The organism is Paenibacillus aestuarii, from assembly GCF_027789125.1.
Lineage (GTDB): Bacteria > Bacillota > Bacilli > Paenibacillales > NBRC-103111 > Paenibacillus_E > Paenibacillus_E aestuarii.
In genome coordinates, this window is sequence record NZ_JAQFVF010000030.1 from 57,672 (window position 1) to 101,265 (window position 43,594).

Here is a 43,594-nt window from a genome sequence, read left to right on the forward strand (position 1 = left end):
GCAACGTGAATGAGCGGATCAAGCTTTATTTTGGCGCTAGTTACGGGGTTACGGTGGAGAGCGAACTGGAGGAAGGAACGACCGTGCAAATCTGGATTCCTAAGATGCTCGAGGAGGAAGTTTAATGAGAAATGAGGGAAAGCTATGAACCTGCAACTTGGACGCATTCTGCTCGTTACGTTGGTAGCGGCCGTTTCCTTGTCCTCCTGCACGAGACAACGCGAGGAACCGACGCCGACGGAGCAGAAAAAGCACTTGGAAGTTGTGCTGAGAAGCCAAGAGGGGGACTACTGGAAGACGGTGAAAATGGGGGCCGAAGTCGCCGCCAAAGAATTCGACGTGACACTGGATTTCCGCGCTCCTGGCGACGAAGCGGATGTGAAAGGACAGATTGCCCTGGTGGAGCAGTCAATCAGCATACGTCCGGATGCGATTGTGCTGGCGGCCAACGATTACAACGATCTGTCTGATGTCGTGGACCAGGCGGCCCATGCGGGCATCCCTGTTATCACGATCGATTCAGCCGTTAATTCCAAATCCATTCGCAGCTTCATCGGCGCGAACAATTACGAAGCGGGACAGCTCGCAGGCAAGCAGCTGGTGAAACTGATCGGAGCCAGCGGCGACATTGCCATCGTGAGCTTCAAGCAAGGGGAGCGCAACGCGGAACAGCGGGAGCAAGGCTTGCTGGAAGAGATTACGAAGTACCCGAATATCAAAGTGCTGGACAAAGTATACAGCTTAACCGACCGGGAACTGGCCGGCCAGCTGACGTGGCAAATTATCCAGCAGTTCCCACAGCTAGACGGGATTATCGCGCTGAATGAAATCTCATCGATCGGCGTTGCCGATGAGATTCAGAATCTTGGGCTGCAGGGCAAGGTGAAGATCATCACCTTTGACAACACCTCAGATGAACTGGAACTGCTGCAGGAGGGGGTTATTCAATCCACCATCGTGCAAAATCCGTTCAGCATCGGCTATCTGGGCGTGAAGAATGCGGTCGACGCGCTGAAGGGTAGAAAAATTGCTAATCGCGTAGATACAGGGTTTAGAGCGATTGATTTAGACAATATGTTCTGGTCGGATAATCAAAAACTATTGTTTCCCTTCGTAAAGTGATGAGAATTTCGATAGAACATATGAGGATTTTGCATTTGTTTTAAACATTTGATCCATTATAGTAAGGAATGTAAATAAAAACACGTATCTTTAAGGGAGGATCTTACCTTGAAAAAACTTCTTACCGTGGCAGTAGCAGGCGCACTGATGGCTTCCGTTGTTGGTTGCTCCAGCGCGAATAACCAAGCTTCTCCAGCACCGGCAGCATCCGCAGGCACAGGCGGCGCAGCTTCCGCAGCTCCAGCAGCAGATACAGGCAAAAAACCTACGATCGGTGTGGCGATCTACAAATTTGACGATACATTCATGTCCGGCGTTCGTGCTGCGATTGCTGACGCTGCTAAAGATAAAGCGAACGTGGATATCGTTGACAGCCAGAACTCCCAACCGACTCAAAACGATAAAGTAGACCTTTTCATTACGAAAAAAGTTAACGCTTTGGCCATCAACGCAGTTGATCGTACGGCAGCCGGCGTTATCATCGATAAAGCAAAAGCAGCTAACATTCCGGTTGTATTCCTGAACCGTGAGCCGCTTGAAGCAGATATGAAAAAATGGGATAAAGTATACTACGTAGGCGCGAAAGCAGAGCAATCCGGTACGATGGAAGGCCAACTGCTGGTTGACTACTTCAAAGCTCACCCAGAAGCCGATAAAAACAAAGACGGCAAAATCCAATACGTCATGCTTAAAGGCGAGCCAGGTCACCAAGATGCTGAGCTTCGTACGAAGTTCTCCATCCAAGCGATCACAGATGCTGGTCTGGGTGTAGAAAAAGTAGCTGAAGATACAGCTATGTGGGACCGCGTTAAAGGTCAAGAGAAAATGGCAGCATTCCTGGCTTCCAGCGAAAGCAAAATCGAAGCTGTTCTTGCGAACAACGACGACATGGCGCTTGGCGCAATCGAAGCTTTGAAAGCTAAAGGCTACTTCAAAGATGGTAAATACATGCCGGTTGTCGGCGTAGATGCAACAGCTCCAGCTTTGCAAGCGCTGAGCGACGGCACATTGCTCGGTACTGTACTGAACGATGCGAAGAACCAAGGCGCAGCGACTACAGCTGTAGCGACAGCTTTGGCACAAGGCAAAACGCCTGGCAAAGACACAACTGGCTATGATGTAACTGACGGTAAATACGTTTGGATTTCCTACAAAAAGATTACAAAAGATAACATGAACGAAGCGAAGTAATCGGTTGGATTGAGGCATTAAGGCAAGGGGCGGCAATGTATCCTTACGTTGCGCCCTTGCTCATATTATAGGGGAATGTGAGATGGCAGGGGGAGTTACCATGACTGTACATGAATATTTGCTGGAAATGAATGAAATCTCCAAAGAGTTCCCTGGCGTTAAAGCTCTGGACAATGTCACCCTGAAAGTGCGTCCAGGCAGCGTGCATGCGCTGATGGGAGAGAATGGAGCCGGCAAATCAACGTTGATGAAATGTTTATTCGGTATTTATAAACCGGATGGCGGCGAGATCAAGCTGAATGGCGAGACGGCCTCGATTACGAATTCCAAAGATGCGTTGCAAAACGGAATTTCGATGATTCATCAAGAGCTGCATCCAGTTCCATTCCGCAACGTAATGGAGAATATCTGGCTTGGCAGATTTCCACTTAAAGGAATCGGACCTTTGAAATTAGTGGACCACAAGAAAATGCGTAGAGACACAGAGAGCTTGTTCAAACAGCTCCAAATGGATATTAGTCCAGATACAACCGTAGGTACGTTATCTGTTTCCAAAGTGCAATCCCTCGAAATTGCTAAAGCAGTTTCATTTAATTCGAAAGTCATTGTTATGGATGAGCCGACTTCGTCGCTAACCGGCAATGAAGTTGAGCAGCTTTTCCGCATTATTCGCGATCTGAAAAGCCGCGGTGTTTCGATCATCTATATTTCACATAAAATGGAAGAAATTCTTGAGATTTCGGACGAGGTTACGATCATGCGGGATGGTACGAAGATCGGTACATGGCCGTCTTCCGAGCTGACGACGGACATGATCATCTCGAAGATGGTCGGCCGTGATCTGAAGGAACGCTTCCCTGAGCGCAGCAATGTGCCGAACGGCACGCTGATGAAAGTGGATGGGCTGACTTCCGTCGTTCCAAAATCATTCAAGGATGTATCCTTTGAGCTTCGCAAAGGTGAAATTCTCGGTATTGGCGGGCTTGTCGGCTCGCAGCGGACAGAGCTCATGGAGGCGCTGTTCGGACTGCGCGGACTGGCTTCCGGCTCGATCTCGGTGCATGGCAAAGAAGTCAAGCTGAAGTCGCCAATCGACGCGATTAAGCACAAAATTGCACTGCTGACGGAAGAACGCCGCGTGACCGGTATTTTCCCGGTACTATCCGTGCTGGAGAACACGGTCATTGCCAACTTGAACCGCTATATGAATCCGCTGGGCTTAATGAATGAAGCTAAGCGTCGTGAAGAAGTAAAACAAAGCATCGAGAAGCTTCGGGTGAAAACGCCGAACATGCATGCGTTGATTAAAAATCTGTCCGGCGGTAACCAGCAAAAGGTACTCCTCGCCAGATGGCTGCTCACAGAACCGGATGTGCTCCTGCTTGATGAGCCAACCAGGGGAATTGACGTAGGCGCGAAGTTTGAGATTTATTCAATCATCGCAGACCTCGCCAAGCAAGGTAAAAGTATTATCATGATCTCTTCTGAAATGCCCGAACTGCTTGGGATGTCAGACCGAATCATGGTCATGTGTGAAGGACGCCTTACGGGTATTGTAGACGGTAAAACTGCAACAGAAGAAGAGATTATGCGCCTTGCTGCACAGCATACGGCATAATTGGAGGAGGCCAATAAACAATGAGTACCAATACAGGAACAGTGAAATCCAGAGATTTTAGCGGGTTTATTACTAAATATGCCATTTACATCGTACTAGTGGTGTTGGTCGTCGGGATTGCGATCTACGATCCGCGATTCTTGTCGGTTAACATTTTGCGCGACATCTTGGTTCAATCGTCGACGCGCGTCCTGATCGCACTGGGCGCAGCGTTCATCCTAATTACAGGAGGAACGGACTTGTCAGCAGGCCGGATCGTCGGCTTGACCGCGGTTATCTCAGCGTCCATGCTGCAAACGCAGGATTATGGCCGCAGATTTTTCCCCGATCTGCCGCATCTGCCGCTGCTCGTTCCGATTATTATCTCCATCGTTGTCGGTCTTTTCATCGGTTTGGTCAATGGTTTCATCGTAGCTAAGTTCAAAGTGCCGCCATTCATCGCTACGCTGGGTACAATGGTTGCGGTATACGGAGCGAACTCCCTTTACTTCGATATGAAACCGAACCAATCGCAGCCAATCGGCGGTTTGCGCCCTGATTTCAGCCAATTGGGTACAGGATTTATCGGTAAAGACGCCACTTATTCGATCCCATACATCGTAATCATTGCTATCGTCGTTGCGCTCATCGTATGGGTTGCTTTCAACAAAACGAAGCTTGGTAAATACATGTATGCGATCGGTGGCAACGTTCACGCAGCGATTGTATCCGGTATTAACGTGAACAAATATCTGATTTACATCTATGCCATCGCAGGTGCATTGTACGGTTTGGCAGGGGTATTGGAAGCTGCTCGTACAGGCGGTGCGACGAACAACTACGGTAACATGTATGAGCTTGATGCGATTGCGGCTTGCGTAGTCGGCGGCGTATCCACATCCGGCGGTATCGGTACGGTTCCAGGCGTACTTGCAGGGGTATTGATTTTCAGCGTTATCAACTACGGTTTGACGTTCATCGGTATCAGCCCATACTGGCAATTGATCATCAAAGGTTTGATCATTGTCGCGGCTGTAGCCTTCGATATGCGTAAATATATGAATTCCAAATAAATAAGCATGACCCGGGCTGTCGATTCTGCGACAGCCCCTTCACTCTTTCTAATTGAAAGCGTTTGCGGCAGGAGGCCTCTATGAAAAATAATCAATCGGTTCCAAAAGGAAAATCGCGCCTGAAAGTGTCGTTAAGCAGCAAGATTATCGGCGCCTTTGTCATTGTTTCCTTACTCGTAGGGGCTACGAGCGGATTGTCGTATACGTATCTGAACAGAGTGGACAAGTCCTATGCCCAGCTGCTCAGTGATAATGTATCGATGTTAAAACTTGTTTCGGCGATTAAAGAGAAGACCCAGATCCAGAACAGCTTGCTATTCGGGTATGTGCTCGATCCGAATAAAGACAAGGAAAAACAGCTGTCGGACGTTAACACCGCTTTGACGGGATTGATGTCAGATATGAACAAGCTCACGCAGAATGAGGAAGAGCACAACGCGATTCAATCGATGGTGGATTCCAATCAAACGTTTGCGCGCCTTGTGAAGAAAGTAACGGATTACGCTAATCAAGGCGATGTGTCGTTGGCGAAGGCTGAAGCTACGCAGTGGGCGATCCCGACGACAGAAACGTTGACACAAGCGGCAAATAAAATTGAGGAGCTGGAGAAAGGGCTGCAGGACGAGGCGAGCTTGCGCAATCATAATGTCGTGCTCAGCACGATTCGCACCTTTATTTGGGTGAGCGCCGCCGCGTTTCTTTTCGCCATTGTCATCGGCTTCGTGCTGTCGCGGATGATTGTCAGACCGGTTCGCTTGATGGTGCGCGCCGCAGAGCGGATTGCCGAAAGCGATTTGACGGTGAGCGACATTGAGGTGAAGAATAGAGACGAGCTGCGGGAACTGGCTGTGGCGTTCAACCAAATGAAAGCGAACCTACATAGCTTGATTAGCGAGGTCGGGGGCAGCGCGAAGCAAGTGGCCGCGGCTTCGGAAGCCTTAAGCGCAGGCTCCACGCAAGTCAGTATTGCCTCCGAGCAAATCACGAACATTGTGCAGGAAATTTCTTTTGGCACGGAGGCGCAGGTAAGCAGCGTCCACCAAGGGGTTGGCATCATGGAGGAGATGTCCTCCGCTGTTGACCGGATTGCCGGCGTGACCCAGGTGGCGAATCTGAAATCGACGCACGCGCAGACGGAGGCGGAAGCCGGCAACGCAGCGGTAGAGACCGCCATTGCCCAGATGAACGCCATTCACGAGCGAATGAAGGAATTGGCGGCAACGGTGCACCGCTTAGGCGCGCGCTCCGAGCAGATCGTCGGCGCAAACAGCCTGATCGCAGGCATCGCCAGACAGACGAACATGCTGGCGCTGAACGCCTCGATCGAGGCCGCGCGCGCCGGCGCTGCGGGCAAAGGCTTCGCAGTTGTGGCCGACGAAGTCCGCAAGCTGTCGATCCAGACTGGCGAAGCGGCCGCCCAGATCGCCGACCTCGTCGAGAGCATCCAGAGCGAGACGCTGGAAGTGGCGGCGCGGGCGGAAGCCGGCAGCCAGGAGGTAACGACAGGCCTTGTCATTGTAGGCGAAGCCAAGGCGGCCTTCACGCGCATCCAAGGCGCTATGGATGAGCTTGCTTGTCAGATCGGCGAGGTTACGGAACGATCTGATGATATCGCGGACAAGACGCGCGCAGCTGTGGAAGTGATCCGCTCTATTCATGATGTTGCCGGGCAGACGGCTTCCGGGGCGAAAGTCGTTTCGTTCAATGTCGAGAGCCAGTACGCCAGCATGCAAGAAATGGTTTCCTCCGCGTCGATCCTAAGCAGTATGGCGGAGGATTTGCACCGATTGATCGGCAAATTCCGTATTTAGTCAACCACGCAGTGGTTGGTGAAAGCCGGCCTAGGGACCTGCCAAAGGACCTGGGGCGGCTTTTTATCATGCAACGCACATGTTAAGATGGTGAAAACCATCATCGAGACAAGGGGGAACTTTCAATGTGGCGCTGGTTTGCCAAATCCCTGAAGCGCAAACTTTCATTACTGATTATTTTTGCGGTAGTCTTACCGCTTTTATCTACTGGCGTGGTGTCCTATCGGATCGCGACGAATGTGACGGAGGAGAAGGCGAAAGAAGCGGGCATGAACACGCTGCGGCAAATCACGGACAAGCTGGACTTCGTCATTCAGGATGTGGAGAACACGTCTATTTTTTTAATTGGGCAGCGGGACATACAGGCTTATCTCAGTACGGAGGAGCGTGACGTCAACAGCTATTCGCAAATTGTCGGGACGCTGTGGAACTTGTCTTATTCCAAAAATTACATGTCAAACATTTCTATTACGCCAAACAATGGCAATCCCCAATTGGTCACGACTACGATCACTCAATCGGGCTTGCATGATCTTCTGGAGAAATACAGCTCGATCTATAAGTCGTCCGTGAAATGGTGGTCTCCGCTGTATGTGAACCAGACGGCAGACGGACCTAAGAAGGTCATCTCGCTGGTCAGACCGATCCGCGACGTCACGACGTTCAAAACGACCGGCACGCTGTCGATCAGCATGGATCAAGCGGAGCTATCGCGATACTTGACGGAAGCCGGCTGGGAGGAGAGCGGGTTCGTGCTGCTGCTGGATCAGAACGACAACATCATTTCTGGCGGCGATCCTGCATGGCTTGGTAAGCCGCTTGGGGACATTTACCCGGGCTTAGGCGCATTCCAGGCGCAGAGCGGCATACGCAGCTTTGAAAACGATGGTAAGCTGCATACGGTTCTCTTTAATTCGATTCCCCGGGTGAATTGGAAGCTGGTCGGTTTCATCCCGACGCATATTTATCAGGCGCAGAATGAATACGTCTTGACCGTGACAGCCGCCGCCATCGGGCTGGCGTTGGTCATTGCGATCATCGTCGTGCTTTACTTCCTGCAATGGGTGACCAAACCGCTGATCAAGCTGACCCACTATCTCAAGGATTTGAATCCGGAGGATACGATTCCGACTTATGAGGTGAAGAACGTGGACGAGGTGGGGCTGCTGGTCCGCAGCTATAACAAGCTGAGCGATCGGATCGGCAGGTTGAAAGAGCAGGTGCAGATGAACGAAGCGATGAAAAAGGAAGCGGATATTATGGCGCTGCAGGCGCAGATTAACCCGCATTTTCTGTATAACACGCTGTCCTCCATCCATTGGATCGCCTTGATGAATAAAGACAAGCAAATTGCCGAGATGGTCGGCGCGCTCAGCGATTTCCTGCGGTTCAGCTTGAACAAGGGCGAGGAATTTTGTACAGTACAGCAGGAGATTGCTCACGTGCAAAACTACATTCACATTCAGTCAATCCGCTTCCCGGATCAGTTTGAAGTCGAGTTTTTTATCGATCCACAGATGATGTCGACCCCGATGTTGAAGCTGCTGCTGCAGCCGCTGATTGAGAACGGGCTGATTCACGGCATTCAGAAGAAGAAGGCCAAAGGCTATATTTATGTGCATGGAGAGCAGCTGGAAGATGCGATGAAATTCATTGTCGAAGATACGGGAATCGGCATCGACGACATGAAGCTGCGCGATATCCAGCAGCAGCTGGCTACAGCTAACCAGCAGCTTGGGCTGCTAAATAGCGCGAATGAGCCAGTACTACAGGCCAAAACCAGCTACGGCATCATTAACGTGCACCGCAGACTACTGCTCCATTATGGGCTGCAATCCGGTCTGCAAATCGAATCGACCCCAGGCGCAGGAACGCGCATTACATTTACGATACCTCATCTGAAGGGAGAGTAGGCGAAATGAAAATCATGATTGTCGATGACGAAGTCATCATTCGAAGAGGCTTATGTACGGTCATCGACTGGAAGGAATTGGGCCTGGAGCTGCTGCCCCCGGCGGAATCGGCGGAGGAGGCGTTAGAGCGCATCCCGCTGGAGAAGCCGCACATTTTGCTGACGGATATCCGCATGTCCGGGATGGACGGGATTGAGCTCGCGCGCAAGGTGGGTGAGCTGCTACCGGATACGGAGATCATCATTCTCACGGGGTATGATGATTTCGGCTATGCGCAGCAAGCGCTGCGTGAGGGCGTCACCGACTATCTGCTGAAGACGAGCCGGCCGGAAGAGATTATTAAAGCAGCGATGAAAGCAAAGCAGAATGTGATGGATAAATGGGAGCTGATTAAACAGGATCACAGGCAGCAAGCTGCACTGCGCCATCAATGGCTGGAGCGCTTGCTGCAGGGCAGTCTGCAAGACGATCCTATGGCGCAAAGCCAGCTTAGCGACTGGTTTCAGCGGAGCCACATCAACAGGGAGCCGGGGTCCGGTTGCGTGGCTGCGATGCAGGTTTTATTGATTGCGGCTTCGGGTTGGGGAGAGGCGCCATTCACCGGGCTTCTGCAGGGAGCGGTGGAAAATATCCTCGTCGAGCTGCTTCCTTGCGTCTCCCTGATGCATCAGGATTACTTGCTCCTTATTGTGCGGCATGAGGCGGGTTTTACCGATGAGGAAGGGCTGAAGCGCGCCTTGAAGCGTGTGACCGATACGCTCAAGTGTTCGATTTTCGCTGCGCTGGGCACCATAGTGTCCAGCGAAGAACAATTGCAGGACTCTTACCGCATAGCGAAAGAAGTGTTCAGTTATCAGGGGCTGCTGGGCACACAGGGTGTGTTCACGCAGGCCGATATCGAGGTGCGCAGCGGAAGCCGCAGCGTGTGCTCGGATAAGGAAGAGGCGGAGCTGACGGCGATTCTGATGAGCGACAATGCGACCGAGCTGCGCCATTGGGTCAATCACAAGGTGCGGATGCAGCTTGAGGACACCGCGGCGACGCCGCAGACGGTGCAGGGCTACTTGCAATCGCTGATGATTGCCGGGCACCGCTGGCTGGAGCGTGCCCGTTCCTCGCGGCAGGAAGCCGTCGCGACGGAGGCGCCGCCAGTCATTACGCTGGAAGGACGGCCGGAAGATGAGGTGTTCAAGGCGCTCATGACCATCATGTCCAGCTTCCATCAAGGATTGGAGCACAATCGGTATGCCTATGTGCATAAAGCAGTTGCTTATATTCGCGACAATTTGGATCAAGCGATTTCTTTGCAGCAGGTGGCCGGTTTCGTGCATGTGAATCCGAACCATTTTAGCGAGGTATTTAAACGGGAAACAGGGTATACCTATATTGAGTTTGTTACTAAGGAACGGATGAAACGGGCGATTGAAATTCTCCAAAGCACGCAAGCCAAAGTCAGCGATGTAGCCAGACGGGTCGGCTATGAGGATATCAAATACTTCACCCAGCAGTTTAAAAAGCATACCGGTCAAACCCCTTCGGAATTCCGTCAGGGCAGCAAAGACTGAAAAATGACCCCCTGTGCGCCGAAGGATCTCCCGTTCCTCCTCTTCCGTTTGTCCCCTATACTGAACAAGTAACTAGTTGCAATTTCATCTGCGAACGTGAGATGGACATTGTCAACATAGAGATGAGGAGGGTTCGACTAAATGAAAAAATCTTTTGTCGTTACAATGGCAGCAGCCTTATCATTATCCTTGCTTGCTGGCTGTGGAGCAGGTGGTGCAGACAATGCTAGCGGCGGCGCAGCTCCGAAAGCGGATGCAGGCAAAGCCGGGGAAAAAGTAAAACTTTCGATTTGGCACAACTACACGGGCGAGGATCTTCGCGCGAAAACGATGCGTTCCTTGATCGATCAATATAAAAAAGACCATCCAAACGTTGAGCTTGATGTACAGGGAATTCCACCCGATGGCTACCGCCCACGTTTGAAAACGGTAGCAGCGGCTAACGAGATGCCGGACCTGTTCGTGATGTGGCCAGGCGTGATGACGAAAGAGTTCGTCAGCGGCGACCTGCTGCAACCAATCAATGAGCTGCTGGACAGCAAACAAGAATGGAAAAACAACTTCATGCCAGGCTCTTTCGATGACTTTACTATCGATGGCAAGACGTACAGCGCACCAATGGCACTTTCTCCAACTTCGATCTTGTTCTACAACAAAGAGATTTTCAACAAATACAACGTCCAACCGCCAAAAACATGGGATGACATGATGAAGCTGGTAGATACGTTCAAGAAAAACAATGTAACCCCGATCGCGCTGGGTAACAAAGCGGCATGGGTCGCACAATCCAGCATTTTGAGCTCCTTGGCTGACCGTGTGACAGGTACGGACTGGTTCCTGAAAGCGGTCGAACAGAACGGTGCGAAATTCACGGATCCTGAGTTCGTGCAATCGCTGACTTACCTGCAGCAGCTTGGCAAAGCAGGCGCTTTCCAAGATGGCTTCAACAGCATCGACAATACGCAAATGGAACAAATGTTCGCGCAAGGCAAAGCGGCTATGATGATCGACGGCGGCTGGGCATTGACGAACTTGGCGGCTAACGCTTCCAAAGAAGCTTTGGCTAACATGGCGGTAACGGTACTGCCTTCCATGCCTAACGGTAAAGGCGATCCGAACACATTGGCAGGCGTAGTGGGTACAGGCTTAGGAATGAGCAAAAAAGTAGCAGGCGCGCAGAAGCAAGCGGCTTACGATTTGATCTATGCGCTATCAGGACCTGAAGCGCAAAAAGCGATCCTGGACGGCAACAACCTGGTCAGCTATAAAGCGGAACTGGATACGACCAAAGCATCCCCGATCTTTGCAGAAGTGTACAAAATGATGGGTACTGTGAAGAGAACGCCGGTATACGACGGCAAATTGAGCTCCTCTGCAGCGGATGTCGTGAACAACGGTCTGCAAGAGTTGCTGATGGGCGGCAAGCCGGAAGACATCGCGAAGAAAATTCAAGATGCAGCGGCCAAAGCTGTTGGCAAATAAGAAATGATCCGAAGGACTCCAGCCGGAAAGTTTGGGCTGGGGCCCTTTTTTCAAAAATAAGAGCAGGAGGGGAATTATGACAAAGGCCAGCAGAATTACCGGCTTCATCACGATAGGGCTCGTTCCGGCATTGGTGCTTTATCTGTTATTCGTCATTGTGCCGATCTTCTGGTCGGCGTATTACGGCTTCTTCGATTGGAAAGGGATCGGCGCCGCCAAGTTTATCGGGCTCGCTAACTACGCGGAGGTCATCAAAGATCCGATTTTCTGGAAAGCTTTTAAAAATAACATGCTCGTCGTTGTCGCGTCCGTATTCGGCCAAGTGCCGATTGCGATGATCTTGGCGCTGCTCTTGATGCGCAGCACGCTGTTTCAGCGGATGATCCGTGCGTCTGTTTTTATGCCGATGGTTCTATCCTCGGTCGTTGTCGGGATTATTTGGGGATATATTTATCACCCGCAGATTGGTATTTTGAATTTTATGCTCGATGGCATTGGACTTGAAAGTTGGAAAAAAGCGTGGCTCTCCGATCCGAAAATATCGATGTACGCGCTTATGGTGCCGATCATCTGGAATTATATTGGTCCTTACATGATTATGTTTATTGCCGCCCTGCAAAACATTTCGCCTGAGGTTGAAGATGCCTCCAAGCTTGACGGTGTCGGACCTGTGCGGAAGCTGTTCGCCATCACACTGCCGATGATTTGGGATACGGTGAAAGTCGCGATCGTGCTTTGTATTTCGGGCAGCTTGAAAGCGTTCGATCTCATCTACGTGATGACAGGCGGCGGTCCGGCGCATTCCACCGAGCTCTTGGCTTCATACATGTACAACAGCACGTTCAATGTGTACCGCTTCGGTTTCGGTAGTGCGATTTCAACAGCGATTATTATTCTGAGCCTCATCCTGATTGCCGGAAGCCAATATCTGATGAAGCGCGATTACCGTTAGGAGGACGACATCCATGAATCAAGTTGTACTGCCGCAGGCCGGACTATCATCAGCTGGAAGCAACAAGTCGAAGAAGATTTGGCTCAAGGGTATCAAAAATGTGTTCTTGACCGTCTACGCGCTTGTTACTCTGTATCCGCTAATCTGGTTGTTTATCAGTGCGTTTAAGTCGAACGAAGAGTTTTATTCGCGGCCGTTTTTGCTGCCGACGGTTTGGAAATGGGATAACATTGTCCGTGCCTGGAAAGTTTCCGGGATGGGGCTGTCCCTATGGAATTCAACGGTCGTGACTGTTCTTTCGCTGGTGCTGACACTGGTGATTGGTGCGCTTGCCGCTTATATTTTGTCGCGTTTTAATTTTCGCTTGAAGCCGTTCTTCATGGGCTTGTTCTTGCTCGGCATGCTCATTCCGGTTCACAGCACGTTGGTGCCCTTGTTTATTCTGATGAAAAAAATCGGAATACTGAATACCTATGCGGCGCTGATCATGCCTTACACGGCGTTCGAGCTGCCGCTGGCTATTTTCGTGCTCGCAGCGTATCTCGTCACCATTCCGAAAGAAATCGAGGAAGCGGCGCTGATTGACGGAACCGGCTACTGGGGTATCTTCTTCCGGATGATGATGCCGCTGAGCATGCCGGCGCTGTCGACGGTTGCGATTTTAGGGTTTTTACGGTTTTGGAACGACTTCGCTTTTGCGCTTGTTTTTATCAGCAAGCCGGCGCTCAAAACCGTTCCGTTGAGCTTGTCCGCATTTGCCACGGGCTACATGACGGACTATGAGCTCACCATGGCGGCACTGGCCATTGCGGTGCTGCCCACGATCATCGTGTTCCTGCTGTTCCAGGAACAGATCATGAAAGGCATGACGGCAGGCGCCGTCAAGGGGTAGTTGCTGGAAACCAGGCGTCCTATGTGAACTGGACCCTTCATGTTAGGCATAACTAACATGAAGGGCCAGTTCACCTTTGGGGCGGCTGGTTTTTTTGTTTGTGCGCGGGGGGGCGGGGGGGCCTCTGCATGTCCTCGTATCTCCGTGTCTCCTTGTACCGCCGCACTTTCATATCCCCAGTGCGCCCGTCCCCTTTCTATCAATACATGTAGTAGTCCGGATTTGCCCAATTACGTGAAGCTGAGCGCGCGTAGGTGGAGCTATAGTCCGGCTTTGCCCAATTGCAGCTTGTTTTTTGGCGCGTGCGGGCGACATGGGCGGCTGCAGTCCGGCAAAATCGGACTACAGCGCGCAACCCCATGCCAAAGACGTCAGCAATTGGGTTTTTCCGGACTATAGCGTAGGGGGCGCCCGCAATGGGGGAAGTGCCATTAGCGGAAGTGTAGTTCCGCAAAAGATCGGTTTTGTGGCTGCACGGCGCGAATAGCGGAAGAAGAGTTCCGCTAACGCTGACACGGTCGCCTTTGCCACTCCCCGTGCAAGACGCGCCTCCGCCCTCGCGCTCCGTGTGATTTCCCCCCTTTTTGGGGAAGCTACTCAGGGAGCTGCGGCACCTGGGAATTCGGCGCATTTCGCTGCCTCACTCGCCCTCAAAATCCCAGGACCAAACATTATAACGTTATATTTACTTGGATATGAATTTATGATATCTTAACTTTATAACGTTATAACTTAATGAACGATAAAACATTCGAATAATTGCTTCATGAAAGCGCATTTAATCGAGTTACGGAAAAGGTGAACAACATGAATGAACGGTTCGTTTTGCGCAATGTCAGACGCGTAAATGAAGAGTTGGTGGATATTGTCATCGAAGATGGGCACATTGCCGAGCTCGAAGAAGCGGGCAAGGGAGTTGGCGCGCAAGCGATCGATGGCTCCGGCCTGTACGTGTCGAGCGGCTGGATCGATCTGCACGTCCACGCATTTCCTGAATTCGATCCATACGGCGATGAAATCGACGAGATCGGTGTCAAGCAAGGCGTGACCACCATCGTGGATGCCGGAAGCTGCGGATCGGATCGGATCGCAGACCTTGCCGCCAGCAGGGAGCAGGCGAGCACCAATTTATTCGCGCTTTTGAACATTTCCCGCATTGGATTGAAACGTATCGACGAGCTCTCTGATCTGTCCTGGATCGACAGCGAGCAGGTGAAACAAGCCGTCAGAGCGCATCAAGACTTCATCGTCGGGCTGAAAGCCCGGATTAGCAAAAGCGTAGTCCGCGAAAGCGGCATCGAACCGCTGCGGATGGCGCGCGAGCTTTCCCGTGAAACTTCACTGCCCGTGATGGTTCATATCGGCTCCGGCCCGCCGGATATTAACGACATCGTGCCGCTTCTTGCACCGAACGATGTGATCACCCACTATTTGAACGGCAAAGCCAATAATCTGTTTGACAGTGAGGGGCGTCCGCTGGAAGTTTTGACTGATGCGATTGCCCGCGGCGTGAAGCTCGATGTCGGCCATGGCACGGCCAGCTTCTCCTTCAAAGTGGCGGAAGCGGCCAAGCGGCACAACATCCGCTTTAATACGATCAGCACGGATATTTACCGCGGCAACCGGTTGAACGGCCCAGTGCACAGCATGTCGCACGTGCTTTCGAAGTTTCTTTACCTCGGTTACACGCTGGAGGAGATCATTGCGGCAGTGACGAATCGTCCCGCTGCATGGCTGGGCAAGCCTGAACTTGGCCGGATTCAAGCAGGAGATGAAGCGAATCTGACGCTGTTCACGGTAACGGATGAGCCGACGACGTTTGTAGATTCCGAAGGGGATACAAGACTCGGCAGCCAACGAATTGAAGCAAAGGGAGTGTTTGTACATGGCAAGTTCATTGAATGCTAAATATGGCCTGAAACGCGTCATTAACGCAAGTGGACGCATGAGTATCCTAGGCGTATCAGCGCCGACAGACACCGTCATGGATGCGATGAAACACGGCGGTCAAAATTACGTAGAGATCGCTGATCTGGTGGACAAAGCTGGCGATTATATCGCGCGCATTCTGGGTTCGGAAGCAGCGGTTGTCGTTAATTCCGCTTCCAGCGGAATTGCTCTTTCCGTGGCAGGGATCGTCACGCAAGGGAATCGGCGCCTCAGCGAAAGACTTCACCAAGACCGGATTGCCAAGAATGAAATCATCATCCTCAAAGGGCACAACGTCCAATACGGCGCGCCTGTCGAAACGATGGTATATCTGGGCGGCGGCAAGCTGATTGAAGTCGGTTACGCGAATGAAGGCAAGGCCGAACATATCGAGGACGCGATTAACGAGAACACGGCAGCCATTCTTTATGTCAAATCGCACCACGCGGTTCAGAAGAATATGATTTCCGTCGAGGAAGCTTGGGATATCGCCCAGCGCAGAGGCGTACCGCTGATCGTGGATGCGGCGGCGGAGGAAGATTTGCAGAAGTATGTGAAATACTCGGATCTCGCCATCTACAGTGGTTCCAAAGCAATTGAAGGGCCTACTTCCGGCATCGTCGGCGGCAAGCGCAAGTACATCGAGATGGTTAAAGTCCAGCTGCATGGCATCGGCCGAAGCATGAAGGTCGGTAAAGAAACAACTTTCGGCTTGCTGCAAGCGCTGGATGAATATGGTGTTAAAGAAGACAAGAGCGAACAGGAAAAAGCAGCCTTGCAAACGTTAATGGTGCTCAACGAACAACCAGGCGTCAAGGTGAGCATTGTTCAGGATGAAGCGGGACGGGCGATTTTCCGGGCGCGCATCCAGATCGATCCGCAACAATCGGGTACCACGGCCAAAGATGTCAACAATGGCCTACGCGATGGCGAGATTGCCATCTACACACGTGATTATGGCGTGCGGCAAGGTTATTTTGATATCGATCCACGTCCGCTTCAAGGCGATGATATTGAGGTTATCGCTGCACAAATTCGCAAGCTAACAGGAGGCAATTAATATGTCCAATATTGCAAAACGTTTTTATAAAAACCGTGCGGCCTTGAACGTACTGGCTAACAGCGTAGAGAACGCAAAGGAAGTATTTGATGCAGCGGAAGGCTACGTGGTCGTAGGTGTTCTTTCCAAGAACTATCCAACTGTTGAGACAGCAGTTGAAGCTATGAAAGAATACGGCAGAGCTATTGATGAAGCGGTATCTATCGGTCTTGGCGCCGGCGACAATCGTCAGGCGGCAGTCGTTGCGGAGATTGCCAAGCATTACGCGGGCAGCCATATCAACCAAGTGTTCCCTGCTGTCGGAGCTACACGCGCGAATCTGGGCGAGAAGGACAGCTGGATCAATAGCTTGGTTTCCCCGACGGGTCGTGTAGGTTATGTCAACATCTCGACAGGCCCTGTGAGCGCTGCCCAATCCGAACAAGCTATCGTGCCGGTGAAAACAGCAATTGCACTTGTCCGCGACATGGGCGGCAACGCGCTGAAATATTTCCCGATGAACGGTCTAAGCCGGGAAGATGAGCTGGTTGCCGTTGCGCAAGCTTGCGGAGAAGAGGGATTTGCCCTGGAGCCGACAGGCGGTATTGACAAAGAAAACTTCGAGCGCATCGTGGATATCTGCTTGGAAGCCAAAGTTCCATACGTCATTCCTCACGTGTATTCTTCCATTATTGATAAAGATACCGGCAAGACGATCGTTCAAGATGTTCGGGAGCTGCTGGACACGATGAAGAAACTAGTTGATCGCCATGGCTAAACATATCGCGGCTTTTGGCGAAGTCATGATGCGCCTGCAGGTGCCGGGATATGAGCTCTTATCCCAAGCCAGCACGCTGCAATACTCATTCTCAGGTACTGGCGTGAACGTGACGTCGGCCTTGTCCCATTTTGGCCATCGCGGTTATCTCGTATCCCGATTGCCGGAGAACGCCGTAGGCGATGCAGCCGCATCCTACCTGCGCAAACTGGGTGTGGACTCCTCCTTTATCGTTCGAGGCGGCAAATATTTAGGCATGTATTTCCTGGAGAATGGATTCGGTGCGCGGCCCAGCCGCGTAACGTACTCCAATCGGCAGGAGAGCAGCTTCAATATTGCTCCGGAAGGTACTTATAATTTTGATGAGATTGCTAAGAATATTGATATTATCCACTTCTGCGGGATTACGCTGGCCATGAATGATGGTGTGCGCCGGCATATGAAGGAATTGGCGCGAGCTGTGAAGTCCCATGGCGGCACAGTCGTATTCGACTGTAACTACCGCCCTGCCCACTGGGGAGAAGGCGGTTACGCCAAGGCGAAGCCTCATTATGAGGAGATGCTGCAGCTGGCCGATATCGTCATGATGAATGAGAAGGACGCGATCTTCACCTTGGGGATGCCTACAGACAAAACGGAACGCGAAGAGCAGCTGATTGAGCTGCTTCCGCAGGTAGCAAAACGCTATCAGATTTCGCTCATTGCCGGAACGCACCGTTTTATCAACAGCGATAACACGCATTCCTTGCGCGGATTTATGTACAAGAATGAAGCGTTCACGTTCTCCAATCTGCTCACGTTTTCTATCTATGATAGAATTGGTGCAGGAGATGCCTACACGAGCGGAATTATACATGGGGAAATCGAAGGTTTCACACCAGACAAAACAGTCGGATTTGCGGCAGCAGCAAGCATGCTCGCCCATACGGTTGTCGGCGATACGCCGATGTCATCGGAAAGTGAGATTCTTCGTGCCATGACGGAAGCGGTAGGCGATGTAGAAAGGTAGTGGATGCACGCGTGAATCTATCCCGTAACAAAAGGCCGTTATACTTGCAAATCATGAATATATTGAAGGATCGCATTTTACACGGCTTTTATCCGCTGGGATCGAACATTCCTTCTGAACCGCAGTTGGAACAGGAATTCAACGTTAGCAAAATTACGATCCGCAACGCAATCAAAGAACTCGCGCAGGAAGGGTATCTGGAGAAGGGCAGCGGCAAAGGGACGAAGGTGATTCGCAATACGTCTGCGTCCAAGCTGTCCAAGTGGAAGCGATTTACGGAAGTGCTGGTTGAGGAAGGGCATCAGATCCGCAAGCAGCTGCTGAAGGCGGAGCTCGTCGTGAACGAGGATGGCTCGGAGCCTTACCGGTTGTTCGGAGAGCGCTGCTTGCGGGTTGAGCGCCTCTATTTCCTGGATGACAAGCCGTATATCCACTTTACGCTTTACTTGACCACGCGGATTGTCGAGATGGAGGTTGCAGATTTGAATACGCAGTCTTTGTATGAATTGCTTGAGGACCAGGACATCGTCTTGGAAAAATACCGCGATGAGTTTGCAGTCGGCGCGCCGCCTGAAGATGTACAAGCGAAACTGCGCGTGCCAGACGGCGTATCGCTTCTGCTGAGATCGCGTTATTCCTACGATGATCGCGGCGAATTGATTGAATACAGCAAGGGCTACTACAACACGGATTTGCATAACTATGTCGTGAATTACGACATCTAAAAACGAAGAGAAAGCCAAAGCCTTTTCTCGTCAGCACCGTGGAAACGCTTACTAACTTATGGAGAAGAGGAAAATCGAATGAACTTGTATTTGCTGTTGATTACTCTTGTGTCAATAGTCATTGTCATTCTGGGTGTGGCTTGGTGGAAATGGCACGCATTCATCAGCTTGACTGTGGCGAGCTTATTCCTGGCGCTTGCGGCAGGCTTGTCGATGGACAAGATCGTCAGCTCATATGAGACAGGCGTCGGGGCCGTGTTGGGGCATTTGGTTGGTATTTTGGCGTTAGGTACGATTCTGGGCAAAATGATGTCGGACTCAGGCGCTGGCACGCAGGTCGCCAACTTTTTCATCCGCGTTTTCGGGGAAAAAAGGCTGCCGTGGGCGATGCTGCTTTCAGGCTTTATCATTGGCATTCCGGTCTTTTTTGACGTTGGGATCGTGATGTTGCTGCCGCTGGTCATTTCGATTTACAAATCGACGAAGAAAAATATTCTCCTGATCGGCTTGCCGGTCATCGCCGGTTTGTCCATCGTGCACGGACTCGTGCCGCCGCATCCGGGTGCAATGACAGCGATCGGCATTTATAAGGCGGATCTGGGCAAAGTGCTGCTGTACTCGCTGATCATCGCGATTCCTGCGGCGATTATCGCCGGCCCGTTGTTTGCGAAATGGGTGAGCAAGCGTATCGTTCCCGAAGGGGAGCCGACATTGCTTAGCGAAAGCGAAGGTCCGGTGAGAATGCCGGGCACAGGCGTTTCCTTCCTCGTCATTTTGCTACCGGTTATTCTTATGCTATTGGCTGTCGCTGCTCCTTACATGGGGATATCGGGATGGCTGCTCAAGTTCCTCGTCTTTATCGGAAATTCCGTTATCGCTTTGCTGATTTCCGTTTTTGCTGCTTTTTACTTGCTTGGGATCCGTCAAGGGATGGACAAGAACTTCATTAATAAGCTCGCGCATGAGTGTTTGCTGCCGGTGGGCTCGATTATCCTGATTATCGGTGCAGGCGGCGGCTTCAAACAAATCCTTGTGGCCAGCGGTGTCGGCACGGCCATTGCGCAAATGGCGGAGAACATGGCTTTGTCGCCAATTGTCCTTGCCTTCGCGGTAGCCGGCTTAATCCGCATTGCAACGGGTTCGGCGACGGTTGCCTTAACGACTGCGGCCGGTATCGTCTCCCCGATAGTCGAGCACATGTCGGGTGTGAACCTCGAATTGCTCGTTATCGCAACAGGCGCCGGCTCGCTTATGTTGTCCCATGTCAATGACGCCGGTTTTTGGATGGTCAAAGAGTATCTGGGCTTAAACGTCAAAGAAACGTTCAAAACCTGGACAGTGCTCGAGACGCTACTATCGTTCATCGCGTTCTTCACAGTTCTACTGGTTAATGCATTTGTCTAAAAAGCGTAAACTCCTTCGACAAACGCGGGGCTGCAAGCAGTCCCCGTTGGCTGAAGGGGTTTTCTTATTTTTCCAGCGAAAATAAAGTCAAGAAGTGAAACTTATCGAATCGTGTAATCGTAATACAGTATATACAGGCAAAACGACATAAAGATAAGGTGGAAGGAACAATGAAAACCAAAATTATAGCTATGATCACAGCCGTTTTATTATTGGCGAATACGGTAAACCTCACCGTTGTTGATGCGAAGGGCCCGAGCACGTCGTCTCGATCCGGTTCTTTCTCGACAGGCTCCAAGTCTAGCGGAACGATAAATAAAACGGCACCAAGCCAGTCCAACAGCGGAAGTTCGTCCGGTTTCAGCGGAGGATCTTCGAGTAAGTCGAACACGCCAAGCATGTCGAATTCCGGCAGCACTAGCGGCAGCGCAACGAACAGCACAGGTTACCAACGTCCGTCTTCGAACGTAACCAGCGGCAGCACGGTTAACCCAACAACGGGCAAAACGTACTATAACAAGAGCACGTATCAGTCCAGCGTGCCGACAGGTTCCCGTTCCAGCAGCATGTGGCCGATGGTCGGCGCTTTCGCTGCAGGTACATTCTTAGGTTCGATGCTGCACCCATGGGGGGGTTACTACGGTAACGCATCAATGGGTTATGTGCATCAACCGTTTTCCTTCTTCTCCATGCTGCTTGATATCATCTTACTGATAGCAATCATAGCCATTGTGATGAAAGTGTTCAGATCGTTTAGAAGAAGGAGCTACTAATTATGCAAATCTTTTTGGATCAACAAGACGTAGTCGATTCCGTATGTGTATATATCGCTTCGCAAGATAACCATGGCAGCGTTGAAGGCAGCGCTCCGCAGAACGTGCACGAAGTCGAGTTGATGTTCGAAGACCGCTACGGCTTCTCCGCCAGAGGCGCGCTGTACGGCAGAAAGCATTATTTGAATCAGCAGCAGCTGATTGACGCGGTATCCGTTTATTTGTCAGCGTACTATTCGTTCCGGGCGGATCGTTTGCTGGTTAAATTAAATTGGGATGAAACCGAGGGCAATATCACTGCGGATGTAATTGTAGAACGTTAATAACACAAATCGCCAATCCCCGACTCGCAAGAGACGGCAGGTTGGCGATTTTTTTAATGAACGAGCAAAGTAAAGCAGGGCATTCCGTTACGCGTCTAATTTCCTGTAAAGTAAGTTTGATACTGCTCGCGCAGCGCGCGCTTCAGAAATTTGCCCACGGACGAGCGAGGGATTTCCTCTAGAATAATCACGTCGTCAGGCACCCACCACTTGGCAAATTTATTGCCGAGGAAATGAAGCAGCTCGTTTTTATCGCCGGCCTGAAGGGCAGCATCCTTGAGCACGACAAAAGCGAGCGGGCGCTCCTCCCACTTCGGATGGGGGACACCGATGACACAGGCTTCAAAGACGTTGGGATGCGCCATCAGGGCATTTTCCAGATCAAGCGAGGAAATCCATTCGCCCCCGCTTTTGACCAAATCTTTGGCGCGATCCACGAGCTTGACGAAGCCTTCCGCATCAATGACGGCGATATCCCCGGTTTGCAGCCAGCCATCCTGGAACGATTCCTGAGTGCGGGGATCTTTGTAGTATTCTGTCGCTACCCACGGGCCGCGCAGCCAAATTTCGCCCATTTCCTGGCCGTTCCAGGCAACCTCGCCGCGAGGTCCGACGATCTTCATATCGAGCCCCGGAACCAGCAAACCCTGCGTGGCGCGAATTTCGTACTGCTCATCCGGCGGCAAGTCTTCCTGGTAGCTTTTTAGGCGAGCGACCGTGACCAGCGGCGTTGTTTCCGTCATCCCGTACGCATGGAAAAAAGGGACCTTCAGCTGCTGCTCGTAGCTCTCGATCAGTGCGCGCGGTGCAGCGGAACCGCCGCAAATGACAGCGCGCAGGCTGGACAAGTCGGCTTGCAGCGACTCCTGCGCCTTCAGCGCAGCTGTCCAAACTGTCGGAACGCCGGCGGCGATCGTGACCTTTTCGTCGGCGATCAAGCGCAGCAGCGCTTCCGGCGTCGGCATCGGGCCGGGGAGCACCTGCTTGCTACCGAACCAGACTGAGGCGAAGGGGAGTCCCCAGGCATTGACGTGAAACATCGGCACGATCGGCATGACCGTGTCTCGCTCGGCCAACCCAAGCGAATCCGCCAGCCCGATGCCGAACGAATGCAGATAGATGCCGCGGTGTGTGTACACGACGCCTTTGGGATTGCCTGTTGTTGCCGACGTGTAACACATCCCCGCGGGAGCGTTTTCATGAATGTCCGCCGGGAACTTGTACAAGGGATCTGCCTCTTCTAGTAGATTCTCGTACAAATAAACCGGATGCAAAGTTGTGTCTGGAAGTTCCTTTTTATCCGTAAGGATGATATAACCTTCAATGGTCTTCAGTTGATCCTTAATTTTCTCGAATAGTGGGAGCAGGCCTTCATCGATCAACAGGAAGCGGTCCTCCGCGTGATTGAGAATATACACGATATGTTCTACAGACAGTCGGATGTTGACGGTGTGAAGGACGGCGCCCATGCACGGAATAGCGAAATACGCCTCGAGATGATAATGATGGTTCCAGGCGAACGTGGCGACGCGGTCCCCTTGGTCGACGCCTAAACACTGCAAGGCACTAGCTAGCTGTTTTGTTCTCCGTCCAAAATCCGCATAGGTATAGCGATGGATGCCTGAGCTGGTGCGGGAAACGATTTCTTTTTTGGCAAATAAAGATTGGGAGCGTTCATAGACGGTATGCAGGGTTAACGGATAATTCTCCAATACGGTACACCTCCTAGAATGATAAGGCCCCGCGTAAATAGAGCTTCTCTAAGGCTAGAATATGTGTACGAGCGGCAGATTAGGCTAAACAAATATCGATAAAAAAACCGCTTCCGCGGCAAGAAAAGACTTGCTGGCAGAAACGGCCGTTTATGGTCTCGTTTTAAGGCTGTAACACAAACTTCTCAATGACATGGCGGACGCCGTCCTCATTGTTGCTATGGGTCACGTAGTTCGCCAGCTCTTTCAGCTCCGGCAGCGCATTGTCCATCGCTACGCCTAGCCCGGCAACCTCGAGCATTTCTCTATCGTTCCAGGCGTCGCCAAGGGCAATGACTTGCTCCAGCGTACAGCCGATATGCTCAGCCAAGAAAGTGATCGCATGGCCCTTGGTGCCTTCTTTATGCATGAACTCCAAGTAATGCGGTTTGGATTTGGTAATATGAAGCTTGTCGCCAAGCAACGGCAGCAGCTCCTCGCGAAGCCTATCGCAAACTTCAGGCTCATCGACAATGAGCATCTTAGGTTGAGGGATATCGATCCATTGGCGCAGATCGCCTACGATATAAGGCGTTTTGGAAAGGCGTACATAGTTCTTGATTTTATCATTATCCTCACCGACATAGAGTTGGTCGCCGTGGTACAGTTGCAAGTGCAAGTTTCTTTGTTCGCAAAAATCAAGCAGCATCCGCGCGGATTCAACGGGAACGGTTCGCTCGTAAAGGACTTCCTCATCGAGCAGGTTTTTAATTAATGCGCCTTGATAGGTAATAATGGGCACGTTAAGGCCGACCTGGTTGGCAATTTTCGCCGCCGAAGGGAAGCTTCTTCCCGTAGCAATTGTCACCGTCACACCTTTGGCGACAGCCTCTTGCATAGCTTGAATCGTTTCTGGGGAAATCGTTAGATCGTCCCGAAGCAGCGTATCATCCAAATCTGTTGCTATCAGCTTGTAATTCATGTCGTCCTCTCCGATCCATAGTGATGTCTATGTAATTTACCTCTCAAGCATAACGGAATGCGCCAGGAATTGCTATAATACAAGCAGGAGCGATTCAGAAAAGAGGGTAAAAAGATGGCAACACCTTATACAGACAAGCTGGCAGACCATTTAAAAGCACACCGAAATCCGGAACATGCACCTGATATGGAAGCGTATATGAAGCATCATTTCCCATTCCTCGGGATAAAAAATCCACAGCGTCTCGCACTGACGAAGCAGTTTTGGAAAGAGAACGGTCTCCCTAAGGGGGAGGAAGGGATCCGGGTTGCTTTGGAGCTGTGGGAACTGCCGGAGCGCGAATTTGCCTATACGGCCATCCTGATGCTGATCCAGCTGCGCAAAGGATTTAAGCGTGAAGATGTGGATATGCTGGAGCGCTTGGTTGTGACCAATTCATGGTGGGATAGCGTTGATACCATTGCCGACCATTTAATCGGCTACCATCTGCAGCGGTATCCGGAGCTGATTCCGGCTTATGTTGAGAAATGGCTGGCTTCCAACAACATGTGGCTGCAGCGCACGGCCATTTTGTTCCAGCTGAAGTACAAAGCCAAGACGGATGTTGCGCTGCTTTTTGCCTGTATCCGGAGAATGGCGCACTCCAAGGAGTTTTTTATCCGCAAAGCGATTGGTTGGGCACTGCGTGAATATTCGAAAACAGATGCCCAGGCCGTACGCCAATTCGTTGCAGAGACGGAACTTTCGCCGTTGAGTGTCAGAGAAGCGCTGAAAGTGATCCAACGGAAGGAACAAGCCGAATGATGTAAAAAGCTGTACCGCGCGCGATCTTGGCTACGACCCTGGCGCCAAACCCAAGTGCACGATCTTGGCGCCAATCCCCGAGGCCAAACCTAGGCACAGACCATATAGGTTCCAATTTGAGACGAGATCCGCATGAGCATAGTTTGTGTGGATCTTTTTCATGTCCGATTAACGTTATTAAATATAACGCATAAACTGAAAAAATGGAATTTTGAAGATTTTACGTAAGATATATTGACATATAAATTACATTATTATAAAGTAAGTAAAATATTTCTGCAGTTGACTCGGGGATGCCGTGGGGAGGATGGGTAAAATGGAAGTATTAGTGACGGAAGATTGGTTGTTAAAATTGCCTAAAGTTGATCTGCACTTGCACTTGGATGGGAGCGTGAAGCCGGAGACTATTCTTGAGCTGGCCCTTCATCAAGGAATTGATCTGCCTGTCTATGACAAAGACCAATTGATTCCCCATATGCGTGTGAACGATGAGTGCAGCAGTTTAACCGAATACTTGAGCAAATTTCATTTTACTACACGGTTTTTGCAGCTGGCTGAGGCATTGGATCGCGTCGCCTACGAAGTCGCCCAGCAAGCTGCCGAACACAATTGCAAATACGTTGAAGTGCGCTTTGCTCCGCAGCTGCACCGGGACATGGGATTGACGGTTGAAGAAACGATTCAACACGTCATCGAGGGGCTGAATCGAGGGCGCAGGGATTTCGGTGTGCGAGCAGGCGTCATTGTCATCTGCATGAGGCATCACGCTATCGAGACTAACCTCGAGGTCGTAACTGCAGCTGCCAAATTTGCCGGCAGAGGGGTCGTCGCCGTTGACCTGGCGGGGGATGAGGCCTCTTACCCGCCTGAGATCTTTCGCGATGTGTTCGCTGAATCGAAGCGGTTGGGCCTGCCGATTACCATACATGCCGGCGAGGCGGCTGGGGCGGCTAATGTTTACGAGGCCGTCGCCAACCTAGGCGCTGTCCGAATCGGCCATGGCGTACGGCTGAGAGAAAACGCGTCGATTCTCGAACTCGTTAGGAACCGTCGTATCCCGCTGGAAATGTGCCCGATCAGCAATATTCAAACCAAAGCCGTCCCCAGTTGGGAGTCGTACCCGATTCGCGAGTATCTGGAACGGGGGCTGATGGTAACGATCAATACCGATAACCCGAGCGTGTCGGGTACCAACATCACCAAGGAGTACCGTGTGCTTGCCGACCGTTTCGGCTTCACGGCTCCAGAGCTGGTGAAACTGATCATGAACGGCGTCGAAGCCGCCTTCCTGGAAGAGAGCGACAAGCTGACCCTCCGCCGCGAGATGGAAAATGAACTCAGCAGTCTAGGGCTGCTCAATTAACAGTAAACCTGCCGTATCTTGAATGCGGCAGGTCTTTTTTATGAAAGTTCGGAAAATGAGGCTAATTTCAGGTCCCCGCCTCCGCGCCGCTTGGTGCAGCGTGCTGTATAGCGATTTAGCCCACTAGCGGCAGATGCCGGGCAGGCCGTACGCGTTCCAGTCCGGTATTGCCGACTTATGGCAGGAGGCTATGGAATTTTCATCATAGCTTGTGACCTCATTAAGGACCATGAAAGTTTGTGTGACTCCACGCTATTGCCCTCTCTGTGCTCCCCTGACATTCTCTTCATCATTGCTCGCTCGGCCGTACGCTCTATAGCTATCTCGCCCGTCCTCTCGATACGATCCCTTTCGCTCAGAAACGCCTCGCATGCCCCGCCATAAATTCGGGAATCTCTATGTTCTCCCCACTATCCCCTTTGATCATGAATTAGGTACTTCTAAGTCAACGGGGATAGTGGGGAGAACAATCCTCTTCACTCAAGATTGTTGTAGGCCAGCGTGCTGTAGAGAACTACGGTATGCTCATGCAGATCAGGATCATTCTGAGCCGAAGGGATAGTGGACAGAAGAAAGAGAATACTAACTGCTGCCAAGCTCCACACTTTTGGACGAGACTGCTTATGACTCGTAATTTTTGTAAAATCTGCATTGACAATATAGGGTAGGGGGGTATACTATATAAATATCAACCACACTTCTTTAATGAAATCGAGGTGCATCATCGATGAATATAGGCTCAGCGGCATCAGGATCGGGTTCAGGATCAGAAGCATCACCAACACCAACAGCATCACCGGATACACAGCAAGCCTCATTTCAAATAACAGGAATGACCTGCGCAGCATGCGCAGCCCGGATTGAAAAAGGGCTCGTCCGCATGCCAGGCGTGGCGGAAGCTAATGTGAACCTGGCGATGGAGACGGCACGGGTCGTCTTTGATCCGGCAGCAGTCTCCACCGCTGACATTGAGCAGAAAGTGGCTAAGCTCGGCTACGGAGCCTCCATGAAGCAAGATACGCAGGACTCTGCTGAGCGCAGAGCGGGCGAGATCCGCAAACACCAGCGCAAGCTGTGGATCTCTGCGATCCTTTCGTTTCCGTTGTTGTGGGCCATGGTCGGCCACTTCTCGTTCACGTCCTGGATCTGGCTGCCCGAACCGCTAATGAACCCCTGGGTTCAGCTGGCACTGGCCACGCCGGTTCAGTTCTATATCGGCCGGCAGTTTTACATCGGCGCCTATAAGGCGTTGCGCAATCTAAGCGCGAACATGGATGTATTGGTAGCGCTAGGAACATCAGCCGCTTACCTTTACAGCATATATTTGACTCTGGATTGGGCGAGACAAAGTATTGGGGGGCACGCGCATACCCCGGAGCTGTATTTTGAAACGAGTGCTATTTTGATCACGCTTGTTATTTTGGGCAAATTGTTCGAAGCACTTGCGAAAGGTCGTACATCGGAGGCAATTAAGACGCTCATGGGATTGCAAGCCAAAACGGCGCTCGTGCTGCGAGGCGAGTCCCCGGTAACGATCCCGCTCGATCAAGTCGTTCCAGGAGATATTGTTATCGTTAAGCCCGGCGAAAAGGTGCCTGTAGATGGTCGAGTGCTCGAAGGTACTTCATCCGTCGATGAATCGATGCTAACTGGAGAAAGTATCCCTATAGAGAAGCAGGCAGGCGATACTGTTATCGGCGCAACCGTCAATAAAAACGGGATGCTGAAAGTAAAGGCAACAAAGGTTGGCCGGGAGAGCGCGCTGGCGCAAATCATTAAGACCGTTGAAGAAGCACAAGGCTCAAAAGCGGCTATTCAGCGCATTGCTGACGTGATTTCGGGGATTTTTGTTCCGATTGTTGTCGGTATCGCCTTGATTGCATTCATCGTCTGGTACTTCTGGGGAGCGCCTGGCGATTTTGCAGGGGCGCTGGAGAAAGCGATCGCCATCCTTGTCATCGCTTGTCCTTGTGCGCTTGGCCTAGCGACGCCGACTTCTATTATGGCAGGTTCAGGCAGAGCCGCTGAACTCGGCATTTTGTTTAAGGGCGGGGAGCATTTGGAGTCGGCGCACAAAGTTGATGTTGTCCTGTTAGATAAAACAGGAACCGTCACAAAAGGAAAGCCGGAGCTCACCGATGTGCGAGTGGAACGCACGAAGCTCCCAGAGCTCCTGGAGCTGGATTTCCTTCGCTGGGTAGGCGCAGCTGAAAAAAACTCCGAGCACCCGCTGGCTGAGGCGATCGTCGAAGGGATTCGCCTCAAGTACCCGGATCTAACATTGCCGGATGCCGCAGCGTTTGAAGCTATACCGGGCTACGGCGTGCGCGCTGTCGTTGAGGGTCAGGAAGTGCTAGTAGGCACTCGGAAACTGATGGCTAAGCATGCGGTCAATGTGGAGCATGCAGCGATGTCGCGGATGATGCAGCTTGAAGAAGAAGGGAAGACTGCGATGCTTGTCGCGGTTGCCGGCAGCTATGCAGGCTTAGTCGCAGTTGCCGATACGATCAAGGAAACTTCCGCGGCAGCCGTGGCTCGTCTGCACAATATGGGGCTGCAAGTCGTGATGATGACTGGAGACAATCGGCGTACAGCAGACGCGATCGCTCGCCAAGCGGGTATCGATCAGGTGCTGGCCGAAGTGCTGCCGGAGGATAAGGCGGCAGAAGTGAAAAAGCTGCAGGCGCAAGGACTGCGGGTCGCGATGGTTGGCGACGGCATCAATGATGCGCCAGCGCTGGCTATGGCCGATATTGGCATGGCCATAGGCACAGGGACGGATGTCGCCATGGAGGCGGCGGACGTGACGCTGATGCGCGGCGATTTGAGCAGCATCCCGGACGCGATTCTCATGAGCCGCCGCACGATGCGCAACATCAGGCAGAACCTATTTTGGGCGCTTGGCTATAACGCCCTGGGCATCCCGGTCGCCGCTCTCGGCTTGCTCGAACCTTGGGTAGCCGGAGCTGCAATGGCGCTGAGCTCGGTGTCAGTGGTGCTTAATGCGCTTCGCCTGCAGCGGGTAAAACTGTAAGACAGCGCGCTTTCCCGCCTTTCTTTTCGACGCACTTGACAATATACGGTGTGGGGGTATGATGGAAGAAAAATAGCAAAGGAGTTTTCCTCATGGACCATGTTGCTGAAACCGAAGCGAACCATTGTCACCATGGCGATGAAGAGCGCAAAAGCCACCATTCCGAAAAGCTCAAGTCTGATTTGATCAAACGTTTGAACCGAATTGAGGGCCAAGTCCGGGGGGTAAAGGGGCTTATTGAGAAGGATACGTATTGTGATGACGTCCTTCATCAAATTGCAGCTATTCAATCCGCTTTGAACGGTGTCGGCAAGTTGTTATTGGCTGGCCACTTGAAGAGCTGTGTCGTCGAAAGGATTCAAGAAGGCGATATGGACGTCGTGGATGAGCTGTTGAAGACGATGAACACTTTAATGAAATAAAAAAAGCGAATATAAGGAGCGATGAAGATGTCGACAATTATTTTAAAAGTAGAAGGTATGACCTGCAATCATTGTGTGAGCGCTGTTGAGAAAGCGGTCAAAGAAGCGGGTGCTAACGGTAAAGTAAGCCTGGCGAGCAAGCAAGTGGAAGTGCAATATGACGAGTCGAAGGTTACCGTCGAGGCAATCAAAGAAGCGATCGAAGAGCAAGGCTACGACGTGGTGCAATAATGAAAAAAGTCGGTTTGATGCTGCTCGCTGCTGTGCTGCTGCTGTCCGCATGCGGAAAGGCTGTTCAGAGCCCCGGGCATGAAGGTCATCAAGGCGGCGCTTCCGAGCACGCGGTTGATGATACGCAGGCTGTGTTCCAAACAGCTGACGGTGTGAAGGCGAAGCAGGATACGCAGCTGAATATTCAAATCAATGGTAAAGATGGCAAACCAATCGATCAATTTGATCTGAATCATGAGAAGAAGATGCATTTGATTGCGGTTAGTAAGGATTTAAGCTATTTTAGGCATTTGCACCCGGAGTATAAGGGGAATGGACAGTTTACCATAACCACGCAATTCCCGGCTGGCGGTGAGTATCGTTTGTTTGCGGATTACATGCCGAGCGGCAAAGCGCAGACGGTCAAAAGCTACACTTTGAAGGTCCAAGGTGATGTGCCGCAGGCTGCTGTTCTCCAACCGGAGACTGCATGGACGAAAACGGTGGGTGGAAGCGTTGTGACGCTATCCTTTGATCATCTCATGGCTGGTATGGATGTTAATCTCAATTATATGTTTAAGGACGCGCAAACCGGATCACCGATTAAGGATCTGCAGCCTTATCTGGGCGCAGTAGGGCATGTCGTTATTTTAGATGAAGCGGCCGAGCAGTACTTGCACGTCCATCCGACTGACGAGAAGTCCACGGGTCCTGAAGCAGTATTTAAGACTACATTTCCAAAAAGTGGCAAATATAAAATCTGGGGCGAGTTCCAGCGTGGCGGTAAAGTGATAACGGTGCCGTTCGTTGTGAAAGTGCCGTAAGCCAAATAGGTAAGAGATCGTGAGGCTGTGTACCGGCTGAGCGATCTTTTTTGCTATTAAGCATTTTCTGCCCGATGCGCCCATATAGTTGCAAGTAGGCGAGGTATTGCGATGGGAGGTATGGACGAGTTGAAGGCAGAGACGGATCTTCAGCAAGTCAAGCTTGAAATAGAAGGAATGACCTGTGCCGCTTGCTCAGCAAGAATTGAGAAGGTGGTTGGCAAAATCGACGGCGTGCACGAGATCGCGGTGAATTTGACGATGGGGCGTGCGGCGCTTGTCATCGAGCCTCAGCGTGTAGCCGACAGCCGCATCATTGAGCGGATTGAACAGCTTGGCTACAAGGCCAAGCGATTGGAGGAAGGTGGCAAGCGGGCCGAGGAAATTGCCGGACTTGGTTTCAAGCTAAGCGTGGCGGTACTGCTCACCCTCCCGCTGCTTTGGGCAATGGTTCGCCATTATACGTTTAGTTCGGGCATATGGATTCCTGAGCTGTTTTTGCAGCCGTGGTTTCAGTGGCTGCTCGCGACGCCGGTGCAATTCGTTATCGGTGCACCCTTTTACTTCAATGCCTACAAAGCCTTAAAGAATAAAACTGCCAACATGGATGTGCTAGTCGCGCTCAGTACGACCTGTGCGTACTTATACAGCCACTATATGACGATGTACATGCTGCGCAGCGGGGAGTCGAACCCGCACGCCGTTTATTTTGAGACAAGTGCAATGATTATTACGGTCGTTTTATTTGGAAAATGGTTGGAATTATCGGCGAAAAAGAGAACGCTGCGCTCGATTCGTCGGCTGGAGCAGCTGAAACCGGAGAAGGTGACGTTGATCCAAGGTGTTACCCGGGTGACGGTTCCTCTTGAACAAGTCCAGGTAGGAGACAACGTGATCGTGCTTCCGGGTGAAACCGTCCCGCTCGATGGACAAGTGCTGGAGGGCCGCTCGACCGTCGACGAATCTTTCGTTACCGGCGAATCGGTGCCGGCTGAGAAGCGCCAGCATGAGCGTCTGATCGGCGGATCGTGGAACATCGATGGGATGCTGGTGATGCGTGTGACAGCGACAGGTCCGAATACGGCGCTGGCCAAAATGATCAGCCTGATGGAGGATGCACAGGGCTCGAAGGCGGAGATCGCCCGCGTGGCGGATCGCATCGCTTCGCTATTCGTCCCGGCTGTGCTGACTCTAGCATTATTGACACTTTGCGTGTGGGTGCTGTGGCTGGCTCCAGGGGATTTCGGCGGGGCGTTATTTAAAGCGATCGCCGTACTGGTCATTGCCTGTCCTTGCGCGCTCGGTCTGGCGACCCCGACATCGATCCTGGTCGGCACGAGCCGTGCGGCGGATGCGGGCATTTTGTTCAAGGAAGGTAAAGATGTCGAGCGACTCCAGCAGGTGGATGTCGTTATTCTTGATAAAACAGGGACGATTACCGGTGGAATGCCGCGCGTTACGGATATTATCGGTGAGCGGGGAGAGGAGCATCGTTTGCTGCGTCTGGCAGCGATTGCGGAGCAGCAAGCCGAGCATCCTTATGCGAAGGCGATCGTGAGGGAAGCAGTGCGCAGGCATCTGCATGTGAAGGAGCCTGAAAGCTTCCAAAATTTTGCCGGGCTTGGTGTTTGCGCGCAAGTGGAGCAGCATAACGTCACGGTGGGCTCGAAATATTTGATGAAAAAGCAGGGGATCTCCACCGAAAAGTTCGGTGAAATGCGGGACCGTCTGGAAGCGGAAGGCAAGACCATCCTGTATGTCGCTGTTGACAGCGCTGTCACTGGCGTGCTCGGAATTGCAGATACAATGAAGACATCCAGTCCCCAAGCGGTTCGGCGTTTAAAGAAGCTGAGAACCGAGGTCATGATGGTGACCGGGGATCAGTGGAAGACGGCTAAAACGATCTCCGCGAAAGCGGGCATATCGCTAGTACATGCGGAAATGATGCCGCAGGATAAAGTCGCGCTCATCCGCACCCTGCAGCGCAGAGGGAAGCGGGTCGCGATGGTCGGCGACGGCATCAATGATGCTCCGGCGCTGGCCGCAGCGGATGTCGGCATCGCTGTGGGTACGGGAGCCGATGTGGCCAAAGATGCAGCCGATGTGAATCTGCTGCACAGCGACTTGGGCGGCATTGCCGACGCGATCGCGATCAGCAGAGCGACGATGCGCAATATCAAGCAAAATCTCGGCTTTGCGCTGCTGTACAATGTGCTGGCGATTCCGCTCGCCTTCATGGGCTGGATGGCGCCGTGGATTGCAGGCACGGCTATGGCGCTCAGCTCCGTCTCTGTCGTCGCTAATGCGTTGCGTCTGCAGCGCGCGTCGTGGCGAAGCTGAGGGGGCCGGCCGATGACAACTCCAACCTTATGGCTCGTAGCTTTGACCGGCCTGCTAGGGGCTCCGCATTGTATCGGCATGTGCGGCGGCACGATGACTTCCCTGACCTTGCAGGCGCGGGGAAGGGCGCTGGCCACCATTGTGGCCTATAATTGCGGCCGCATTCTCACTTACACCTGCATCGGCGCTTTCATGGGCGGTGCGGGTTCATTTGTTGACGGCGCTGCGCAGCTGACTGGCTTGCAGGGCTTTGCCAGCTTGCTCGGCGGCATCCTCATCTTGCTGTGGACGTACCGCAAGCTGGCGATTCCGCTGGCAGAGTGGGGCCCGCTGCGCTTAGCGTCTGTGCAGCGGCTGGTCGCCCGCCTGCGGGCCAGCCAAAGCTCGGGCGCCATCTTTGCCACGGGCGTCCTGCTCGGCTTTTTGCCATGCGGCTTGACCTACGCCATGGAGATCAACGCCGTGACGAGCGCCAGCGTATGGCGGGGCGGTCTCATCATGCTCGTCTTCGGCCTCGCGACGCTGCCTGCTCTTGCCATCACGGGCCTGCTCGCAGGCTGGATCAAAAAATCCCTGCGCACGCGCATTCTTTTACTCGGTCAATGGTCAGCTACCTTGATCGGAATACTTGCAATTATGCGCGGCTTAGCCGCCAATGGATGGATTCCCTCCATCCATCCTTGGTTGTGGTGACCGGCTAGCGAATTGCGGCAAACGGGTGCTTCACTTGCAGGCGCTGCCCATCCACCTGCACCGTAATGTCCGCCACCCAGGAGCCGGTCATGAGTGGAACGGCGTCGGCTTGATAGCTGCCTGGCGTAGTCGCCGGAGCCGCTTCGCCGGATACGGTCCCGCAGAACATGCTGGGCATGAAGAGCTCGTAGCTGATCTTGGCGGTTGAGACAGGCTGTCCGTCGGCCCGATGGAGCCGGATGGTCAACGGGTTAGGCTTCAGAAGCTGCGCGGGGGCCTTCTCCATGATGACTTCAACGGTATATCCGTCCGTGTCCGCCACCGTAGTCTCAGCGCCTGTCGGGGCGTCGCGATTCCAATGGTGAAGCCAAATATAAAGCAGCGCCAAAGTAAGCAAAAGCAAAATCGAGAGTTTTCCCGCGATCGTTTTGTTCATGCTGGGCAAAGCCTCCTGTCGGTATACGGCATACCGAATTGTATGCGGGAAGCGCGAAAATCAGATATTTTTCCTAATAAAATGGTTGAAAATACCGGGGTAGGCTGATTTCGCTTTATGGGGTCGTTGTCCGCTTTTTGTACGAGGTATGGGATGTGTTACGATGAAGAAGCTGTTGACTTTATTGGAAAAGAGGGCTTCTTCCGTATGCATACTTATATCATCACTGGCGGCTCCAAAGGACTCGGAGCTGCGATCGTGTCCCAGCTCTTACAGAAGGGCGCTGCGGTGCATTGCATCGCCCGCAGCGAGAATGAGCGTTTGCGCCAAGAGGCGCTTCATGTGGAAGGAACGTTGACCTTCCATGCGTACGATTTGGCGCAAACGGAAGGCTTGGATTCGCTGCTTGAGCGAATCTTGGGGCAAGTGGATGCAGCGGATTCCATCACGCTCATCAACAATGCCGGCACGCTTGCCCCGATGACGCTGCTCGGCCGGGCAAGTACCGAAGACCTGCAGTTGAGCCTGCAGGTCAATCTTGTCGCGCCGATGCTGCTCACGAACAGCTTCATCCGGCAAACCCAGGGTCTGCCGGTGCTGAAGCGGGTCGTGAATCTGTCCTCCGGCGCGGGCAAAAAGCCGTATCCCGGCTGGGGTGCCTACTGCACCGCCAAAGCCGGGATCGATATGCTGACGCGCTGCGCCGGCGTCGAGCAGGAAGGGCTTGACCACCCGGTGGAGGTGATCTCCATCGCCCCGGGTGTTATTGATACGGAGATGCAGCAGCAGATTCGTGCTGCATCGGAGGCGGACTTCCCGCAGGTAGGCCGCTTTATTCAGCTGAAGGAGCAGGGCGAGCTTCAGACGCCGGAAGCGACGGCGGCGCAGCTGCTGCGCCTGCTCGATGCGAACGCGTTCGCGCTTGGCGAAGTCGCCGATCTGCGCACGAAGAGCGCGCCGTAAATCGGCGCTTCGGGTACGCCGCCAGCGCCAAAAATCGCGCCCCCTCGTCGCGCGCCTCCCCCGCTCTAGCGTCAAATCTCTTTAGAGGCCTCATACCGCGAGTGCGCCCCCACCTGCGCCCACACCCAAAAAAGAGCTAAGCGCATCTAAGCGCTTAGCTCTTTTATTTTACTGAATGCTGCCCGAGACGGTCGGTGCGCTGGACGTCAGCTCCGAAGTGCAGAACTTGCAGCGCGTAGCTTGCGCTGGGATGTCGGACAAGCAGTGCGGGCATGTTTTCGTCGTTGGCGCCTTTTCTTTCGGCTCCTCTTTTTTACGAAACTTGGAAATCTGTTTGACAACGATAAAAATAACGAAGGACACAATCAGGAAATCCAAGAAAGTGGAGATGAATTGTCCATAATTAAACGTAGGTGCACTTTTTGCGGCAGCTTCCGCCAACGTAGCGTAATGTTCTCCATTTAGAGGGATGAACAGGTCATTAAACTTGACTTTGCCCAGCAATAGTCCGATAGGCGGCATAATCAAATCGTTCACAATCGAAGTGATGACTTTACCGAAAGCTCCGCCGATAATGACCCCAACCGCTAGATCAACCATGTTCCCTTTAAAGGCAAAATCTTTGAATTCCTTAATCATAAGAACCTCCAGAAAGACTTCAGTTGTTAGCATTGTAGCATAACTTCTTGCATTCTACCAAATGGTATAAACGAGGTGGGAAAACTGGATGCGATTAACTATTTCACATAATAGAAGCGTAGTATAATAGATTTGAGACTATAAACCAGGTAGGGATGGGATCGCTGCGTGTTCGGGAGAAAAAGATTCGGGATTCGATTGAAGATTATGCTTGGCTATTTATTTATTATTATTTGTTTGACGATTGCTTTTATTTTAGTCGACAACCAGGTTACTTCCATTCAACAAGACCGGAACTACATTGCTGAACACGACTTCGCCGTTAACGAGGAAACGAATCGCATCGAAAAGATGGTGATTGAGATGGAGAGCGGTCTGCGGGGGTATCTGCTGACTGGCAATTTGTCTTATCTGGAACCATACACAACGAATGAATTTAAATGGAGAGATTCCTACGATAGGCTCAATGGGCTGATTGCCGACAATCCGAGCCAGCAGCAAAACTTGAGCTCCATTAAGGAAGCCATTGAACAATGGATCAAGAACGATTGCGAACCGATTGTGATGCTAAAAAAGCGGAACCCAAGCAATACGTTTGCGGACATATACGATACGAACTCGGGCAAAGTAGATCTGGACGGAATCCGTTCCAAGTTTGAAACTTTCCGCACGATAGAAAAAGGGATGATGAAGCAGCGTACGCAGTATTTGGATTCACAATATAAGACGCTGAGCATTTCTTTATTTGCCATGCTAACGATTGTGGGTTTGGTTTCGATCACGATCGCCTTTATCCTCTCGCAGTCCATTGTCGGTACGATGAAGCAAGTAACCCGAACCATTATCCGATTGGCTTCGTCTAAAGGAGAGATAACCCGCCGGATACGGGTCCATGTGAATGATGAAGTGCGGGACCTCGCCGAAGCGACGAACCTGCTGCTGGAAAGTCACGAAGAGGACCAGTGGCAGCAGAAAAAAATTACAGAAGTTATCAGTTCGCTGCAAGGCATTTCTGATTTGGAAACATTGGGCAGAACGTTCACTGCCAAAACAGCGGAGCTGCTCGGCGCTTCTTACGGGGTATTCTACGTAAGCTTCAAGCAGGAAACAACGAGTTATATGGTCAAAGTAGCTTCGTATGCAGCGCTGGGAGACTGTCATGAGCTCGGCGTACTTAAGTTCCGAGTCGGAGAGGGGCTTGTCGGTCAGAGCGCGGCCAGCAAAAAAATATACCATCTGACCAACGTCCCGGATCAATATATTTCCATTTCCTCAGGTTTGGGCTCCGCTAGTCCGCGCAGCATTTTAATTGTTCCTGTTGAATATAATAACGAAGTTATAGCGGTCATTGAGCTGGCGTCTTTGGACAAGTTTACTTCCCTTCATATGGAATTGATCAACGATATTTTGGAAGTTCTGGGTACGATTATCCATAGTGTAGAGTCGCGCGTTGAGGTCGAAAGGTTGCTCAGAGAGTCGCAGTTGCTGACAGAAGAGCTGCAGACTCAGGCTGAAGAGCTGCTGACCCAGCAGGAGGAGCTGCATATCACCAATGAGCAGTTGGAAGAGCAGAACCGTTACGCGGATGAGAAATCCAAGGAGCTGGAGCAGATCAAGGTCTCGCTGGAAGAGCATATGAAGCAGCTGGAGCAAAGTTCGCAATATAAGACGGAGTTTTTGGCGAATATGTCGCATGAGCTGCGAACGCCGCTGAACAGCGTATTAATTTTGTCGCAAATATTAGCGGAGAACAAGCGTCATACGTTGACAAAGGAAGAGCAGGAATATGCGCAAGTGATTCATTCGGCAGGCAACGATTTGCTGTTGCTGATCAATGATGTGTTGGATTTATCCAAGGTCGAGGCCGGTAAGCTGGAAATTCACGTTGACGGGATGAATGTTCTGGAGCTCCCGAGTATATTAAGAGCCCAGTTCGACAAAGTCGCCGAACAGAAGAATATTGCGTTCACAACCGAAATCGCTGCGCAATTGCCGAAAATTTTTTACACGGATGAACAAAGGATTCACCAAATTATTAAAAATCTGCTCTCCAATGCTTTCAAATTTACCCACTTAGGGTATGTGCATTTGCGTGTGGCTATGTGTGAGCCCAAGTTGGCGGCTTCACTGCTGCCGGAAGCGAAGCCCGACCAAGTCTTGGCTATCTCTGTCCGCGATACAGGAATCGGCATACCGCAGGATAAGTGGGAACTGGTGTTTGATCCTTTCCGTCAGGCAGACGGGACAACAAACCGCAAATATGGCGGAACTGGACTAGGCTTGTCCATCAGCAAGGAACTGGCGGCTTTGCTTGGCGGCTGCATCACGATGGAAAGCGAAGAAGGAGTCGGCAGCACGTTTACACTTTATGTGCCGACGCTCGATTTGCAGATGAGCGAGTTGATCACTGCGCGCCAAGAGGCGGCGGTTGCCTTCGCAGAGCCAGTTTTCGGAACTGACGCGAACGATCTGCCGGTTGAGGAGGAAAGTGGCGGACTGAGGGAGAGCAGCGATTTTCATGGCAAAAAAGTGCTCGTCGTCGATGACGATGTCCGCAATGTGTTCACGCTTAGCAACGCGCTGGAGAATGAAGGGATCACCGTTGTTGCTGCGCACCATGGCCAGGAGTGTTTGGAGCTATTGGATCAGATGCCCGAAATCGATTTGGTGCTCATGGATATTATGATGCCGGTGATGGACGGTTACGAAGCGATGCGGGCCATTCGCCGAAATCCCCGTTTCGAGCACATGCCAATTATTGCATTAACGGCCAAAGCGATGAAGCAGGATCGTGAGATTTGTCTGGAAGCAGGAGCGTCGGACTACATCAGTAAACCGCTAAATCTCGATCAGCTCTTTTCATTGATGCGCGTATGGTTAACCAAGTAGGAGAAAGGGGATGGCATGCTGAATTCAACCAACTGGGATTCCGCTGAAGAGATTTTGGACGAGATGCCGGAGACTTCGGAGGGCGAGAGAGAGGCCATTGAGATCGATCTTTTGCTGGAGGGTATCTACCGTCTTAATGGTTACGATTTTCGGAACTATGTCAGATCCTCCATTCGAAGACGCATTCACAATCGGATGAGGCTGGAGAAGCTGCCAACCATTACGGCGCTTCTGGAGAAAATATTGTACGACGAACAGGCAGCAGCACGCCTGATGAAAGATTTTTCTATTAATGTCACCGAAATGTATCGGGACCCCAGTTTTTTTCGTGCCTTTCGCGCGAAGGTTGTTCCGCATTTAACGAAGCTTCCGACGATTCGCATCTGGCATGCCGGTTGCTCAAGTGGTGAAGAAGTGTTATCGATGGCGATTTTGTTGGAAGAAGCGGGACTGCTTCATAAAACAATTATTTTTGCCACAGACATGAATGCTGCCGTTCTGGAAAAAGCGAAGACAGGAGCTTGCCCGTTGTCGCGCATGCAAACCTACACCAAAAACTACTTGCAGGCTGGAGGCAGCCGTGAGTTTTCTGCTTACTACACCACAGATGCCGGCCATGCTTATTTTGATGCGGCGCTCTTGCGCACGGTTACGTTTTTTCAGCATAATCTGGTGACGGACCGGTCTTTTAATGAATTTCACGTCATCATTTGCCGGAACGTGCTCATATATTTCAATAGCGCTTTGCAGAACAGGGCGCATGAGTTATTCCGCGAAAGCCTGTGCGGATTCGGATTTCTGGGGCTCGGCAGCAAAGAGTCATTGACTTTCGTGGACGCCCTTCACTATTACGATGTTGTCGAACCGACAGAGAAAATTTACCGAAAAAAGAAAAAAGAGATCTTGTGAGATCATGTCCAAAATTAAAGGAGCTAAGCACGTATCAGGTGCCTAGCTCCTTTTTCATTTGCTCACGAATCTTATTTTTTCAAATCCAGGCGCACATCGCGTCCATCGTCATCTACAGTCAATGTTTTGCCTGCTGCTTTCAAGGCATTCGCGTAGCTAACCCAAGCGTCCAGCATAACGGCACCGTCTTTCCAGTCTTTCACTTCGCCGAATACCTTGAAGCCGTCGCCTTTGCCTGTTGCCATGAAATCGTTCGTCGTCACTTTGAAATTGCGGCTGGTGTTAAACTTACCGTCTGTGTAGACAGGCGTGCCGTCGACCAAAGTAATTTTGGAGAAGCGTTCACCTTCAGGCTTCGTCGCATCCCATTCGACTTTCAGACCGGAAAACTGGATGGCCGGCAGCTTCGAGTATTGATCGCTGACTTCCAGTGCTCTCTTAATTTGTTCAGCGGTCATCGTGCCGGTAACGTTGTAGTTGCCGAACGGGAACACTTCGAACATTTTGCCATAGGTCAGATCGCCTTTATCGACGTCGGCGCGAATGCCGCCAATATTCGTAAACGCGATATCCGACTTCTCCGAAGCACGCATCGCGTCCGTGATGCTGTTGCCCAGTTGGGAAGCACCGTCGCGTTCCACTCCGCCATTTACATCAAAACGGAATGATTTGCGTGTCAGCGGTTCTCCTGTAACAACTTCAACTTCGTTAGATTTGACGGAAATTTTTGCTTTATAATCTTTTACGGTTTGCTGTACTTCCGGATCAGCTGTCGTCAGATTCGTATAAGTTTCCAGCAAACCTGCGCTGGAGGACATGACTTTTTTCGTTGTTTTATCTACAAAAAGTTGAATATGACCTACTGCATACAGCCAGCTTTGCGCTTCCACGACAGGAATGCCGTTCACGATGCCGGATACGCGCATATGGGAGTGGCCTCCGACGATCGCATCCAGTGTACCGTTGCCTGTACCGTTGGCGAGAGCGGCCAGCTCATTCATAATTTCTTGCGACTTCTGGTTTTGTTCGCCTGGCAGGTGAGAGGTGACCATAATAATATCTACACCTTTTGCACGCAGCTCATCGGACAATTGCTTGGCCAGCGGCACAGGATCGACGAAGGAAAGACCTTCGATATTCGTGGATTTCGTCGTCGTTGTTGTTTGCGGTGTGGAGAATCCGATAATACCGATTTTTAAGCCGTCTTTTTCGATGATTACGTATGGCTGAGTCCAGTCAACTGGCTTACCGGTTTTGTCATCGATGATATTAGCGCCAAGGATAGGGAACTTGGCGTTCTTGATGTTGTTGATCAGCACATCGCGCCCAAAATCGAACTCATGGTTACCGATCGCTGCCGCATCGTATTTGACTTCGGCCATCGTGTCCATGACGGACTGTCCATTTGTCGTGTTGGAGATCAGCGTACCTTGCCAAGCGTCACCGCCGTCGACAACGACAGTCCCTGCCGGGTTGATGGCGCGGAAATCGTTGACAATACCGGCCAGCGTTTCGATGCCGCCTTGATTTTGCTTGCGCTTCTTGTCGAAGCCGACTTCAATTTGGCCGTGAATATCGTTGGTCGTCAAGATATCTACAACTTTGAAAAGAATAGGTTTCAGCGCTTTCGCCACCTCATCGCGCGTTACTTCAGCGGACGGGTTGAAATTACCGTCCAATGTCGGATTGAAAATACCGCTAAGCACGGCATAAGCGACATAAGGGCGAGATTCCTTCGCGATCGCATCACTGTCTTTGAAATAATTAAGCACTTGCTCATTGACTTCTGGCAGTTTACCGCCAGTCACTGTTTTAACAATAAGCTCAGCAAGCTCTTGACGGGTTACAGGTGCGTTCGGGTGGAACGTGCCGTCGGCGAAGCCGCTGATGAGTTTCGCTGCTACGGCGTTGGCTACCGCTTGCTTTTGCCAGCCGGCAAGGTCAGTGAATGCAGCTGTTCCGGGATCGGCATCTTTTAATTTCGCCGCACGGTTAATCATAGTCAGTACTTCAGCGCGCGTAGCTGCAGAAGCCCCGCGATAGTCAGCGTCGCCGTAGCCTTCCACAGCGCCTTGACTTACAGCAAGCTGCATATCGGATTTCAATGGAGTCGATACGGCAGGAGCTGGAACTGTCTCTGCAAAAGCCAGGCTGCCAGAGAAAGAGCTAGTAAGAACAGTGACAAGTGCTAAAGCAGTAAGACGAGTTGTAAACGTCTTCTTCATACGTGAAAAAACCTCCCTATGAATAAAAAACAGTTGATAGTAACCCGAATTTTAGTATAAAGGAGATGGTAGAATTTGAGAAGATAAGAATTCATTAACTATTTGTATGCACAAAAAAAGCCCCTAACCTTCAAGAGTTAAGTAGCTTTGCGCTCTACGAAAACTTCAAAATGATATATGGTATTTCGCGTAAGCACTCGAAAATCTTGCCCGTCTTTATCAATAGCCTGAACTCGCGTTGTCTTAAATGGCATATATTTATTGATGCCGGAGAGAACCATCGGCGCGCCAACCTCTGTCGGCTTCATCTCGCGGAAAGTTTGACCTTGGATATCATCAAAATTAAAACGATCCGAGCGGTGCTTGGGCGTAATTCCGTCCACTTCGTAGATTTGAAGAAGCTTTAACAATCTCATTGTGACCCTCCTGTTAGTTTGACCTGAGGCAAGCGGAGAACGTAATTATAGGCTTGTATGCTCTTTCTTCATCTTATTCTAGTATACAACGACTTATGCAAATGGAGAAATCCTAAGGCTAATAAATATCTAATATAGATCTAATACTTTCCTAGCTTGTTCAATATACAATGAGATTTAATAACGGAGGTGCAAGGTGTCATGATTTATTCGACAATATACGTTGCGGATAAGGAAATTATCGCTTTTTTCGAGCCAGATGTTCAAATAAAACTCCCATTCGCTGTTGAAGCCATTCTAGATAATTTGAAAGACCCTAATGTGATGAGAATCTTCGATGAATTGGGACTTGTGAATATTACCCACTCGGACGTGACGTTATACTCGCTTAACGGTGATATGGCGACGATCCGCCTGGTTTCGGATTCCAATCTTATTCCAACTCTCTGATGTTCCTGGCTCTCCCTAACTTTTTTCGTTACAATGAAGTAGATCAAAGTATGGGAGGTTATGTCGATGGCAGTTTTGAAATTGGAACATGTGGGCGTCATGGTAGCAAATTTGGAAGCCTCAATCCGCTTCTACGTGGAAGTTATTGGCCTGAAACATAAGGGAACGCTTCTTCACACGAATGGCGTGATCCGACTGGGGTTCCTTGGATTCGAACTCACTGGTGAGACGGAAGTCGAATTAATTGAAGGCTATAATGCCGGCCTGCCACAAGAAGGCAAAGTTCATCATCTAGCGTTTACTGTCGATGATATAGAGTCGGAGTATGCTAGAATCGCTGGACTTCAGGTAGAGCAGCTTGATGCCGAAATTACCACGTTGCCTAACGGTTCCCGATATTTCTTCTTCAATGGATTAGACGGGGAACGAATTGAATTCTTTCAATCTACACGTTAAAATATTGAAATTAATAAAGGGGACTCTTGCGAGTTCCCTTTTTGTTTTTACTATGTATCGCCGAGTGTGAGTAGGGGATCGTGGAGATTTTGCTGCCTGCACATATGTTGGTATAATTCAAAACAGTTGGAATTGCGGAACATTTCCAGAGGGGGTTGTATTTGGTTTTTAATCGTGGTACATTATCTCTCGTTGGTTCGAGAGCAACGCAAAAGTCGCTAAGAAATAAGGACTTGCAATTGAACAACACGATATGATAAGATGTGAACT

The 43,594-nt window shown here is 51.3% G+C and carries 39 protein-coding genes (1 of these 39 running past the window's edge); 33 read left to right on the forward strand and 6 right to left on the reverse strand.

Going from position 1 to position 43,594, the window contains the following annotated elements:
• The 20 genes from O9139_RS14570 to O9139_RS14665 all read left to right on the forward strand — a co-directional run.
• On the forward strand, window positions 1-125 hold the 3' end of the coding sequence (locus O9139_RS14570; RefSeq protein WP_270880197.1) for a cache domain-containing sensor histidine kinase. Its footprint begins 1,663 nt before the window's first position; the window shows 125 of its 1,788 coding nt (coding positions 1,664-1,788); the start codon falls outside the window, past its left edge; it ends in the stop codon at window positions 123-125.
• Between the two features lie 19 nt (window positions 126-144).
• Window positions 145-1,122, forward strand: a complete 978-nt coding sequence (locus O9139_RS14575; RefSeq protein WP_270880198.1) for a substrate-binding domain-containing protein — start codon at window positions 145-147, stop codon at window positions 1,120-1,122.
• 108 nt (window positions 1,123-1,230) lie between these two features.
• Window positions 1,231-2,313 (forward strand): galactose ABC transporter substrate-binding protein, encoded by a 1,083-nt coding sequence (locus tag O9139_RS14580; protein ID WP_270880199.1) that lies wholly within the window; start codon window positions 1,231-1,233, stop codon window positions 2,311-2,313.
• Between the two features lie 100 nt (window positions 2,314-2,413).
• Window positions 2,414-3,931 carry a sugar ABC transporter ATP-binding protein gene (locus O9139_RS14585; protein ID WP_270880200.1) on the forward strand — a complete coding sequence of 506 codons (1,518 nt, stop codon included), beginning with the start codon at window positions 2,414-2,416 and terminating at the stop codon, window positions 3,929-3,931.
• 20 nt (window positions 3,932-3,951) lie between these two features.
• The gene (mglC, locus tag O9139_RS14590; RefSeq protein WP_270880201.1) at window positions 3,952-4,983 is read left to right on the forward strand and encodes a galactose/methyl galactoside ABC transporter permease MglC; all 1,032 of its coding nucleotides are present in this window, start codon (window positions 3,952-3,954) and stop codon (window positions 4,981-4,983) included.
• Between the two features lie 80 nt (window positions 4,984-5,063).
• Complete coding sequence (locus O9139_RS14595) at window positions 5,064-6,794, forward strand: methyl-accepting chemotaxis protein (RefSeq protein ID WP_270880202.1); 1,731 nt, start codon at window positions 5,064-5,066, stop codon at window positions 6,792-6,794.
• A 125-nt stretch (window positions 6,795-6,919) separates the two neighbouring features.
• Window positions 6,920-8,707 carry a sensor histidine kinase gene (locus O9139_RS14600; protein ID WP_270880203.1) on the forward strand — a complete coding sequence of 596 codons (1,788 nt, stop codon included), beginning with the start codon at window positions 6,920-6,922 and terminating at the stop codon, window positions 8,705-8,707.
• 5 nt (window positions 8,708-8,712) lie between these two features.
• On the forward strand, window positions 8,713-10,272 hold the full coding sequence (locus tag O9139_RS14605; RefSeq protein WP_270880204.1) for a helix-turn-helix domain-containing protein: 1,560 nt from the start codon (window positions 8,713-8,715) through the stop codon (window positions 10,270-10,272).
• A gap of 141 nt (window positions 10,273-10,413) precedes the next feature.
• Window positions 10,414-11,754, forward strand: a complete 1,341-nt coding sequence (locus O9139_RS14610; protein WP_270880205.1) for an extracellular solute-binding protein — start codon at window positions 10,414-10,416, stop codon at window positions 11,752-11,754.
• A 76-nt stretch (window positions 11,755-11,830) separates the two neighbouring features.
• The gene (locus O9139_RS14615; RefSeq protein ID WP_270880206.1) at window positions 11,831-12,706 is read left to right on the forward strand and encodes a carbohydrate ABC transporter permease; all 876 of its coding nucleotides are present in this window, start codon (window positions 11,831-11,833) and stop codon (window positions 12,704-12,706) included.
• Between the two features lie 13 nt (window positions 12,707-12,719).
• Window positions 12,720-13,598 (forward strand): carbohydrate ABC transporter permease, encoded by an 879-nt coding sequence (locus tag O9139_RS14620; RefSeq protein ID WP_270880207.1) that lies wholly within the window; start codon window positions 12,720-12,722, stop codon window positions 13,596-13,598.
• A 295-nt stretch (window positions 13,599-13,893) separates the two neighbouring features.
• On the forward strand, window positions 13,894-14,085 hold the full coding sequence (locus O9139_RS14625) for a hypothetical protein (RefSeq protein ID WP_270880208.1): 192 nt from the start codon (window positions 13,894-13,896) through the stop codon (window positions 14,083-14,085).
• A gap of 320 nt (window positions 14,086-14,405) precedes the next feature.
• Window positions 14,406-15,506: an amidohydrolase/deacetylase family metallohydrolase gene (locus O9139_RS14630; RefSeq protein WP_270880209.1), complete on the forward strand. Its 1,101-nt coding sequence runs from the start codon at window positions 14,406-14,408 to the stop codon at window positions 15,504-15,506.
• Window positions 15,484-16,587, forward strand: a complete 1,104-nt coding sequence (locus O9139_RS14635; protein WP_270880210.1) for a DgaE family pyridoxal phosphate-dependent ammonia lyase — start codon at window positions 15,484-15,486, stop codon at window positions 16,585-16,587. The genes O9139_RS14630 and O9139_RS14635 overlap by 23 nt, the downstream gene beginning before the upstream one ends.
• 1 nt (window position 16,588) lies before the next feature.
• Window positions 16,589-17,344 carry a 2-dehydro-3-deoxy-phosphogluconate aldolase gene (gene dagF, locus O9139_RS14640; RefSeq protein ID WP_270880211.1) on the forward strand — a complete coding sequence of 252 codons (756 nt, stop codon included), beginning with the start codon at window positions 16,589-16,591 and terminating at the stop codon, window positions 17,342-17,344.
• Window positions 17,337-18,353 (forward strand): sugar kinase, encoded by a 1,017-nt coding sequence (locus O9139_RS14645; protein WP_270880212.1) that lies wholly within the window; start codon window positions 17,337-17,339, stop codon window positions 18,351-18,353. Before dagF ends, O9139_RS14645 begins: the two co-directional genes overlap by 8 nt.
• Window positions 18,354-18,364: 11 nt before the next feature.
• Window positions 18,365-19,078 (forward strand): GntR family transcriptional regulator, encoded by a 714-nt coding sequence (locus tag O9139_RS14650; RefSeq protein WP_270880213.1) that lies wholly within the window; start codon window positions 18,365-18,367, stop codon window positions 19,076-19,078.
• A 78-nt stretch (window positions 19,079-19,156) separates the two neighbouring features.
• A complete protein-coding gene (locus tag O9139_RS14655; protein ID WP_270880214.1) occupies window positions 19,157-20,482 on the forward strand; it encodes a GntT/GntP/DsdX family permease in 1,326 nt (441 codons plus the stop codon).
• Between the two features lie 170 nt (window positions 20,483-20,652).
• A complete protein-coding gene (locus O9139_RS14660; protein WP_270880215.1) occupies window positions 20,653-21,255 on the forward strand; it encodes a hypothetical protein in 603 nt (200 codons plus the stop codon).
• 2 nt (window positions 21,256-21,257) lie between these two features.
• The gene (locus O9139_RS14665; protein WP_270880216.1) at window positions 21,258-21,578 is read left to right on the forward strand and encodes a DUF2653 family protein; all 321 of its coding nucleotides are present in this window, start codon (window positions 21,258-21,260) and stop codon (window positions 21,576-21,578) included.
• A gap of 95 nt (window positions 21,579-21,673) precedes the next feature.
• Here O9139_RS14665 and O9139_RS14670 read toward each other — a convergent pair whose 3' ends face one another.
• Window positions 21,674-23,290, reverse strand: coding sequence for a long-chain fatty acid--CoA ligase (locus O9139_RS14670; RefSeq protein ID WP_270880217.1), 1,617 nt, complete (start codon window positions 23,288-23,290; stop codon window positions 21,674-21,676).
• Window positions 23,291-23,453: 163 nt separating this feature from the next.
• Window positions 23,454-24,251 (reverse strand): Cof-type HAD-IIB family hydrolase, encoded by a 798-nt coding sequence (locus tag O9139_RS14675; RefSeq protein WP_270880218.1) that lies wholly within the window; start codon window positions 24,249-24,251, stop codon window positions 23,454-23,456.
• A gap of 114 nt (window positions 24,252-24,365) precedes the next feature.
• Here O9139_RS14675 and O9139_RS14680 point away from each other — a divergent pair, with 114 nt between their 5' ends.
• The 8 genes from O9139_RS14680 to O9139_RS14715 all read left to right on the forward strand — a co-directional run bounded on the left by O9139_RS14680 (window position 24,366) and on the right by O9139_RS14715 (window position 33,941).
• On the forward strand, window positions 24,366-25,055 hold the full coding sequence (locus O9139_RS14680) for a DNA alkylation repair protein (protein WP_270880219.1): 690 nt from the start codon (window positions 24,366-24,368) through the stop codon (window positions 25,053-25,055).
• Between the two features lie 316 nt (window positions 25,056-25,371).
• The gene (gene add / locus O9139_RS14685; protein ID WP_270880220.1) at window positions 25,372-26,418 is read left to right on the forward strand and encodes an adenosine deaminase; all 1,047 of its coding nucleotides are present in this window, start codon (window positions 25,372-25,374) and stop codon (window positions 26,416-26,418) included.
• 727 nt (window positions 26,419-27,145) lie between these two features.
• Window positions 27,146-29,452 carry a heavy metal translocating P-type ATPase gene (locus O9139_RS14690; RefSeq protein WP_270880221.1) on the forward strand — a complete coding sequence of 769 codons (2,307 nt, stop codon included), beginning with the start codon at window positions 27,146-27,148 and terminating at the stop codon, window positions 29,450-29,452.
• 92 nt (window positions 29,453-29,544) lie between these two features.
• The gene (locus O9139_RS14695) at window positions 29,545-29,874 is read left to right on the forward strand and encodes a metal-sensitive transcriptional regulator (protein ID WP_270880222.1); all 330 of its coding nucleotides are present in this window, start codon (window positions 29,545-29,547) and stop codon (window positions 29,872-29,874) included.
• Between the two features lie 27 nt (window positions 29,875-29,901).
• Entirely contained in the window at window positions 29,902-30,105 is a 204-nt protein-coding gene (locus tag O9139_RS14700) for a copper ion binding protein (protein ID WP_270880223.1), read from the forward strand.
• On the forward strand, window positions 30,105-30,908 hold the full coding sequence (locus O9139_RS14705) for a hypothetical protein (RefSeq protein WP_270880224.1): 804 nt from the start codon (window positions 30,105-30,107) through the stop codon (window positions 30,906-30,908). Before O9139_RS14700 ends, O9139_RS14705 begins: the two co-directional genes overlap by 1 nt.
• Window positions 30,909-31,028: 120 nt before the next feature.
• On the forward strand, window positions 31,029-33,248 hold the full coding sequence (locus O9139_RS14710; protein WP_270880225.1) for a heavy metal translocating P-type ATPase: 2,220 nt from the start codon (window positions 31,029-31,031) through the stop codon (window positions 33,246-33,248).
• Window positions 33,249-33,260: 12 nt separating this feature from the next.
• Window positions 33,261-33,941, forward strand: a complete 681-nt coding sequence (locus tag O9139_RS14715) for a sulfite exporter TauE/SafE family protein (protein ID WP_270880226.1) — start codon at window positions 33,261-33,263, stop codon at window positions 33,939-33,941.
• Between the two features lie 4 nt (window positions 33,942-33,945).
• On the opposite strand, the gene O9139_RS14720 is transcribed toward O9139_RS14715, so the two are convergent.
• On the reverse strand, window positions 33,946-34,377 hold the full coding sequence (locus O9139_RS14720; protein ID WP_270880227.1) for a FixH family protein: 432 nt from the start codon (window positions 34,375-34,377) through the stop codon (window positions 33,946-33,948).
• Window positions 34,378-34,530: 153 nt separating this feature from the next.
• Here O9139_RS14720 and O9139_RS14725 point away from each other — a divergent pair, with 153 nt between their 5' ends.
• Complete coding sequence (locus tag O9139_RS14725; RefSeq protein WP_270880228.1) at window positions 34,531-35,340, forward strand: (S)-benzoin forming benzil reductase; 810 nt, start codon at window positions 34,531-34,533, stop codon at window positions 35,338-35,340.
• A 168-nt stretch (window positions 35,341-35,508) separates the two neighbouring features.
• Here the strand turns inward: O9139_RS14725 and mscL are convergent, their stop codons facing one another.
• A complete protein-coding gene (mscL, locus tag O9139_RS14730; RefSeq protein ID WP_270880229.1) occupies window positions 35,509-35,979 on the reverse strand; it encodes a large conductance mechanosensitive channel protein MscL in 471 nt (156 codons plus the stop codon).
• Window positions 35,980-36,147: 168 nt separating this feature from the next.
• On the opposite strand from mscL, the gene O9139_RS14735 reads away from it, so the two are divergent.
• A complete protein-coding gene (locus tag O9139_RS14735; RefSeq protein WP_270880230.1) occupies window positions 36,148-38,868 on the forward strand; it encodes a response regulator in 2,721 nt (906 codons plus the stop codon).
• A 63-nt stretch (window positions 38,869-38,931) separates the two neighbouring features.
• Window positions 38,932-39,777 carry a CheR family methyltransferase gene (locus tag O9139_RS14740; protein WP_270880240.1) on the forward strand — a complete coding sequence of 282 codons (846 nt, stop codon included), beginning with the start codon at window positions 38,932-38,934 and terminating at the stop codon, window positions 39,775-39,777.
• A 71-nt stretch (window positions 39,778-39,848) separates the two neighbouring features.
• Here the strand turns inward: O9139_RS14740 and O9139_RS14745 are convergent, their stop codons facing one another.
• Both O9139_RS14745 and O9139_RS14750 read right to left on the reverse strand, forming a co-directional pair.
• Entirely contained in the window at window positions 39,849-42,002 is a 2,154-nt protein-coding gene (locus O9139_RS14745; RefSeq protein ID WP_270880231.1) for a 5'-nucleotidase C-terminal domain-containing protein, read from the reverse strand.
• Between the two features lie 137 nt (window positions 42,003-42,139).
• On the reverse strand, window positions 42,140-42,418 hold the full coding sequence (locus O9139_RS14750; protein ID WP_270880232.1) for a hypothetical protein: 279 nt from the start codon (window positions 42,416-42,418) through the stop codon (window positions 42,140-42,142).
• A 201-nt stretch (window positions 42,419-42,619) separates the two neighbouring features.
• Here O9139_RS14750 and O9139_RS14755 point away from each other — a divergent pair, with 201 nt between their 5' ends.
• Both O9139_RS14755 and O9139_RS14760 read left to right on the forward strand, forming a co-directional pair.
• The gene (locus tag O9139_RS14755; RefSeq protein ID WP_270880233.1) at window positions 42,620-42,868 is read left to right on the forward strand and encodes a hypothetical protein; all 249 of its coding nucleotides are present in this window, start codon (window positions 42,620-42,622) and stop codon (window positions 42,866-42,868) included.
• Window positions 42,869-42,934: 66 nt separating this feature from the next.
• Complete coding sequence (locus tag O9139_RS14760; protein ID WP_270880234.1) at window positions 42,935-43,324, forward strand: VOC family protein; 390 nt, start codon at window positions 42,935-42,937, stop codon at window positions 43,322-43,324.
• The last annotated feature ends 270 nt before the right edge of the window (window positions 43,325-43,594 follow it).

What these genes read in the sequence shown, in the direction of transcription:
- O9139_RS14575 (WP_270880198.1), top strand. Translation starts at nt 145, where the DNA reads ATGAACCTGCAACTTGGACGCATTCTGCTCGTTACGTTGGTAGCGGCC.
- O9139_RS14585 (WP_270880200.1), top strand. Translation starts at nt 2,414, where the DNA reads ATGACTGTACATGAATATTTGCTGGAAATGAATGAAATCTCCAAAGAG.
- mglC (WP_270880201.1), top strand. Translation starts at nt 3,952, where the DNA reads ATGAGTACCAATACAGGAACAGTGAAATCCAGAGATTTTAGCGGGTTT.
- O9139_RS14595 (WP_270880202.1), top strand. Translation starts at nt 5,064, where the DNA reads ATGAAAAATAATCAATCGGTTCCAAAAGGAAAATCGCGCCTGAAAGTG.
- O9139_RS14600 (WP_270880203.1), top strand. Translation starts at nt 6,920, where the DNA reads ATGTGGCGCTGGTTTGCCAAATCCCTGAAGCGCAAACTTTCATTACTG.
- O9139_RS14605 (WP_270880204.1), top strand. Translation starts at nt 8,713, where the DNA reads ATGAAAATCATGATTGTCGATGACGAAGTCATCATTCGAAGAGGCTTA.
- O9139_RS14610 (WP_270880205.1), top strand. Translation starts at nt 10,414, where the DNA reads ATGAAAAAATCTTTTGTCGTTACAATGGCAGCAGCCTTATCATTATCC.
- O9139_RS14615 (WP_270880206.1), top strand. Translation starts at nt 11,831, where the DNA reads ATGACAAAGGCCAGCAGAATTACCGGCTTCATCACGATAGGGCTCGTT.
- O9139_RS14620 (WP_270880207.1), top strand. Translation starts at nt 12,720, where the DNA reads ATGAATCAAGTTGTACTGCCGCAGGCCGGACTATCATCAGCTGGAAGC.
- O9139_RS14630 (WP_270880209.1), top strand. Translation starts at nt 14,406, where the DNA reads ATGAATGAACGGTTCGTTTTGCGCAATGTCAGACGCGTAAATGAAGAG.
- O9139_RS14635 (WP_270880210.1), top strand. Translation starts at nt 15,484, where the DNA reads ATGGCAAGTTCATTGAATGCTAAATATGGCCTGAAACGCGTCATTAAC.
- dagF (WP_270880211.1), top strand. Translation starts at nt 16,589, where the DNA reads ATGTCCAATATTGCAAAACGTTTTTATAAAAACCGTGCGGCCTTGAAC.
- O9139_RS14645 (WP_270880212.1), top strand. Translation starts at nt 17,337, where the DNA reads ATGGCTAAACATATCGCGGCTTTTGGCGAAGTCATGATGCGCCTGCAG.
- O9139_RS14655 (WP_270880214.1), top strand. Translation starts at nt 19,157, where the DNA reads ATGAACTTGTATTTGCTGTTGATTACTCTTGTGTCAATAGTCATTGTC.
- O9139_RS14660 (WP_270880215.1), top strand. Translation starts at nt 20,653, where the DNA reads ATGAAAACCAAAATTATAGCTATGATCACAGCCGTTTTATTATTGGCG.
- O9139_RS14665 (WP_270880216.1), top strand. Translation starts at nt 21,258, where the DNA reads ATGCAAATCTTTTTGGATCAACAAGACGTAGTCGATTCCGTATGTGTA.
- O9139_RS14675 (WP_270880218.1), bottom strand. Translation starts at nt 24,251, where the DNA reads ATGAATTACAAGCTGATAGCAACAGATTTGGATGATACGCTGCTTCGG.
- O9139_RS14680 (WP_270880219.1), top strand. Translation starts at nt 24,366, where the DNA reads ATGGCAACACCTTATACAGACAAGCTGGCAGACCATTTAAAAGCACAC.
- add (WP_270880220.1), top strand. Translation starts at nt 25,372, where the DNA reads ATGGAAGTATTAGTGACGGAAGATTGGTTGTTAAAATTGCCTAAAGTT.
- O9139_RS14690 (WP_270880221.1), top strand. Translation starts at nt 27,146, where the DNA reads ATGAATATAGGCTCAGCGGCATCAGGATCGGGTTCAGGATCAGAAGCA.
- O9139_RS14695 (WP_270880222.1), top strand. Translation starts at nt 29,545, where the DNA reads ATGGACCATGTTGCTGAAACCGAAGCGAACCATTGTCACCATGGCGAT.
- O9139_RS14700 (WP_270880223.1), top strand. Translation starts at nt 29,902, where the DNA reads ATGTCGACAATTATTTTAAAAGTAGAAGGTATGACCTGCAATCATTGT.
- O9139_RS14705 (WP_270880224.1), top strand. Translation starts at nt 30,105, where the DNA reads ATGAAAAAAGTCGGTTTGATGCTGCTCGCTGCTGTGCTGCTGCTGTCC.
- O9139_RS14710 (WP_270880225.1), top strand. Translation starts at nt 31,029, where the DNA reads ATGGACGAGTTGAAGGCAGAGACGGATCTTCAGCAAGTCAAGCTTGAA.
- O9139_RS14715 (WP_270880226.1), top strand. Translation starts at nt 33,261, where the DNA reads ATGACAACTCCAACCTTATGGCTCGTAGCTTTGACCGGCCTGCTAGGG.
- O9139_RS14720 (WP_270880227.1), bottom strand. Translation starts at nt 34,377, where the DNA reads ATGAACAAAACGATCGCGGGAAAACTCTCGATTTTGCTTTTGCTTACT.
- O9139_RS14725 (WP_270880228.1), top strand. Translation starts at nt 34,531, where the DNA reads ATGTGTTACGATGAAGAAGCTGTTGACTTTATTGGAAAAGAGGGCTTC.
- mscL (WP_270880229.1), bottom strand. Translation starts at nt 35,979, where the DNA reads ATGATTAAGGAATTCAAAGATTTTGCCTTTAAAGGGAACATGGTTGAT.
- O9139_RS14740 (WP_270880240.1), top strand. Translation starts at nt 38,932, where the DNA reads ATGCCGGAGACTTCGGAGGGCGAGAGAGAGGCCATTGAGATCGATCTT.
- O9139_RS14745 (WP_270880231.1), bottom strand. Translation starts at nt 42,002, where the DNA reads ATGAAGAAGACGTTTACAACTCGTCTTACTGCTTTAGCACTTGTCACT.
- O9139_RS14750 (WP_270880232.1), bottom strand. Translation starts at nt 42,418, where the DNA reads ATGAGATTGTTAAAGCTTCTTCAAATCTACGAAGTGGACGGAATTACG.
- O9139_RS14755 (WP_270880233.1), top strand. Translation starts at nt 42,620, where the DNA reads ATGATTTATTCGACAATATACGTTGCGGATAAGGAAATTATCGCTTTT.
- O9139_RS14760 (WP_270880234.1), top strand. Translation starts at nt 42,935, where the DNA reads ATGGCAGTTTTGAAATTGGAACATGTGGGCGTCATGGTAGCAAATTTG.